This window comes from Mesotoga sp. H07pep.5.4, from assembly GCF_003664935.1.
GTDB lineage: Bacteria > Thermotogota > Thermotogae > Petrotogales > Kosmotogaceae > Mesotoga > Mesotoga prima.
In genome coordinates this window covers 1-57,671 of sequence record NZ_JFHM01000016.1, presented here as the reverse complement: position 1 = coordinate 57,671, position 57,671 = coordinate 1, and the positions used below count along the sequence as shown (strand labels likewise).

Sequence of the window (57,671 nt, the reverse complement as noted above, 5' to 3'; positions counted from 1 at the left end):
GCCTGATTCAATATTCTAAATTTTCACCTCACGAATCTAGACGCCCGGAGACCAAGGTCTCCGGGTTTTTTCAACTAAAAGCCTTACTAACTATCCAGAGTAATTAGAAAGGGAGTTTTTCTCCTCCCCATATCTCTTCTAAAAAATCGACTGCATAAACCTTCAGGCTCTTTGAGATGTCATAAGTACTAGACAAAAGAGGGGGCGATTTAATGAAGAGACTTGGAATGATTTTGCTTTTTGTTCTAGCAGTGACTTCAGCGTTTTCAAACGGTGTAGTAATCCCGCAGTTTCCTTTGGAACAGGATTCAGGGGGATTCGTGATGAATACCCACAACGTTCATATAACAGTCGAAGATGGAATTGCGACGGTAATAATTGAGGAGGAATTTGAGAACACATCAACCAGATTGCTGGAAGCTGTTTATCTGTTCCCAATTCCCTCTTCAGCTGTAATAAGTGATTTCACAATGAAGATCGGAGATCAGATTCTGAAGGGTGAAGTACTTCCAGCAGATGAAGCGAGGGAGATATACCAGGAGATAGTGGCGAAAATGAAGGACCCGGCATTGCTGGAGTACGTTGGGACTCAGCTTATCAGGATGAGTATCTATCCCTTTGAACCGGGCGAAAGAAGGCAATTCTTTATTGAATACAGCCAGCCACTGGAAATATCTTCTAATTCATACTCGATGATTTATCCTCTGAAGATCGACAGTTTTCTTTCGGCTCCCATAGGCTCAGTGAGTGTTAGAATTTCGGTTCCTCTTCAGATCGCCGAGGTTTATTCGCCGACCCATCCATTCGTGGAAACAACAGGAGTCAGCGGCAGGGAGTACGTCTTCATAGGAAATGATCTGATTCCCAATTCAGACGTCGCTCTGGTTCTCACTTCATCCGAAGATGAGATACCTTCCTCTCTGGCAACCCATTGGGATGAATCAACAAATGAAGGATATTTTCTCTTAACACTTATCCCTAGAATTAAGGAGGAAATCGTTATCCCCAAAGATGTCGTCTTCGTTCTCGATATTTCCGGTTCGATGTACGGAGAGAAGATTGAACAGGCTAAGCGCGCTTTAGAACAAGTACTTCAGATGCTAAGACCGGGGGACCGCTTTGCACTTGTTACCTTCGATGGAAGAGTGCACAACCTTACTGGAAGTCTTCTCGATGCTTCAGAAAAGGCTGAGTGGATAGAAAAGGTCAGAAGGATTCAGGCAGATGGAATGACAAATATCTACGACGCACTTCAAACAAGCATAGATATGTTCAGCAAATATGATACTGGTAGATTCAAGGCACTTCTGTTCCTGACTGACGGAGAGCCGACAGAAGGAATAACCGATATTGGAAGGATTATTAGCGATGCAACTCCCGAGGCAAGAGCCAGAAATGTTCATCTCTTCTCTTTTGGAGTAGGCACCGGGGTTGTTGCCGAACTGCTGGACCGACTTGTCCAGGAAAATGCCGGAAGAGTAAGTTATATTGTTGAAGGAGAAAGCATTGAAGCAAAAGTCACCGATCTTTACAGATCCATAGAGACACCTGCTCTGGAAAACGTGACTGTTTCCATAGAAAATCTCGATGTAAGGAAGACTCTTCCTGAAGGTCCATACTCTCTCTTTTCAGGGCAAGCTTTGAGGATATCGGGAATCTACTTTGATGAGGGAGATATGAGAGTGACAGTTGAAGGTACCAGAGGCGGTGAAAGGTACAGATATGAGTATCTCTTCAAAACTTCCAAGAGATCTGACAGCCCATTTATCGAGAGAATCTGGGCTCAGAAGAGAATTGCTCATCTTGCAAATCTTTACCGATATGATCCTTCCCTCACTGAAGCAGAGAAAGATGAGTTGAAGCTTGAAATTATCGCTCTCTCAAAAAAGTTCAACATCATAAACGAGTTTACTTCGTACCTGATCGCACCTGAAAGAGTTCAAACATACACGGCAGGAGACAGAGGAGGCCTGGGCGCTGCACCTCCTGCAGATTCGGTCATGGCAGCGAAATCCGTTGCGGAGATGGAGCAGGACCAGTTCGTTGAAGGTGGCTCTTCTGATTACACATTCGTTGATGGAATAGGCTTCACTCTTGAAGACGGGGTTTGGATCCAGGACGATGAAGAGGTAAACACTCTTGAATCGTTAAGTTTGGCTGCATACAGTGAAGCATACTTCGAGCTTGCCAACAGAAGCGAATGGGTGGCGAAAGTCTTTGCACTCGGTGATAGAATAAGGCTCATCTACGAAGGAGTTCTAATCCAAATCTCAGACGAGGGGATACAAACTCTGGATGAGTTGCTCGATGCTTTGGACAAGCAGTAATCTTCGCTGAGAAACCTCTTCGAGACACTTATTATTTGCAAAGGAAAAGGAACGCATGACAATCGCGTTCCTTTTCTTGCTCATCTCGCACTTATCGTGCGTTGAAGAATCATTAGCCAGAGAATCACGAACTTCTGTCAGAAACGGCTTATCAATCTCCAACTATCGGAGCAAACTCAAAATCGATCCAGTTGTCGCCGCCGGAAAGGGTCACTGTCTGGGCATCGTCAAGATCCGGCGTGCCTCCTGAATAGTTGAAATACCCAAGAAGATCTCCAGTGTCAATCGCTCCGTTTTCGTCCATATCCCTCCAAGCGAAGATCTTGACCTGAGAATTGCTTACGTCACTGAAATGGTAGGCACCTGAGTCAGATAGGCTGGTGCTGGCAATATTGGTTCCGGTTGACGGATTTCTCAAGAAGACTTTGAACTCTTGTGGCGAGGCAATCGAATCAAGCGCAGCTTCGGCATCTACGAGTCCCCACCCGTAATCGTCATCTCTCCCAGGAGATCCAAGATCTATGGCGGTGTTGTGCAGTACATTTCTAATGTCATCCGGATCAGTCAATCCGGCTCCCATTAGAAGAGCCACAAGGCCTGTGACATGTGGCGTAGCCATCGATGTTCCCTGCATGTACATGTAGGTGTTGCCCGAGGGAGTCCACCCGGTGCTGTATATTCCGTTTGGATCGGTGCCTGATCTCATATACCCTCCGGGTGCCACAACATCAAGCTCAGACCCATAACATGAGTAAGGAGATTTCTTGATTGTACCTTCGTCTTCCCATATCGCTCCAACGGCAATAGTCTCTGGATAGCGAGCAGGATAGAGGATATTACCGTCTCCATTGTTGCCGGATGCTGCGACCATAACGACTCCATTTCTCGCCGCGTATTTCACAGCATCGTGAACGTCAGGACTGTCTACAGCTCCTCCTAAACTCATGTTAATTATCTTTGCTCCATGATCAACAGCATAGATTAGGCTTTTCATAAGTGCGGCAGCGTCCTTTATTCCTCTTATGGGTATTAGTGTGATTCCCAGTCCTCCCCAGGTAACGCCGGAGACACCCAGTGCGTTATTCGTGAGCGCAGCGATCGTCCCAACAACGTGAGTTCCGTGGCTGTCCTCAGACGCGAGAGGTTCTGAGACATTTGTGTTGTTGTCTATGAAGTTATACCCAGATTCAAAGATTCCGGAGAGATCGGGATGGTTAGTGCTGAATCCCGAGTCAATTACCGCTACTACCACGCTCCTAGATCCAACCGTGTAATCCCAAGCTTGAGGTAAATTCATGACAGGGTAGTTCCATTGAACGGGGTATGAGGGATCGTTTGGCGTGGTACTAAGTGCGTAGAACAGGCTGTTCTTCGACACCCGAACAACTCCCGGGAGTCTTTTCAATTCCTCCTCGCTTGCTGTTGTTCTAACGTGCAGGTACTTTAGTTCACCATAATAGTCCTCTATTCTTTCTATTACATCGACCGACGCGATAGAGGCACTACTGAATGAGGATTCAGCTTCTTTGAATGATTCCACCTTTAGAAGATATTCGTTTTCTATGAATTCAGGTCTGTCATACGTGGTTCTTATCTCAGTATTGGAGAGTATCTCTATCTTATTTAGGTCCGCAGTCTTTATGTTCCCCGTGTACGGAGTAACGGTTCCAAAGATATTCTTTGTCGTGGTCTCAGCATTATAGTATGCAATCACGTTCTTGGGAGAGTTGACATTAACAACTACAGGGTTTGCTTCTCCCATGTTTGCTCCGTTAATAACCCAGTGTGAAAAGGAGTAACCGACTCTTACTGGAGCAGTGAAATTCTTTACGGTTCCAGCTACATACCAACCTGCGCCGTCAATTGTTCCGCCTGCAGGGTTTGTTCCCGTTGTCACCTTGTACTCTACCTTCATCTCTGCGGTATAGGTTATATTTGAGTTCAAGGTAATTGTTCTTGGATTGTTAGTATTGGTATCGCTCCAGCGTAAAAAGGTGAAACGCGTGTCTGTTCCCGTTACTTGACCAGATTTATCTTTCTCTTGAGGGGAAGTAACCGCGACGGATATTGAAGTGCCGCTATTGAGAATCACTGTCTTCGGCGAAGTGTAGTTAGTGCCACCTATGCTGATGTTCAATCCGGTTTCCGGAGATGTAGTTACCGTAAGAGTGTATTGTGTTTCTTGCTCGGCAAAGACTGCCGTGACATGATAGGGTTTATCGACAAACAACTCTAGAGGACGTGCACTTCCAACATCTTGGCCATTTACATACCAATGGCTGAAGTTGTAAGAGCCAGTATCACCGCTGAAGTCGAATAGCCAATCTGTGCCCCCTTCTGTCCAAAAATTCGCAACTCCAGAGACTTCTGATGGTGAGGAATCAACAGTGATGCGATACTCAGTATCCATGTTTGCGGTGTATGTTATATCTGAGTTCACCGTTATGTTTCTGGGGTTCGAGGTGTTTCCATCATTCCAGTCATCGAATACGTATCTCGAATCTATTCCCGAGAGCCATGGGGATATGTCTTTCTCCTGAGGAGTAATCGCGGCGATTTGCTTTGTTGTCCCACTGTTGACAATCATCCCTTTTGGAGAGGTGAATGACACACCGTCTATTTCAATGTCCAGCGACAGGTCTGGCGAAGTAGTGACCGTCAAATTGCAGGGAATCTGATCTGCTATGTAGACTGCAACGATATGCTTCGGAGCGTCAATAATTATGTTCAGAGGATTTGAAGAGCCAGAATTCACTCCATTTACCATCCAATGGCTAAAAGAGAAGCCAGCTCTAACCGGTGCAGTGAAGCTCTTGCTAGTAGTAGAAATACTCCAGCCTGTTCCAGGAACCATTCCCCCTGCTGGATCGGTTGAGGTAGTCACTTTGTATTCAACGAGCATTTCTCCCGTGTAAGTCATGTTTGAGCTGAGCGTTACAGTTCTTGGATTTACCGTACTTGAATCGTTCCACTGGATGAAAGTGAATCGAGTATCTGGTCCTATCACCTGACCAGATTTGTCTTCTTCCTGAGGGGAAGCGATTCCAATATTAGTGGAACTACCCCCAGCTAGAGTGACCGTTTTTGGAGATTCGTAGCTAATACCCCCTATAGTTATGTTCAACCCAGTTTCCGGAGACGTTGTTACTTTCAATGTGAATTTCGTTGGAGTCGGACATCCTGTAAGAATGATCAATACTATTGCCAGTATTGCTAATGAAAACAGCAGTTTGATTTTCATAAATACCTCCTCGTATTGAAGAAAAGAGATTCTTTGATCAAGGTAAATGAGGCTCCAAATAAAGAAGAGTCAGGCAATGTAATAGCTTTGATAAACAATCCTAGCATGAATAATTGAATTAATGTCCATTATTCGAAACAATAAGAAAGGGTGTTTCTCATGAGATGAAAATGTCTCGATGCGTCTTATTGTAACCTCAGCAAGTCGGAAAAGCAGTAATTTCAAATAATCAGGTAATAGTCACCCTCTTTGACTCTCTTGAGAGCTTCTCCTTGTTTTCATACATCTTTTCGTCGGCTACGATCAGCAATTCTCTAATCGTCTTCCCGTCATCAGGAAATACTGCTATACCGACACTGGCAGTCAGTTTCAAGCTTCTTCCCTTGACAGAAAAGGGGTCTTCAAAGGCTTGATGGATTCTCGTTTCCGCTTCTCTAGACCCTTTCTTTCCCGTTGAAGGTAGTACGTACACAAATTCGTCCCCGCCCATCCTTGCAATGAGATCACTTCTACGGCAGACGGTACTAAGGCGCTTGCCAACACTTTTTAAAAGCTCATCACCAACATCATGTCCAAGAGTATCGTTGACTCCTTTGAAATCATTTAGATCGAGATAAAGAAGAGCCATTGCCTCAGACTTTCGTTTCGAAAACTCAACCTGCCTTTCCGCGCAATCAAAGAAGGCTCTGCGATTCGGAAGACCGGTCAGGTGATCCTCCAAAGATAGCTTTTCCATCAGCTTTCTCTGTCTTCTCAGTTCATTTACTGTCTGAATTCTCCATAGAAGAACTGAAATCGCTTTTCCAAAACCAATTGCCGTGTTTACTACCTCTTTGTCATCGAAAGCAGTTGAAGAAGTGAAGCTGTCCAGATTGAAGTACATTCTGATGTCATCATCAATCTTTATTGGGATCGAAAGTGTGCTCTTTATTTCCTCAAGCCTTCCTCCCTTTATAATCTTCTCCAGTCGCTCACCATCCATTTGATAATCAACACTGTAATCCTTTATTATAACCACATCACCACTACCTTTTTGAATAAGTTCATCAGAAGAAAACGAGACCGTCTTCAGTTTCTCAAAGTCATAGTTGTGAGTGGCCACGAAATGATAACGATTATCCTCCTTTTTCAAAAGAAAAGCTGCTGCATCTGCTTTTGGGAAGACCTCAACACATCTCATCAAGAAGTACCTGTAGGTCTTTTCATCGAAATCGCTTTCCAATACTTCCGTGATTAATTCGTTGAGAAGTCTCTGGAACTTGTTCTGTTCAATGAGAGTCGACTCGATCTTTCGCAGGTGAGTGACATCTTTGAAGGTCATGAGAAAGGAATCGGGATCTTCTTTCGTATCCCTTCCAATCACTAGATTGACCTCAGCAACTAACTTGAATTGTCTCGCGGTAATGAGTTCCAGTTCAATCTGAAAGGCATTCTTTCCAGCAAAAAGGGAGGATTTCGCCTTCTCGAATTTCTTCTCGCTATCTTCGGAAAGCAAATCAGATACTTGCTTTTTCATGAGTTCATCGCTACTATATCCAAGCAAACTGCAAGCGGCCCTGTTCGGATGGAGTATTTCTCCTGACAGACCCAGAAGCAGAATGCCGTCCAGTGAATTGTTTACAACGGCCCTGAACTCTGAGATTCTCTTCTTTCGCTCCTTGATGTGATAGAAAGCACTTATCAGGAGCATGGGTAAACCAATAACCAGAAGCACTACCGAAACGAATTCATACACTCTCGTTTCGGTAAGCGCTTCAAGCAAATCGAAATACGTTGAAATCGATAGAAAGATAAGGCCCAGAGGGATCCCTTTGTGGAGCTCGCGATTTCCCAGTAGGTAAGCTGCGACTAGCGAAACACCAATAACAACCATTTCGCTAAGTATGGCGAAAAACTTAACTGGCTGAATGGAGTGCAGGGAAAAGACTACTGCTGAAACAACGACTATCAGAATCGATGTCAGGTATACCTGCAACTTGCTTCTGCTTCCTGGAATGCACAACAGTATTTCACCTCGGCAGAACTAAACGTCATTTAATGATGTCAGACCCTATTCAACGGAAATATTGTAAGCTTTATAATCAACCGCCGACTCTTTCCCTTCCCACGATCTGAAGTATCTGAAGATTATCGTCGAATACCCTTCGTCCACCGCTTGAAATGTCCAGGTAACCTTAGAAGGAGCTCCTACCTTGTCACTTTTATCGACTGAGATCTCTTTGCTTTTTTCAGTAATCCCATCTCCAAGAACTACATACTGCCATGTGTACCCAGTACTAGCATTCTCCTCAAGGGTGACCGTGAAGGTCGTACCAAGCGTCACTTCATTCATGAGAATCTTCAGATCCACCTGACCCTTCCCTTGGCCGGCAACATCCACCGTCAGTGCCCTGAAGTCCACAGAGTGTTTCTCTCCTTCCCACTGCCTGAATAGCTTCAAAGTGATCAAAGCCTTTCCTTCCTTTGCCGCTGTCATTATCCACCCTTTGACAGAAGGGGCGCCCGGCATCATACTGGGCGCATTGTGCTCTTCAAGGAAGTTTCTCAACACACCTGTCGGTTCCGCAAAAATATGCCAAAGATATCCCGTGGAAGGATTCTCTTGAATCTCAAGTATCGCAAGATCATTTACACTCATTGAGTTAGCCGACTCTTTCAATTCAATCGCAAGCCCTAATGTAATTATCAGTGCAATATAAAAGAACGCCGTTAGTGTTTTCTTCATGGTTAACACCTCCTATATTAGAAAAAGCTCTTTCTGCCTTCCATCTAGATAGTCTATCTCATTATCGGTGAAAGCAACCGTTTCTTCCAAGAAACCGTAGACATTCTGTTCGTCCCACAGTGACAGTCGCGTTCTGCAATTTAGCTCCATTGCAAAGCAGGTCATGTTTCTGATCTTAAGATCTCCGGCTCCGCTTATTCTGTCTTGGTTGTTCCATAATCCAATAACTGGCCCCGCACCGTGTCCATGATAACCAACTGGATGTGAGTAAATTGCTGCTTCCAGACCCTTTACCTTCGCGTCTTCAAGAGAAACTCGAAGCAATTCATTTCCAGTAATTCCCTCCCTGAAATTTCGTGCCAGAATATTCTGAACCTCGTTTGTTCTTCTGATGACTTCAGCGAGACCTAGCTTCAAATCGTCATACCCTTCCTTCTTCAGATAGAATACCTGCTGTGTATCAGTTGCGAGGCCGTTGTACATAAAGCCAAAATCGCAATGCAATAGGTCACCTTCCTCAATTAGACCCGTACACCTCGCATCCTCCACGCCCTTTCTCTGAAAATCTACATCTGGGCCAAACCATGTTTTCAGACCAATATCGTATGCCAGCTTTTTTAGCAGGAGCTCGATATCTCTGGTTTTCGTGACTCCCGGTGTAATGTTGTCTCTCGAAAAGGCATTTCTGATTATTACGTGAGCTATTCTGTCGAGATTCCTGTAAACCTCAATCTCCTTCTCACTTCTGGTCTGCAACCAGTTGACTGCAATGTTTTCGGCACTCACCAGAGTAACTTCATCAGAAAGCTTTCTCTTGAGAGACTGGAAAAGTGAAACCGTAATCCCATCGGCGAGTGCAAAGTTGTCCGAATAGTCTACTCCTAGTGTCCTTACTTTCAAATCACTTAACAGCTTTCCTATAGAATCGAAAATATCTCCGTCTTCAACTTTCCATGCGGATTCATAATAGCCGCTCAACTGACTACCATGTGGAGACAATACAAATCTGTTGTTCTTCGTGAACAAGAAGGCCGTTATTCTGCTCGCTCCGTAAAACGAACCGGGAAGCAACGTTCTGATAATAGGATCTTCGTTGTTCTCTCTTCCGATTACCATCCAGGCATCAAACTCCTCTTCCGCAAGAAGCCCCGGCATAATATTCTCAAGCCTGTCGAGAAGGAATTCGTTGTAGCAGGCAATTCTTTCGTCCTCGGAGGGCATTGTGGAAGCTATTTCTCTATACTGATCCGCAAATTCATTCATCTTGGCCCCCACTGTTTTTTCCAACTGGAATGGCAACTTCCGAATCGTTTAAGAGACTCTTCAAATAATCGCTGTTCTCTTTCAGAAAGCTCTCCTCTTCTAAAAGGTGAACACCGGTCTGGCCCTTGCTTCTTATCCTAAGTTTCTTGTGAGCACTCTTCTGTCGACTGATCAGTTTGTACGTAACCCCATCGATTTCAACATATCCTTTGATCTCCAATTTTCCACCTCCTGAGATAATCTAACATTTATAAATAGCAAAACAAAGAACTACACACGCTGCCTTGCTTTGCTTAGCAGAAACGGAGTAGAATTTACTGATCCCAGAAAGAAGGAGTTCAAGTTGCATCTCAGGAGCGAACTGGAGATGATTAGTAAGGATAAGACCTTAATAGAAACTCTTCCACAGAGCTTAACGGGTCTTTCAGTGATCGAAAGGAACACTAAAGGAATGATCTTTGTTGACAATCAAAGAAGTCCGAACCTCATGGTGGTTTGGAATTGTTGTGATACAGCTCTAGTGGGGAGTGAAAGTGGAAAGATTTCAGAAAACCAACTTAGTAGATTTCTTTTCGAGACTTTTCTCCCACTAGCAAAAGAAAGAGACATTCCTTTCATGAATTTCTGTTCTTCTCCCACTGTCTTGGATAAACTTCTAGCTATCCTCAAAACAATGAATCCAAGACTCGTGAAAAGACGCTTCTTTCAAGCAGACTCCATGTTAAGTAATACTGAAAGACACAACTCAATTGAATTTACCGCATTCAGAATTAATGAAGCGTTGCTGAATCGCCACCTGGATAACAGTAACGTTCTTAGAGGCTGGGTATGTTCCTTTTGGAAAGATCTGAATTCATTCGAGAAACTTGGTGGGGGTTACGCATTAATCAAGGGTAAGATAATAATTAGCTGATGCTTGGGTGTATACAGATATGGAGATAGAATCGAAGTGGGCCTAGAAACCATCAAGGAGTTTAGAAATCAAGGTATGGGTCTGGCTGTGTCGAAAATATGCGTCGATGAATTCCTTTCAAGCGGGTTGGTAGTTGACTGGCACTGTGATTCTGAGAATTTCCCTTCTTTGTCGATTGCCACCAACCTTGGATTGAAGGAAAAGATGGATTATGAAGTGTGTAAGATAAGCATTTAGAAGAGGATGAAGATGAGAGAAACGAAAATGATTTGCACCATGTGCGGCAAAGAATATTTAGGAGAACATTTCCGCTGTTCGTGTGGGGAACCACTTGAGTTAATCATGCAAAAGAAAAAGGCTGTAAACATCTCCTGGAAAAAATCAGGAATTCTCGAAAGCTTTTCGGATCTCTTACCTGAACTGAAGGATTTTAACTCTCTTTCATTGGGTGAGGGGCTGACCCCCCTGACGAAGATAGAACATGCTATGACAGACGGTTTAGAACTGTTCATAAAGAACGAGGCAATAAATCCGACATGGTCTTTCAAGGACCGCGGAAGTTATTTGGCCGTTCTCGACGCCATCAACAAGGGCTACAAGCATATCGGCACAGTCTCCACGGGTAACATGGCCGCCTCAGTTGCAGCCTACGGTATGAGGGCGGGACTGAAGACCACAATTCTAGTATCTGATTCAATCCCTGAGGAGAAAATCTCGCCAATCGCCATCTATGGTCCTAGAATACTGAAGGTCAAAGGAGATTATGACCGTCTTTATTTCAGATCACTGGAGCTAGGAAGAAAGAAGAACATCTACTTTGCAAATTCCGACATCCCAATGAGGGTAGAAGGATCGAAAACTATCGCATTCGAGATATTCCTTCAGCTGGAAGGTAGAGTTCCCGATTTTGTGATCGTTCCAACAAGTTCTGGTGGAAATATTAGAGGAATAGAAAAGGGATTTCGCGAACTCAAGGCATGTGGGCTCTCCAGGAGCATCCCCCGATTGATCGTGGCACAGGCTTTGGGATGCTGCCCTATACACCAAGCCTTTTCTTCAAACGACAATCAGATAGAAAAGTTTACCCACGCACACACAATTGCACACGCAATCGAAAATCCCTTCCCCCCAAGCGGAAATGCTGTTCTGAGAATGCTAAAAGAAAATCAGGGAATCACTGTTGCCGTTAATGAAGACGAGATCCTCACAGCTCAGAGACAACTAGCCAAGAGAGGTCTCTTTGGACAACCTGCCAGCGCGGTAGCATTTGCTTCGATTTCAAAGCTGAGAAAAGCGATTGATGTCAAGAGGGCTATTGTTGTTGCAGTTCTAACGGGCTCCGGCTTGAAATACCCTGCAGTTCTTAAAGAGCAACCTTCTGTTGCGGAAGTAACCGATATCGATTCTCTTCAGGACTTGCTTTAGAGTAACCGGTAATACTTCTATGCGGGTTTCCTTGAATGTCAGCTTCATTATTCTTGTCCAAATAAACTGATTTCATCCGATTTCTCGAACCCTTGCATGGGGTAATTCTAAAAGAACCTAATTCTTGTTATCAGTCTTACGATACGAACGCTATACAATAGTATTGCATTATTATTTAGTCTTTTATAGTGCTCATTCAATCAGTTTTATCAGAGATATACATTATGACATTTTGGTGTTGACAGCTTGATTTCTCTTGCCTATAATAGTGTTGTAGATGTTGAGTTTGCATGCAAGGAGGGAAATCAGATGGCAAATAAGGAATACACAGTAGGTATCGACCTTGGAACGACTAATTCCGTTATTTCATGGGTCAAACCAGACGGAAATGTCGAGGTAATTCCTAATGCAGAAGGAAATCGTACAACGCCTTCTATAGTATCGTTCAGCAAGACCGGTGAAATCATTGTGGGTGAGCCCGCTAAGAGACAGTCGATTCTGAATGCGGAGAGGACTGTAAGATCGATAAAGCGAAAGATGGGTTCCGATTTCAAAGTAAAGATAGATGACAAAGAGTACACTCCTCAAGAAATCAGCGCTTATATTTTGAAGAAGTTGAAGGCAGATGGAGAAGCTTACCTTGGTGGAAAAATTACTAAGGCAGTTATTACTTGTCCTGCATATTTCAATGATGCTCAGAGACAGGCCACTAAAGAAGCCGGAATAATTGCTGGTCTTGAGGTCCAGAGAATAATTAACGAGCCTACAGCGGCAGCCGTAGCATACGGAATCGACAAGAAAAAAGGTGACAAAAAAATTATCGTATATGATCTCGGAGGAGGAACTTTTGATGTTTCCGTCCTGGATATTGGTGATGGAGTAGTTGAAGTTCTTTCAACTTCAGGTAACAACCACCTCGGAGGAGATGATTTTGACCAGAGGCTAATAGACTACATAGCTGAGGACTTCAGGAAGAAGAACAACGTCGACCTCAGAAAAGACAAGCAAGCCTTTCAGAGATTGAAGGACGCTGCGGAAAGAGCCAAGATTGAACTTTCTTCAAAGTATGAAACTGAGATTTCCCTGCCTTTCATAACTGCAACGGCTGATGGCCCATTGCACCTCGAAATGAAGATAACAAGGTCCACATTGGAATCCCTAATAAAAGATCTTGTGGAAGGCACCAGGGAACAGATAGAAAGAGCACTGAACGATGCAAAGCTTTCGCCAAAAGAGGTTGATGAAGTGTTACTTGTCGGAGGTTCTACTAGAATTCCAATGGTTCAAAGCTTCATCAAGTCGATCTTCGGCAAAGATCCTAACAAGAACATCAACCCAGACGAAGCGGTAGCAATTGGTGCAGCGCTTCAGAGCGGTATTCTCTCTGGCAGCGTGGAAAGCGATCTGGTGCTCGTAGACGTAACACCTCTCACTTTAGGAGTCGAGGTCATGGGCGGTTTAATGGAGCCGATAATCGAAAGAAACTCCACGGTTCCCGTGAAAAAGTCTAAGGTTTTCACAACCGCGGCAGACGGTCAGACCGAAGTGGAAGTAGCAGTGTTCCAGGGAGAAAGGACCATGGCCAGAGACAACATGTCTCTTGGAAGCTTTAAGCTTACAGGAATTGCACCGGCACCTAGGGGAGTGCCTCAAATAGAAGTGACTTTCGACATCGATAGTGATGGAATTGTACATGTCTCCGCAAAAGATCTCGGAACGAACAGAGAGCAGTCGATGGTTGTTAGTGGAAGACAGAAAATGTCTGAAGAGGATATTAAGAGAATCGTAGAAGAGGCAAAGAAATACGAAGAGCAGGATAAGCAGAAGAAACAGGAAGTAGAGCTAAAGAACCAGGCCGATCAGTTGGCATACAGCATGGAGAAGCTTCTCAACGAAAGTGGAGATAAGATTTCGTCCGAAGACAGAGGCAAACTTGAAGGACTGGTGAAAGATCTGAGGGATGCTTTAAGCGAAGACAATATTCAGAGAATTAAGCTCCTGTTTGATCAGCTCCAGAAAGAGAGTATGAGAGTCGGACAAAGCGTTTATCAGAAGGCACAGGCACAGGCTCCAGCTGATGGTGGCCCACAGGAAGGTGAAAATCATGACAGTGACACTGGTACCGAATACATACCGCCGGAAGACAGCAAGTAACAGAATCTATAGAAACCCAGAAAATGGAGGTGTTAATATGTTGGCAATCAGAAGAGGAAGCGATCTTTTCAGACCCTTTGAAGAGATTCAGAGAGAAATGGACAGACTCTTTAACGACGCCTTCAAAGGGCTGAGCTACCAGTCAAGAGAAACAACCATGTTTAGCCCCGAAGTTGACATCTACGAGAAGGATAACTCTGTCTTCATTGAAATGGACATCCCGGGAATCAAGAAGGATGAACTGGAAATCAAGGTGGAGGATGATGTTCTCTCTATCAAAGGAGAGAAGAAACTTGAGAGAGAGCAGAAGGAAAGAGATTACCACCGCTATGAGAGATATAGCGGAGCATTCCAGAGGATCTTCAGACTTCCGGACTACGTAAAGAGTGATGAAGTCAAAGCCAAATACGAAGATGGTGTCCTTAAGCTCGAGCTCCCCAAGAAAGAAGAAGTCAAGAAGGAAGCAATTCAAGTCAAGATCGACTAAGAAAAGTTTAAACTGAGAGGGCGCTTACGGGCGCCCTTTTTTTGGAGGTGTAATGATGATTAACTACGAAGAATACACCGAGAAAGCTAAGAAGATCCTTATGGATGTACAGGATATTCTAATGCGGTACAAACAGAATCAACTCGCTTCAGAGCATATTCTCCTATCTATGCTGGAGGATGGCGACAATATTGCAATTGACATTTTGAATGAAAAGAGGGTAAGCATCGGTTCTCTCAAAAAGGATGTTGAAGAGGTAATCGGTCGTTATGGGAGCGGAAGTCAGATCGGTAACCAGATATACATCACTCCGGATGCAAGGCACATTCTGGAGAATGCCAGAAGCGAGGCTAGAAGAATGCACGATTCAAAGACAGGGACCGAGCATATTCTTCTTGCCATGGTACGGGAAACCTCTGCAGTGGCCAGCAGATTGCTCTCGAAGTACGGAGTCAATCTCGACAATATATACACTTTGATCCTTAAGGGTCGTACGAAAGGCGATGCAGAGGAAGACGAGAATCTCTCTTCTTTGAAGAAATTCACGATAGATCTCACTCAGCTCGCACGAGAAGGCAAGCTAATGCCCGTTATTGGAAGAGAAGACGAGGTAAGAAGAGTAATTCAGATTATTGGAAGAAAGACCAAGAATAACCCTGCCCTGGTGGGAGAACCAGGCGTTGGCAAAACCGCAATTGTAGAGGGTCTCGCGCAAAGAATTGTGAGCGGTGATGTGCCGGAATATTTGAATAACAAAAGCGTTCTGGCTCTTGACATGGGTAGACTTGTAGCTGGGACTAAGTTCCGAGGGGAATTTGAAGAGAGAATGAAAGGTATAATAGACTCTGTTAGAAAGCTCTCCGGCGAAGTAATTCTCTTCATAGATGAAATTCATAGTGTCGTTGGAGCGGGTTCGGCAGAAGGTTCCATGGACGCCGCTAATCTGCTGAAACCTGCCCTTGCAAGGGGAGAGTTGCAGTGTATTGGAGCTACAACTCTCGATGAATACAGAAAGTATATTGAAAAGGACAGGGCGCTAGAGAGACGGTTTCAACCCGTTATGGTAGAACAACCGACAGTTGAAGAGGCCTACAGAATCCTCGAAGGTCTTAAACCCACTTATGAGAAACACCATGATATAAAGATTGAAGACGATGCACTGAAGACGGCCGTTGATCTGAGTGTCAAATACATAACAGACCGCTATCTTCCTGACAAAGCGATCGATCTCGTTGACGAAGCTGCTTCATTTGTGAGACTGCGAACAGGCTATATGCCCGAAAAACTGAGATCGCTCGATCGCGAGCTCAAGGAGCTTGATGCCGAGATAAGTGCTCATGCAGAAAAAGGCGAGTATCGGACCGCTGCCGAGTTAAAGACCGTGGCAGAGAAAAAGAGAAGGGAATTCCTCCTTGAAAAAGAGAAATGGGAATCGGAAGAGTCTTTTGGAAAGACCGTAACATCAGCAGTTGTGGCCTCAATTGTTGAACAATGGACTGGAATTCCTGCCGGAAAAATGCTTCAGTCTGAACGTGAGAAGCTCCGTGATCTCGAGTCAATTATCCACGAAAAGTTTGTCGATCAGGAAGAGGCAGTCAAAATCGTTTCGCAGACGATCAGAAGAGCAAGAGCCGGTTTAAATGCAGCTCATAAACCCTGGGGCTCTTTTCTGTTCATGGGACCCACAGGGGTGGGTAAGACCGAACTTGCCAAGAGACTCGCATTCATCCTCTTTGGCAGTGAAGAGGCAATGGTAAGAATTGATATGTCTGAATATATGGAGAAGCACACCGTCTCCAGACTTATTGGAGCGCCTCCCGGATATGTGGGTTACGAAGAAGGCGGTCAGTTAACAGAAGCAGTCAGGAGAAGACCTTATTCAGTTGTTCTTCTTGATGAGATAGAGAAGGCTCACAGAGAGGTGCACAGTGTTTTGCTTCAGATCATGGATGACGGACGTCTTACTGATGGAAAAGGAAAGACAGTTTCTTTCTCAAACACAATAATTATAATGACCAGTAATATTGCATCTGAAGAGCTGGCGAGTACCTCGGAACTGAGCCGAGCAATGGATCTTGCTGAAGAAAGCCTGCGGAAAGCCTTCAGGCCAGAGTTCATTAACAGGCTTGATTCCATTGTACTTTTCAGACCTTTAGATAGCGAAGCAATGGAGGAAATTGTTAAGATGAGAATAGCGGAAATGGAAAAAAGACTATCTGATCAGCACATTTCCGTTGAGATCAGCCAGAAAGCGGTCGAGTATCTTGCTAAAGAGGGTTACGACAGAGAATATGGTGCTAGACCGGTTAGGAGATTAATTGAGAAGTTGGTGGAAGGGCCTATAGCAGATTTGATCATCGATGGAGCCCTGGGAGAAGGAATGAAAGTTATTATTGACTCAGACGCGTCCGGAATCTTGGTGAAGGCACAAGAGGGTTAGTAGAGTACCTTTTCTTGGCCTAATGGTACAGAAGTAATGATATCATTTTTCTAGGAGGTGCTTAATGGACAAGATCTTCTTCACTTATAAGATTCCCGACGAAGGTTTGCTTCTTCTTAAAGGATACGACATCATGATCAACACTGAGGATAGGTTCCTCTCAAAAGAAGAGATTATTCAGAAAGCCAAGGATGCGGTAGCACTGGTAACACTGTTATCGGATAAGATTGATGCAGAGCTTATCAAATCACTTCCGAAATTAAAGGTGATTGCAAATTACGCGGTCGGCTATAACAACATCGACGTTGAAGAAGCCAGAAAAAGAGGTGTAAGAGTTACCAATACTCCCGACGTTCTAACAGACGCCACGGCGGACTTAACGTTAGCTTTGATTCTCGCTACAAGCAGAAGAATCGTTGAGGGCGACAGATTAGTTAGAGAGCATAGGTTTGCCGGATGGAAGCCAGACCTGTTAACAGGTCCCTCTCTCAAAGAGAAGAATTTGGGCATTATCGGCCTTGGAAGAATAGGGAGGGCCGTTGCAAAAAGAGCTCAAGCGTTTGGGATGAAAGTAATTTATCACAACAGGAAACCTCTTCTAACTGAAGAAGAAGAGAAACTTGGCGTGAAGCACAGGAGCCTCGAGGAACTGCTTAAAGAATCTGATTTTGTGTCTATTCACGTCCCCCTTACAAGAGAGACACATCATTTGCTTAATGAGAAGCGACTTTCTATGATGAAACCCGGTGCGATTCTGGTGAACACTGCCAGGGGATCCATCGTCGATGAAGCAGCACTGATAAAGGCTCTTAAGAATGGTAGATTAGCTGCCGCCGGTCTTGATGTCTATGAAGAAGAACCAATTGTACCACAGTCTTTGATAGATATGGATAACGTGGTCCTTCTTCCACACGTAGGGTCTGCAACAAAAGAAGCAAGGACAGAAATGGCAATCATGGTGGGGCGCAACGTGGCCGCAGTTCTAGAAGGAAAGGAACCTCCCAATGCTGTGGTCTGATTATCTCGTTTCAAAATACCATATCGGTCCATAATATCTATTTCCATTTTTGTCAATGGCAACTATTTGCCAGTAATAAACAGTATCATTTGAAAGTCTATCGACGAAGTAACTATTCGATCCAGTAGATGCATAAAGCTTTGGCGTCGAAGATGTTCCCAGATAAAGATTGTAGCTGGCTATTTCGATGAGAGGGGAAGATTCTAGGCCGACCCTGGCTCCTGAATCTCTGTTTGAAACCCATATGTCCAAGTTGCTCAATATGATAGAGTTGTTTCTGACAACGACGTCCCAGCTAAGCATCACACTACCGCCATAAACAAGCGTCCCATCTTGAAGATGACTGGCGAAGATCACCTGTGGTTCCTGGTAAAGGGTACCTGCGGCGGCAACAATGAATATAGTGAAAAGAACGGCGAAAAAGACTCTTTCCATTGTCAGCACCTCCAATCCATTTGACTGTGGAAACAGTAACTAAGTTTACTATCAAAAAAAGGAGAGTGAGATCATGAAGGTAAAGAGCGTTGGAGAAGTCTACAGATGTGAGATATGTGGAAACATAGTTGAAGTGAAAGAAGTTGGTGGAGGAGAACTGGTCTGCTGTGGAGAGCCGATGAAGCTTGTGCAGAAATAAAAGAAGCCCCGATTTTGGGGCTTCTTTTTTAGAAATACATGTCGAAACCCAAAAGGACGGGAAGTGGCCAGAAAAAGAGAGAGAAGTTGAACCTGTCCGTCATTTTGGTTACATCTACGAAGCTGATCTCAGGAGAGAGTCTTGTTTTGAAATTATCGGTTGTTTCGAAGAAAGAGTACATAGCTTGTCCTCTCAGTCCGAGCGCAAACATGAATCTTCTTCCAAACAAGTTAAAAGAAAGATTCTCGATTCCCGTCAGCAATCGTGTATCAATCCCTGCTTCTAGTCCGGAAACCTCACCAAATGCACCCGAATATGAGACCGAAGGGCCAGTATAAAGCGTGGTAGGAGTGAAACTCAAACTACCGGTTTTGGAAGGCCAAAGACTTGAAAGCCCAGTCTGTAGTATCCATTCACCGAGAATATTCCAAGAAGAAAAGGGAAATAAACAACCGAACCGCCGATATTGTTCGCGTTGAAATAGCTTCCAAAAGACGCCGTAGAGATTAAGAGAAATGTTATAACATTACTAGTATCTTCCGCTTCATAAGTAACCTCCCGCTTTAGTTACGTAGCTCAATTATACATTTTCACTATAAAATAAAAAAAGACTTTTCGGTAGATTTAATCGCGATGAATCGGGGCATTTTGAATGATTGGTATCACCGGGAGTAAACTAGATCTCTCGAAAAAAATCACACTAGGCGATTCCGAGCGTCTTGATTTTGAATTCCTGTGTAGTTACGATCTGTTTTGAGGACATACCTTACACAAAAGGAATTTCTCCTTCAAGAAAAGGATACAGAAATAGTCGATCATTGTACCATATACCTTTTGGAGGTTAATCGATGGACGAAGTTGTTCTTTCCAGGCAAGAGATATTTTCTTCCTTTGAGGAAGCTGTAAGAAACAAGGGCTCCGTTCTGGGCAATGGCATTCTTCGAGTAGATTCCTTTCTTAACCATCAGATTGATCCACAACTAATGAAAAATGCTGGTGAACTAATCGCTGACTACTTCAGAACTTATGGAGTAACAAAAGTCTTGACTGCAGAGAGTTCTGGGATTGCTCCCGCATTGATGGCAGCTAGCAGCCTTGGTGCACAGCTCGTTTTTGCTCGTAAGAGTAGACCAATAACAATGCAAAGGTATCTGAGTGAATCCGCTCCTTCGCACACAAAAGGAGGGATAGTGGAACTCAACGTTTCCCTGGACTATATTGATGAGAAGGACAGAGTCATTATCGTGGATGACTTTCTGGCAAGCGGTAAGACCATAGAGGCCCTGGCCCGGCTTGTATTGAAAACGGGAGCATCGCTTCACGGCTTTGCGGCAATCATTGAAAAAACCTTCGAAGAAGGTCGAACTTTGCTGGCGAAGTTTGGCGTTCCTGTCCTGGGGATTGTAAGAATCTCTTCACTCGACCCGCTCTCATTTGTGAAAAATGGAGTCTAGAAAACTGCGCAGAACTGCACTCCCAGATTCACAAAAGACAGGAAGAAGCGATCGTTATCAAAGGAGTTCGTTACGGACCAATATCTTGTGCCCGCTCTAACATAGTAGAATGGCCCTTCAAAGTGAAGTCCAGCGAACATATCTATGAATCCGTTCCCTTTTCCCAGTCCAGTAGAGACATCTAATCCAATGAAGACCTTATCGTTCATCTGCAGCCTCAAATCTGCAGCAGGGCCAAAGGACAAATCAGAAACCTTGCGGTCAAATGTTTTCGAGCCAGTGAGCGTCAGTTGTTTGAACCACAACCTACCTTGAACACCCAGTTGAAGAGAGAAGCGATCAAGCTCAGGAAGTATATACATATAAGTGAGCAAAAGTACATCATGCTTAAACATTGATTCGTATGAAGCCAAAGGATCAGTGTCCGTCGCCTCGAATGTACTTTTAACGGTGAAGTGAAAAAAACTCAACTCTATCAGATGTTCACCGCTGATCTCATACCCCACAGTTGGTAAGAAATAAGCGCGGAAGTCGTTTTTCATCAGGAGCTGGGTTCTCTCAGAATCACTGACTTCAAGGAACCCACTCCACGGCATTGATACACCACTATCTACCTTCATCTCCAAATTTGCAAAACAGGACGCTGTTAAGATAAGAAAGATAATTAAACAAAATCCCCTGATGTTCATGATCTCAGCAAACCTTTCTCGATCATCCAGCCGGTAAGTACCCTAACCTTCCCGATCTCGACTCCGTAGTGAATACTTGCCAATAGTTCTACGGCTTCCCTACCTCCAACAACAGCCGCACCTCCCACCACGAAATCGGCGATACTTGCGAAATCAATTTCGAGCTCGTCTTTAAGTTCCTGAGGGAATGTCCTGATCCATTCCAGACCTAAAGAGCTATCGAAGGTTGGCTCCAGTGGGCTTAGTGAAGGAAGATTCCCAGAATTATTGAAAACCTTTCTGAGTACTTCTCCCTCGTAATTAGAAATCAGAAGATCGAAAACATCATCGCTTCCTTCTCTCCCTGAAATTCTGTTTAGTATACCGAATAGCTCTCCTATCATCTTGCTTCTGACACTTATGAGCAAGTCCTGATCGGGCTTGACTAGCTGATCCAAAGTATTGAGAGCCGACAGACCTACCCACTCCAGTTCTTTTTCATCCATCATCTGGGGTGTGTCTAAATCCGAGTGGTAGTATCTATCTGGAAGATGGCCCATGAACGGAGAGGGAATTCCAAGAGTTGTGAAGACACAGTGATCTGAACCGGCCATGAAGGGAATCTCTCCAAATCTCTTCAGAGGATAACCGGCATTTGAAGGCATAAGAGTCTTGATATAGAATTCCAGGATATTTCCCCACCTCTGTGGCAAATAAGGTGGGACCTTTGAAAGAATAAATGTAGAACCCGTTTTGTTCTGATCTGCACCAACCATATCAAGGTTTATAGTATATATCGGAAGGTTATTCTCGCTCTTGAGTTGGAGAGCATAAGGTACGCTTCCCAAATATTCGGGAACAAGTGCAATTTTCACGGAATATGGGAAGTTCTCATCATTCAACACCCTTGCTATCTCAACGGCGAGAGCGGCTCCACTCCCGTTATCATCGGCCCCAGGCGAAGGATGACACAAATGCGCAGTTATAAGAACCTGAGGGCCATCATTGAAACCAGTCGCGTCTATTTGCAGAACATCAAAACTACCTTTCGACATATTTGTTTCAGCCCTGAACCCAACGATCGCACTTCCTTTTTTCGAGTAACTGAAGAGAAGATCGTACTTCTCTTTTGTAACCGAAAAAGCAACAGCGTTTCTATCGGCCGAATCTCTGTCGTGGGGGATCGTCAAGAAGTTTGTCATTTGAGGTAAATCATTGAGACTGCGACCAATTTCCTCAAAGACCTTTCTCATATGGCACAGAATTAGACACCTCGCCCCGCCCTCAACTACCGCATGCTGAAAAACCTTGACAGGATCTTCACTAGCAAGAACTGCTTTTCCAGAGTAATCTCCTTTACCGTCATATACAACTAGAGGTAACGATTCCCAGCCTTTGCTGCTTCCACTACCGGAAACCAGGGAGACTTTTGTGACTTTTGTTGAAGTGACGAAAACCCTCTCTGGATTCTCAAGCCACAGCTCCCCATATACTGGTTCCCATGCAAGTGTAGAGACGATGTTTCCCGTCTTTGTGACCCCATCGGCTGGATACTTCAATACCCGGAATCTATTTTCCGGAAGACCGGAACGGATAAGATAGTCCGTTATCGAGTTCATAGATTCCTTATAGTCACGACTTCCCCGCATTCTGTGATATCCCGAAAGCATTTCTATAAGAGATTTAACCTTTTTTCCATCCAGCCTTTGACTCAACTCTGATCACTCCTTTTCTAGATAAATCATCTTGCGTGTCATTTCACCGTCAACAACTAGATTTGCACCTGTGATAAAAGAGGCTTCATCACCGCTAAGAAAAAAACAGGCATCTGCAACGTCTTCCGGTCTACCAACTCGCCCGGCCGGGTGTTGATTATGTGCAACATCGCTTCGTTCGGATGGCTTACTGGGCTGGCTTTCAGTTATGTCGATCTATTCCGAGCATATCGCATTGACTCTGACTTTTAGCCCAAGAATAATGGCAAGTAAATGTGTGTGAGCCAGCAGACCACCTTTCGAAGTAGAGCATGGTTCCGAACTGCTTACCGACATCAAAGCCCGAGTCGAAACTATGTTTATTATGCTTGAGCCTTTCGAAGTGGCTAAATAAGGAGAGCAGTATTTCGCCATCAAATAAGGGCCGGTGAGATTGACCTCGATTACTTTCCTCCAATCATCTGCTGACCTCTCTAGAAGTGTCCCGGTCCATCCTATCCCCGCATTGTTTATGAGAACGCCTATCGATCCAGATAGTCCCACCGTACCAGTAACAACTCTCATTACATCATCTTCAGAAGAAACATCTCCATAAATAAACGTCGCTCGGCCTTCGTCGGAAATCATCTGGCTTACCAAGCGATTCCCAGCTTCCACATCGATATCCATAATCGACACAAATGCACCACATCTCGCGAAACCAACGGATATTGTTTTCCCGATTCCTTTGGATTCACCAGTAACAAGCACGGTTTGTTCAAGAATCTCAAAGCACGCACCCCCAAAGGATCCCTAAAGAACCATCTCAACAAAGCTAAACTCCGGTCAATCTCTCTGCCTGAATCGTTGCGCACTTCTCAATCGCCGTAAGCTTTACTTCCTGCTCCTCAAAAGTCTCCGCAATCGCATGATAATGATCGTAAGTCCTTTTCCAACATATCGAAGCCTTAACTGGATCACTTTCATTACGCGCTATTTTCTCCAGGGTCATTCCTTTGACAAGCCACAGAGATATGTCATCAGCCTTCAATCTCAGCCCCTCTTCGAAGACTTCAAGTGCTTTGTAGGGTTCTTCAAGGCGATCCCGAAGCAAGGCTCCCAGCTTCCTAATGTATAACAGCTTCTCCTCAGGAGACTCAAGAATGTCAATAATTCTTTCGTAATCACAGGCGAGTTTTCTTAGAAGCTCCTCGCCCGAATCTCTTTTCCTCGCTTTAAACTCGTAGTTAGCAATGCTTTTCTTAAGAAATTCAAGGTAATCTGATTCACCAGAAAAATCGGAGTCGTATCTTTTATCCGATATCGACTGTCCCAATATTCGAAGCTTTTCTATCAAAGCTCTTTTGATTTCTTCTTCTTGTATCTTCGGAAGAATGAGATCTAGTTTGTCAAGAAGAGTCACTTCATTTCCCTTGAAATAAACTACAAAGCGGTCAAAACAATCCGATAATTTCTTTGCGATTCCATCTAAATCTTCACTGGAAAGCATAAGGTCAATATACTTCACCGCAAGGTTGGAAAGTAATTGTTCGTCTTGAATCAGCGATTTTGAAGACTCTAAGGCTCTCTCGAGAAGGCGAAGCTGATCGACTCTAGAGATCTCTCCGACTTCCGAAATTGTTGAAATGTACATCTCTCGTAGCCGCACAAGCCTACCGGGCTCTTCGTTATAAAAAGCTTTCTCAAGCCTCCCAAGAGCAATTTCGACAAATAATGCTTTCGAAGAGATCCTGTAACAGCTTAAGGCGAACTTAATGGCGGCCTCAGGTTGGTCCTCAAAGAAGACCGATATAAATTCTTCCCAGAGACCTCTATCAAATTCGCAGGCAAACTTCTCGATTTCTCGGGCAAAAGAGTTTTTCGAGGACCCATCAATCTTCTCAAAGGTTGAGATAAGGTCTTCAAATGACTCAGGATTATTGAGAAATGCAAGCCTTTCTAGTGCAGCCTTCATAGCGCCTTCATTATCTCCTTTTTCTCTCTTCAAATTCCAGAGTTCATACAGGAACCTACCTTTTTCCTCTTCTCGAGATTTCGGAATCCTTCTTTCTATCTTAGTAATCCTATTCTCTCTTCTTCTATCATTAATCTTCTTAAAGAACATCATATCCTCCAGCAACAAGGGAATGAATAGCTCCTATAAAAGGATACCAGAAAACCTCGTCAGGAGAACGTTGGCTTATCCTAAGGAGCGGTTACTCAAAAGCGAGTCGGCCTTCTGTGAAAGAACAAAAGATTACACCGAGACAGACGAGGAATCTACATCCAGAATCAAATCGATCAGGGATCTGCTCCATTCAATCTTGTAACCCCAAATTGTCTTCTGAAGGAAGTAAATCCGCGCTCCTCTGAACTCTCTGAAGGCACTCTCTTCGGAAACTTCAGGGACAAATATCAGGCAGTAACTTTCAGGATCACCCTTCAGTCCGTAGAGAGCGAGAAAAGTATCATACTCTGGATCGTCTTGAGTATATATCGATCCCGATAATCCTTCTGTGAACCAGACGCCTGAACTTTGGGCATACTGTAGATAATACTTCTCGATAATTGACCAATACTTATGGAAGTCAAATATCAGATTCCTCATGTCTCCTTCAAGCTCGACAATGGCTACCTTTCTCAGCGACACAATTTCATCTTCACTTAATCCGGCTTCAAGGCCGGAATCTTGCTGAAGACGAATTTGATTTGCATAGTCGATCATTGCCCTCTCATATTGCAGGAAGACTTGATATGGACTCCTGAAGAAGTTGAATCCCCAGATGTATGAGACCGCTAGAAATCCTGTAAGAACTATAAGAAAAGGCAGCCTGAGTCTCAAAGAAATTCACCACCCGGTTTCACCACATAATCAAAGATATCACATGTCATCGAACCATGAATGCATGAAGACCCCTTCCCACAAAAGAAACTGTTATGTTGTATTATTATCACTGACCGGCAGATTGGAAGGGAAATGTATGCTGATTACTCTGAGCAAAGTTGGACACGATTATGGTCAAGACTTCCTCTTTGACGAAGTCTCAACCTCGATAGATAGGAAAGATAAGACAATACTTCTTGGAAAAAACGGAAGCGGAAAATCAACCCTCATGAGAATAATTTCCGGTGATCTTTTGCCGTCTGAGGGAGAGGTTTTCCTCTCCACAAACGTGAGAATTGGTTATCAAATACAGAATAGAATACCCAACTCTGAGTTGACTCTTATGGAGTACTACATGCAGGACAAATCTAGTGTCCTTCCCGACACCGAAGAATACTATTCCTTCGACAGAAGAGTGAGGAGTATCCTCGTAGGGCTTGAATTCGGCGAGGAAGATTGGGAAAGACGTCTCGAAACCTTCAGTGGTGGCGAACTAACCAGGATCTCTCTTGGGAAGCTTTTCCTGGTTGATTACGATCTACTGCTCTTGGATGAACCTACAAATCATCTCGATCTCGAATCGACTGAATGGTTAGTAAGCTTCTTAAAGAATTACAAAGGAGCTCTACTTGTCGTTACTCACGACAGATACTTGATTAGAAACGTTGGTAATCGCTTCTGGGAGCTGAACGGCGGCTCGCTTTGGGATTTCTCCGGACCTTATGACAGATATCAGGCAGATAGAGAGATTATGTTAAAGAGCGGCCTGAGAACACGGGATAATCTTTCAAAAGAAATCGAAAGACTTGACTCTGTCGCAAAACGCTACAGATTGTGGGGGCAGGAAAAATTCATCAAGCAGGCGATCAACAAAGAAAAGCAAAGGGACAGACTAATCGAACAGCTCGAATCGATAGATCTCCCAGATGAAGAAATCAGAGGAACAAAATTCCGGCTACCACAACCAGATAGAACCGGTTACTCAGTTTTGAAGATCGAAAAATTGTCATTCGGCTTTGGCAGCAAGAATCTTTTCAGCAGCGCCACCACAGAAATACACAGGAGAGATAAGATCGGCCTTCTCGGCCCAAATGGCAGCGGGAAGACAACACTCTTGAAGATAATTACTGGGAATTTAAAGGGGTACTCGGGAGAAGTTACCTGGGGCCACAACATCCGTTGGGGCTATCTTTCTCAGCTGACCGAGGATCTAAATCCGTCAAACGATGTGCTCACGGAAATCTGGCAATTGATGAGGGGGCAACCAGATTACGAAGTTAGAAAGTACATGGGAAGGTTTGGATTTCCCGGCGACGATGTTTTTAAACCAGTACACACCTTGAGTGGTGGAGAAAAAACGAAACTTGCGCTTGCGAAACTGATATTATCGCGTCCAAACGTTTTGGTCATGGATGAACCGACGAACAATCTCGACATCTGGTCCATTGAAAGCCTTGAACAGGTGCTGAAAGAATACGAAGGCTGCATAATTCTTGTTTCTCACGACAGAGAATTCGTACAGAATATTTGTGATCGTTTCTTGATGATCGATAGGCATAAGTTGAAGAGTGTATCCACTGTTGAAGAGTATTTGAGTAGAAATCAAAGCTATACCGGTTCGGTGGGTAATGATGACGCGCGAGTCAGCTTTCAAGAAAGAAGGAGATTATCCAACAAGAAGAAGTCGATCATTGAAAAGTTGCAACAATTGGATGCTGAAGAAGAAGCTCTGTCCAATAGTCTGGAAGAGATTCATGCAAGAATGGGGCTTTACGCTAGTGATTACGAGAGGCTTCAAGAATTTCAGAACACTTTGAATCAGGCCGAAGAGAGGATTCTTGAGATTCTTGAAGAAAGAGAGATCCTGGAACACGACCTAGAGGAACTTTCTACAATGATGGGAGATCAATCATAACAGCATAAACGCAACTGAAAGCATTGAAAGAAAGATTGAAATATCTGCCATAACCAGATAAGCGTGGAAGCTTCTCTTATGGACCTCGACCATTGATCTTGGATCGCTTCCTCCTGATTTCATAAGCCTGTCCGCCATAAGCCAGAACAAGAAAGTGAGAAACCATGACAAAGAGAAAATTGAGCTCCAAAGTAAGGAAGCTGAAACGATTATTGCCATTGTAATTGCTGCTCCCAAAACAACGAAAGAAAGAGCCGCTGCCGGTATTCTTGTGGTTTGCCAGAAAGCGTGAAGGTAACCCTGAACCTGAGGTTCAGTTCTGGGATCCTTCATAGGTATCATCAAGAGCGAAACCGTGAGCCCCCCTCCAGCCCATAAAACGTAGGAGATCACAAATACTATCTTGCTAAACCCTTCGAAAAAACCCATAACATCACTCCAAAATAACTCTTCGTCACTGTCCTGCTAAGCGCCAGAAGAGCACTTACGTCTGGGCAAATCTCTCTTTCAACGATTCCTTCAGAATAAATTATATCAGATAATTGTCTTCGTACCCTTTGACCTCACTTCTGAAGAAAACTAGATAAACCGGAGAAATCGCCTGTATTTCTCGCAAAGTCACGCTTCTTGTCATTCGAAGATCTTGCATTTACGTAGTTCCTTGAGCAGTATCATTGTTCCACTACAGAAATAATCGCGAAGACCGTTGTTTCCACTCTAGGCGGGCAGTTTTCGGGGTGTATAAGATCTACACAAGCTATCGGCATCGTTGGAGTCAGCACTGCTGCATACACTGTGACTCTGGGAGTCAATGCTAAGTAGACGGTTTCGAAAATGTCTGTTACAGGTCAAATGCAGTAGACCTTCCGAAATTAGAGCTCAAGCGTAAAAGAGATAACCGCATAGAATCGACCGGATAAAAGAGCGATCCATGTACTCCGCCAAAAAGATGAAAATAGCGAAGAGACCTCTTTTGGTTAGTCGAGATCTCGCGTATGGAGTCCAGATAACCACAAAGGGCGACCTTCAATTAAAGACGCTGATATTCTTAATGTCTCGAAGCGTTGCTCGGTGGTGTTCACGATAACAACTTCAGACGATAAGTTGGCAAACAAACTCGAACCAGAAGTACCCTGGCATTCGAGAGGAATCGAAGCATTCAAGGCTTTATCTAGAGCAGGCATTGATGTCGAAATCGCGTTGATACCGATCCTGCCATTCACAGAAGATAGTACGGAAGACATCTTGCCAATACTTACCAGAGGAAAAGAAGCTGGAACCAAGTTTATCTATCCTTCAATGAGAATGACTTTGAGGGACAGGCAGAGAGAATATTACTATCTAAAACTAGACGAGTTCTTTCCGGGAATGAGTAATCAATACAAAAGAACCTACGGAAATTCGTACTTCTGTAGCTCTACAAACGACAATATATAACAAACCACATTTGTCATGAGTCAAAGCTGCTGAATCTGGATTTGCTTTTATTTGGAAGACCCTTCGGCGAGCCTAATCTTAATACTCAAATGATCTACTTCTAGCTTTCGAAACAATTGTTCGGCACTATTGATTCCAGTCTCTTGAATCAGGTTTCAATAGACTTTTCGTGCGTCATATGAATCGACTGTCTAACATTGTCTTGGACCATTTGAGAATTTCCATTGTGAGGTAGAACTTCTATTACCAACTCTAAGACCGGTTTACTATCCATAGCAGTGTTTTTTACGACCATGGTTTGATTTCTACACAGCTTTCTTCTTAATCAACTCCTCCTCGGAACCTAGACTTTCTGTATCACAGGTTGCTCCGAGAGAAAAACTCTTCGTCTGACCACCTCTGAGAGGTCCAAAGACAGCAGTGTTCAGCATGGACAGAAGCATCACAAAAAAAGGAATCGGATCGCGAATATCCCATGAATCATCCTTTAGATTCTTCCTGCTCTTGAAAAAGCCCTTCAGGTTCTTAAACTTACCTTTAAACAACGTACTGAAGAACCAACCGATCTCCATAGCCGTTGTAAAGGTACCATAACCGGTTTTCGGCGATCTAGCCACGCTGACTTCGCTTCCATTCGCTAATTCAAGATACGCCTTTACCATGTCAACACCAGAGTTATAAGCAATGAGCAGCCCGGGACTCATCCTGGGATTTACATCGACAAGATAGTATTCACCATTGATTCTGTCATGTAGGAAATCCATCGAAATGAATCCAGAGTAGTTGAGATCGCTGACGATTTTCTTAACTTCTCCAAGCGCTTTTTCGCAATCTATAGAAACTCTGCAGGTACCAATTCCTCCAGATTCAGGGTATTCTCTTATGTTGTGATAAATGACGTTTCCAATTAATCGACCATTATGAGCCAACCCTGTTGTACAAATTTGGTAAGGCTCTTTCCACTCTTGGACCAGATATTTGTCTTCTTCAAGATTCCTGCATCTTTTCTCGAACTCACTTTTGGAATTAACCTTGAAAATACCTTCAGCAGATCGCTGATTTCTGGGTTTAATTATTACCGGGAATTCACACCCTTCTAAGCTGAAATCCTTCAACAGTACCGTCTTTGGAACACTTATGCCAAGTGATCTTGCGTAAGTGGTCATTGAGTACTTGTCGTGAAGTAGAGTAATATGATCGTAAGAAGGGACCAGTACATTTACACGACCTTCCAACCTACCAATATATTTGCTGAACACAAAACCCTCTTCAAAGGTTGGACACAGAACATCGATCTTGAGTTCTTCTATCTTTTCAATGACGCTTTCGACAAATGCACTGCTATTCTCACCGACTGAAGGATAAATGAATTTCCCTTTGAGATATCTGGAGTAAAGACCCCCGCTAAGTCTACTGCTGTCCGCTGCGAAAACCTCATGGCCGCTTCTAGCCAAAAGCCTTATAGTATTAATTGCATACCACATTCTAGCGCCCGTAACCAATACCCTCAAACTCAAAACCTCCCGAAAGAGAATGAATAAAGAAGATTATCAAATAAAATCTTATACCATAGAAGTAACAAATTGATTGTTTACTACCGTTCTACGAGCCCGGTATTTTCCGGGCTTGTTTGTCAACTGCGCAATACCTTAAACTAAGGCTAACTGAGGCACCGACTGATGAACCACGCAAATGTCGTCTCCATTTACATAATAGAGACGATTTGATTTCTTTGAGAATAAATTGTATAATAAGTTTGAAAGGTTAACGGTTAACTTCGGTTACAGTGTATTCACAATGCACTCGTTTAAACGGTAAAGTTAGCCGCAATCCGGACAACTCCTCGTTTCGTAGCAATTCCCCCTTCGATTCCTGACGCCAGTCAGGAATCCTTTTTTATTGTAAACTAAGATTAAATAAACAAGTGAAAAGGCCGCCAAAGGCGGCCCTCATGATAAAACCAAAACTACTCTACCATTTTAATCAACGACGAAATCGATTCGACTGCCTCCTGGGGAAGTCTGTCGAAGCCACCTCTTTCAACTTCTCTAGAGCGAAGGAAGTTGTACCTGTCAACGAGTCTCTCCTTCAAAAGCTTCTTGTAGCTCTCATCAGAAAGATCAGGCAAAAAACCTTCAATAAACATTATCTCGAGTTCCTTGAATGGGTCCCACGGCAAGAACTCTGCTCGGTTCTCTACTATAGACTCGAGGATTTGAAGGGTGAGTTCCTTCGGAACCTTCTTCTCGCCAAAATGGCCGGTATTGAAAATAAAACATTTAATCCCTCTGTGAGTAAACAATTCAATAAAACGATTAAAATCGTCAGAAAGCGGATAGGTTCTGAATGGATTCGCGTAGGGCTCTATTACCAGCGCATTGGGATCAACTCCTGGTGCCAGACGTTCTGCAGAGGTCCTTTTTGTGGCAAGAGTCGCGCCCATAACAGATGCGAGAACGGGATCGTTGACTTTCACTACCGGAGGAATTGATGGGTCTTTCATCAACCAGATGATAGCGTCTACCGGTTCATCGAATTTGTCCACTCTATTTGGAGACCAGATTTTTGACTTGATTGCCCTTCCATTTCCATTTCTAATGTCTTCCGTCACAATAACGATTCGTCCTTCATCGTCTTGGGTCGCACCAACGTTCTGAACAGAAAGAAGAAACTTGTTGTCTTCACTACTTAGCGGATAGTCGGACGTCTTGTCGAAATACGAGGGTTCCAGTGCTACGGAAGAACCATCGGAAGATGAAATCACGAAGGCATCATCGTGCAACACTGTAACATCATACTTTCCGTCGTGCTTAGCATGAGTAAGCGTTGACTTTCCGGAACCGGACAATCCAAAGAAACCCACAACAAATTTTCTGTCCTGGAGATTGTACCTTTTCTGACCACCATGACAAGCAGCAAAACCATGCCTGTTGGCACATCCCCACGCAAGGGTAAGCGTTCCTTTTTTGAATTCACCGAAGTATCTCATTCCGAGAATTGCGGCGCAATTGTGTTCCGGATCGAAGAATGAAAGCCCCAATGGATGATCTGGATGATGCCATTCCGGGTCGGAAAACACAAAAATATCGCCCTCGTTTTCACACCTTTCTGAGGACTCATACATTTCGTTGTAGAATTCGTTTATCGGCTGGAAATTTAACAACCAATTATAAATCAGGTTCTCGTGGGTTTCAGGAACCAGAAGATGTGCCTTTACCATGAAATCTCTATCGAGCCCTATATATGCCTGGGCATGATACATCTTCCTATTTCTTGTGTTGTAGACTGCTTCTCGCAACTTCGCTCCGTATTCTTTTTCGTTTACTCCTGGCTCTCCCACTATTCGCCTCGCCGAGGCACATCTTCCGGTCACGGCACCGTCATTGAAGAGAAGAACTTTTGAATCTGACTCAAGACCGGCTTTTTCGGGTTTATAAACTGGAAGGTCAGTGACTATCGTACCTGCCGAGTTCTTCGCGAGCTTGTAGGCCTCACTCGGCGAAACAACCGGTACTACGTTGTTTCCGTAGAAAGCTGTTTCTATTGTTACACGGCTCATTGAAAAGAGAGGGTTATCTCTTCCAATTCTTTCTCTCACAAATCTGGAACTAGTAGACATCTTTCACCTCCAAGAGATCCCAAAAAATCTGTAGAGTCTTACTTACAAGACTCCTTGAGCTAAGAACCACGAATGTTCGCATAATCTACAAAGATCGTGCGAATCAAAGCAAATCTAACGTCTTTGAACATAAATCTCTATATTGGGGTGTGACTCTTACCGAAAAAAGCTGTAGAGTTATACTGGGTTAAGGTGATCGTTCTTTAACTTCAAATCTTCGTCTCCAGACTTTGAACTTCCATAAAAGAGTCCTAACTTTCAAAGGTCGCCTCCTCAGAGAACAACTCTACTATCTTCGTAATTACCTGAACCGACTTTTCCATAGATCTTATTGGTATGTACTCGAATCTTCCGTGAAAATTGTGTCCTCCTGTGAAGAGATTGGGTGTAGGAAGTCCCATAAAAGAAAGACGCGCACCATCAGTTCCCCCTCGCACAGGTTCTATTTTCGGTTCAATTGAAAGACTCTCCATTGCTCTTTTCGCGGTCTCAACAACAAAATACACTTCCTCTATCTTCTCTTTCATATTGTAATAAGAGTCTTCAGTGCAAAACGTGACCGTATCTTCTCCATATTTGAAGTTCAATAAAGCCGCTACTTCGGAAATCATCATCTTTTTTCTCGAAAACTTCTCCCTGGAATGATCTCTAATGATGTATTTTAGTATTGTTTCTTCTACAGAACCTTGAACACTGATTAAGTGGAAGAACCCCTCTCTCCCGCAAGTGGTGGCCGGTATTTCATTTGAGGGCAGCATTGCGTTGAATTCACATGCAATGAGCATTGAGTTTTTCATCCTATCTTTCGCGCTTCCAGGATGGATATTCAGTCCCTTAATCACAACCTCAGTGTTGGCAGCGTTGAAAGTCTCGTACTGCAGTTCTCCAATGCCTCCCCCATCTACTGTGTACGCGTAATCGGCTCCGAATTCTTCTATGCTGAAATGCTTAGTTCCTCTCCCGATCTCCTCGTCCGGTGTAAAGGCTACTCTTATTTTGCCGTGTTTAATCCGGGGATTCGAAATTATAAATTCCATCGCGGTTAAAATCTCTGCAATCCCTGCCTTATCATCCGCTCCAAGCAAAGTAGTTCCATCAGTAACAATCAGATCTTCTCCAACATATCTTTCAATTTCTGGATACAGTTGAGGATCGATATAGAGGTTATCTTTCTTGTTAAGGAGCAACTTCCCTCCCTGATATTTAACAATTGAAGGTCTTACATCTTTTCCGCTCATTTCCGGGCTCGTATCCATATGAGAGATAAATCCAATCACTGGTAGTTTCCTTTCGAGGTTTGAGGGCAGGGTCCCCATCACATAACCAAAATCGTCAATAGTAACTTCAGACAATCCCATAGATTCCATGTCCTCCTTGAGAGTTCTGGCAAGAACTAGCTGACCAGTTGTAGACGGGAAAGTCTTAGATTCAAAGCTTGAAGTGGTTTCAATCGATATATATCTCAGAAATCGCTCAATCAATTTCTCAATCACTATTATCACTCCTTCTTCTTTGATTTGTTCTTCTCTATCATCACTTCAATAAACTCTCTCGGCCTCGCTGCAAGTCGATTAGCTATGACAACTGCCGAATTGAAAACCATTCCAGGTACTGATACGACTTTCTTCGTCTTTACTCTCTTCAATAGCAGAAAAGAAACACCTCTCAAGACCAGAGTAACTAGGAACAAAATCTGAATGCCGAAAAACGTATGTCCACCGAGTGTCCAGGTAAACTTGTTAAGATAAGAAGCAAGAACCCCTCCAACTAGTGAACCAGCAAGAGCAAAAGCCCCATTCGAAAAAGAAAGCAACGCATAGTAAGTTTCCGCATCTACCCCATTTAGTAATTCGAGCATTGTAGTGAAAAGACAAAGATTTATTGCGCTCCACGAAGCGGTACCAATAAAAGTATCTATGTAAAGCAAATAGACCGTTCCCCGGTCCATGAACAACCAGAGAAATGTCTTTAAAAATGCACCGAAGATGCCGAATTCCAATACCGCCTGTCCTCCAATTCTATCAGCTATCCTCCCCCACAATAGATAAAACATCATCGTAAGAGTTGAGCTAAAGATGTTAAGTAAACTGAGAAACGAATAATCCAGTTCCATATTCACTAGCTCATGATAGGCAAAGAAGGGTGAAGCAATCGCAATTGAAAAGCTCCAGAAGGAATAGAAACGGAGATAGGTCATGAATTTCTTATCTCTTGTAACAGCCTTAAAAAGGCCACTCCCATAGCTTATCTCGTGTGGAGGATCGTTGTGAAGACCCAGTAGAACAAGGCTGACCAACGCACTGACTGCCCCCATAGTGGTTATTATCACAAAACCTGTTTTTCCAGATGAATGGTCAAGAATGAAAGAATAAAGAAGCGTTATCAACATATTTGTTATTGTGAATATAACGTTTCTCAGACTGAAGAACCTTGCCGATTTATCTGGCGGAACAACATCCCTGATAATCGATACCCAGAAATTCCCTGCCAAACTTGCTGCAAATGAAAAGAATGCAAGAATTATCAGTAGAAGTGACTGTCTGTTTATTCCTAATGCAAGTGTTACTGGAATAAACGCCGTCGATAGTCTCCCCGCAGACGCACATATCATCATTACTTTCTTTCTGTTTCCAACCAGTCTTAATATAAAAGGAGCAATGAGCTGAATTAATTGTGAAACTGAAGGGAGAACGCCAATCAAAGCAATAACTGGTTCGGACGCCCCAAATTCAAGAGCAAGCCCCGTCCCAAGGAATCCCTGAGTAATTAAGAAGAACCCATTGTAAATGGCACCCTCAAAAACCGATAGAATTCTAGTTTGACTGTTCCTGTCCAATAGATACATCTCCGGCTGAGTAGAGCACTAAATGTCTCTACCACCAATAATTGCAATCTTCAAGGAAAGCTAAGCAAAATATATAACTAAATCATCGGATCACAGTTCGTCCTACACAATATAGATTTTGACTTTACCGAATGTTTACAAAGAAAAACCGATAATTATTATCCAGTATATTGACAAACCCGATATTTTTGGGTAGAATTATAACAGATAGATAAGAAACCCTTGCACCCCAAAGCTCAATCGGTCATTAAAAAAGACAAAACACCTAAGCAACAATATGCTTGTTCACCATTACCCCCATGTTATGGATGACGGACAAGGCATGAGAAACCCCCTGGAATATCCCGATTTTTAAGCCGCCACTTCGGCGGCTTTTTTTTACTCCAAGATCGCAGCAACTCCGATCAGACCGGGACCTGTATGACAAATAAGAGATTGAGATATCTGGCCGGTTATTATATGGCTAAATCCAGCGGCTTTAATCTCTGAAACCGCCATCCTGAAAAACTCCATGGTTTTCTCACTCTTGTCAGAAGTATAAGCCGCAATGTTCAGCACCCTATTGCCGTCGATGAAATGAATCAGTTTCTCGACGGAGCTTTTCACAGCTCTCTTCATACCTCTTTCTTTAGAAACGCTGTGATAAACACCGTCTTCTCCGACAGTAATTACGGGCTTCAGATCAAGAATATCACCGATAGTGGCGGTAACCTTTCCTATTCGCCCTCCTGCTCTTAGATACTTCAGTACGGGTATGCAGAAGAAAACCTTCGCTTTCCTGACAGAACCCAGAATGTCTTTGACGACTCCTTCAAAAGACTCCCCACTTTTGATCAGCTCAATTGCTTTCATTGCCAGAAGACCAGACCCAATTGAAATATTCTTTGAATCCACTACTTCAATTTTCGAATCGCCATGTTTTTCTGAAAAATCGCGAACATAAGACTTAACCTGATCAAGTGTGCCACTCAGGCCACTTGAAATCCCTATGAAGAGGATCTCGTTGTATCCCTTTTCATAAAGGCTTTCGAAAGCTTACCCGATGTCAATCGGTCTTGGAAGTGATGTCTTCGGAAACTTGTTTTCCATGTACTCAAGAAGATCAGAAGTGGAAATATCAATATTGTCTCGATATTCCTTACCATCCAGGACTATCTTCAGTGGCACTTCTCTTACATTGTCATTTGCTTTAACCTCATCAGGAAGATCACATCCTGAATCCACGACAACTCCGATCATTTCAAAACCTCCTATCAAACAAACTCTTTCACAGCTCTTTATAAGACCTTTGGTATCTTTTCTCCGTTCAGCAGGGCTCACTATGAAAACCACAAATGGAACCCGGCAGTATTTTTCTTAGAAGAGAGCTTTCTCAATCCCGTTCGAGGAAGTCTCTGTAATAGTAATAGCTGCGCTTGGGGATACGTTTAAGACCTTTTTCGTAGTCAACATACACTAATCCGAACCTTTTCGAAAAGCCATAAGACCATTCGAAATTATCCAGCAGCGACCAGACATAAAAACCCCTCAGATCTACTCCTGCCTTCAAAGCACTGAGAGCGGAAGAGAAATGCCTCTTCATATAGTCAACCCTTTCAAAATCTTCAACAAAGCCATCAGTCAACTTGTCCTTGCACGCCATGCCATTCTCGGTAATGTATATTGGTTTTTTCCCGTATTCCTTGAATGTCTTGTAAAGAAAAGCTTCAAGCCCCTCGGGGTAGACTTCCCATCCCATTTCTGTCTTAGCAAGTTCACCTTGAATAACCTCACTACCTAGAATACTTGATTCTTTCTTTCTTACAACGTTTCTTGTGTAGTAGTTTACACCCCAAAAATCAAATGGCGTCGATATTAAATCCATGTCACCGTCTTCGATGAGCGGTTGTACTCCTGCATCGTTGAATCTCTTGAAGAGTTCAGAAGGATACTCACCTGTTATGGGTGTCTCAAAGAACCATCCGTTAATGAACTGATCTCGAATTCTTGCAGCCCATCTGTCTTCTTTGCTATCGGTGGCTGGTTCGACGAAAGTGGAGACATTAGCAAGACCAATAGTCCCATCTTTGACGACTTCCCTAAAACGTCTCACAGCCTCTCCATGAGAGAGTAACAGGTTGTGAGCCACGATAAGTGAAGTTTTCAGATCTCTCTTGCCCGGGGCATGTTCACCCCAGAGATAGCTTACATGAGAGGAACAATAAGGTTCGTTCAGCGTGATCCAGTGTTTTACCCTGTCCCCAAATTCGCTGAACACCAAGCTGGAGTAATCGCCGAAATAATGTCTCATATCTCGGCTCTCCCAGCCACCTATTTTCTTATGCAACTCAAGAGGAAGATCCCAGTGATACAGTGTGACCATGGGTTGTATCCCAACTTCCAGAAGTCTATCGATAAGTTTGTTGTAAAAATCCGAACCCTTACGGTTTATCTTTCCTCGACCTTCGGGGAGCACCCTCGACCAGGATATTGAGAATCGATATGAATTAATACCAAGTTGCTTCATTAGCTCAATATCTTCGGAGAACCGGTGATAATGATCGCAAGCAACGTCACCATTGTCTCCGGAATCTACTCTGCCAGGTCTGTGAGAGAAATCAGTCCAAATCGATGGCCCCTTTCCATCCTCGAAATCAGCTCCTTCAATTTGATAGGAAGCCGTTGCTACACCCCAGAGAAAACCCTCAGGAAATACTGCCCTCAAAGCGACCGCCTCCTTGAGATCAACCTCAACTGACAAATCCTACCACAACTCAAAGAATTGAGCAGTGGTTGTTTGCTTTTCAGAAAATTAGTAACAAAGACTTTTCGACCCGATCAAAAGCCTTCCGTATGTATTAATATTGTATTTGAAAAAGGGGCAATCCGCTTCCTTTCACACAAAAGTCGAATGTGAAACTTAGAAATACAATTCGGGAGGCATCACCAGTGAATCTACTATCGAACTTTTCTATTCCTGTAGGGAATCTAGTAATGTTTGCAATAGGAGCAATCCTGATCTACTTAGCAATAAAGAAGGAATATGAGCCAATGTTGCTTCTTCCTATCGGGTTTGGAGCTATTCTTACAAATATTCCTGGGTCATCGGCTATTGGAGAGCATGGTGTGCTCACTATTCTTTACGAGGCCGGGATTGCGAATGAACTTTTCCCAGCCCTAATATTCATCGGAATCGGAGCCATGATAGACTTTGGACCTCTATTACAGAAACCCGTCATGTTCTTTTACGGAGCGGCTGCTCAGCTTGGGATCTTCTTGACCATTATTGTGGCAGCGTTACTGGGATTTGACATAAGGGAAGCGATTTCTATAGGGATAATAGGTACAGCCGATGGTCCAACGTCTATTTATGTCGCAAGTAGACTGGCAATCCACATGTTGGGACCGATTTCAGTCGCCGCCTATTCATATATGGCTCTCGTTCCAGTTGTGCAACCACCAATAATAAAACTGCTGACCACTAAGGAAGAGAGAAGGATCCGAATGGACAACAGGACCGAGAAGGTTCCCAAATACGTGAGGATACTTTTCCCGATCCTAGTGACTCTGTTAGCGGGAATTATTGCACCTGTAAGTGTAGCGCTAATAGGGATGCTGATGTTTGGTAATCTTATAAGAGAGTCCGGCGTACTAAACAAGTTGAGTAATGCCGCTCAAAACGAACTGTCAAACATTATCACTCTCTTTCTTGGGATTGCCATTGGCTCAACTATGACTGCAGAAGCATTTCTTAATTCAAGAACCTTGTTGATTCTCTTGATGGGTCTTATCGCTTTTGTACTGGATACGATGGGTGGAATTGTTTTCGCCAAGATCTTGAACGTTTTCAGAAAGCAGAAGATAAACCCCATGATAGGTGCTGCAGGAATTTCTGCTTTCCCGATGTCTGCCAGAGTTGTTCACCGTATGGGACTGGAAGAAGATCCGAACAACTTTCTCATAATGTATGCAACCGGAGCAAACGTTGCAGGTCAGATAGGTTCTGTACTGGCCGGTAGCATTGTTCTGGCACTCTTTCTTGGATGAAAGGAGTTAAGTGATGAATGAAGCCGTTTCCAAAAGCATAATGATCTTTGTTGAGGGCTATCCGACAATGTTTCTTGCTACTGTCGCCTTCTTCATAATGATAAAACTGCTGATGAAGTCTGCATCAAGAAAAGATTCAGGCTAGTCTGTTTCTGACTACCGGTACTATGAAACTCGTTTCAGAGAGTTTTAAATGTTGCAAAAGGAGCAAGACACGATGATTGATGGAAAAAGTGGAAGTTATCCCGTGCTTTCCGAAATCCTAAGAGAATACAACTCTGCGCTCGACAGGGTTGAAAACTATGTTAATTCAAAGCAAGGTTTCTTCTTCATATTCAGTGCAAAGAGGATAGAGGGAAGCAGAGGCCCATACTATGACTGTCTCGTAGGGGATTCTAAGTGTAGAACTGAAGCAAAGGCATGGATCAGTGAACAGGGCTGTTTGGAACCGGTTGAGGGCTGGATAGGTCTTGCAGACTACCTTATAGATGACAGATTTGGATTGAGCATAAAAATCAGGAAGCTCTTCTCAATAAGTGAAATGGAAAGCTACAGCTCAGGCTCGATAACCCAGCTGCTTCCAATTGTTGAAGACTTAAAAAAGATAAAATCTGAAGTTCTGGAACTTGTAGAGTCGATCAAAGATAAATATCTGAACACTCTTGTAAAGCGGATGGTTTCTGATGATGGGGCTTGCCCTGACTTCTTTGAAGCGCCTGCAGCAAAAGTCTATCATCATGCCAGAATCGGTGGTTTGGCTGAACACAGTCTCTCTGTTGTTAGATATGCACTAGCTTTAAGAGAAGCGTCGAACTCCAGACCAAACATTAACAGAGATCTAATCATTGCAGGGGGTTTTCTGCACGACATTGGAAAGACAAGGACCTACATAACGGAATCTTTCAAGTTTGATTACTCCGATGATGGTTATCTAGAAGAACATAAGCTATTGGCGCCAGGTTGATCGAATTAGAAGTCTCCAAAATTAGCGGCTTTCCGGAGGAAACCAGAAGAAAGCTAATGCACATAGTGTTGAGCCATCACGGGGAACTGCAGTTCGGTTCACCGGTAACACCGAAAACCCGAGAAGCAATACTGATATGGCTTTGTGACAATATTGATTCAAGGCTTGACAATTTTGAAAGCCATGCTTTTTCTGCTTCAAAAGAAAGCAGATGGACAGACTTCTCAAAGATGCTTCAAAGCAGATTATACTTAGGTAAAATCGAAAACGAAGAAGAGATTGGAGACTGATATCCTATCCAGATAAAAAAAGCAAGATGTGTTGATTCTCTTGAGCTTTAGTGATCTTACATAAAAAAGCGTTGATTGTGAAAGGGTGATTTGATGAAAAGGTTTTTATTGGTGGCGCTTCTTCTTTTATCAACTGTCGCCTCAGTTGGCGGCAATCTCAACCTTTACTTCGGGAACCCCCACTCCCATACTTCTTACTCGGATGGCTCAGGTGTTCCGGAAGAGGCTTATTCCTACGCCAAGGAAGTCCCGGACCTCGACTTTCTAGCAATAACCGATCATGCCTATTATTTCGCTCAAGATCTTCCTGATGGCAGGAACAAACTAGCTGCAACAATAGAGGCGGCCATTGAAGCAACATCTGAAGACTTCCTAGCATTTGTGGGGTTCGAATGGACGGCAACAGGAACAGGACACATCAACGTTTACGGCACAAGTGATTGGACCGATAGAGTCAAATCCGATCTCTGGCAGCTCTATGACTGGATAATCGAGCATGATGCCGTCGGTCAATTCAATCATCCAGTGAGAGATTTCGGTGACAACTTCAAGGAATTTCAGTATTCCCCGGAAGCCGATCTCTATATGAATCTTATAGAAGTAGGCAATGGAAGCTGGTGGGAAAACGATACGATTGTCGAAGAGATGTTTAGTGCATATCGGGAAGCACTTCGTAAAGGATGGCATCTTGGTACGACCCTTGGTCAGGATAACCACAAACCTAATTGGGGAGGTGCAAATGACTCCAGAACAGCCGTCTTCGCAACCGATCTGAGCGAAAAATCGATACTGGAAGCATTTAAGAAGAGAAGAACATACGCGACGGAAGACAGGAACATTGAGATTCATTTTTCAACCGAGGAAGCATTCATGGGAGACATAGTACGTGATGCCGATAGAGTTGAACTTAGAATACTTATACGTGATACCGCGGATGATCCTTTGGAAATTGTCGAAATCTACTCAAATGACGGGGTCATTGCAAATTTTCTTGTAGACAGTCACGAGTTCTATATTGAGATGACAACAAATATTGAAGTTGGATTTCAGTACTTTTTCGTATACGCAAGAGGCCATGACGGCGAGGAAGCAGTTTCTTCTCCGATTTGGGTAGAAAGATCTTGCCCGATTCACCTCTATAATTCAGCCGCATTTCCGGAAAGTGTCAAGCCCGGAGAAAGAGTGACTCTTTCATTCCAGATCTCAAACCTTTCCTCTGAAGAAGCTTCTTCTTTGCTTCAGATAGAGAATCTGGGAGGGATTATCCACAAAGAGATTGTGACGCTGGAGGGATTCGAATCGAAGATAGTTCATCTCGAAAAAACCGCAGAAGAACATGATGCAAGGATACTTTTCCTTCTTGATTCAGTTCCGTATTCGAGCACCTGGTTAGAGATAAGAAGTTCTGCCTCTCTCAATGTTCTGGTGGATAGGAGTCACATCAATTACGCAAGTGACGAGCGAGAAAAACTGAAGATGCTACTCGAGGAAATGGGCAACAGGGTTTCCACCGCAGATAGGATCTTCAAAGTTGGTGAACTCGATACTATAGATGTCCTTCTACTTCCACTTCCTGGAGCAGGTGGGAGTTTTGATCGTCTGAAAATACTAATGCCTCAGCAATCGAATATCATAAAGGAATTTGTTATGAACGGTGGGAGACTGATTATAACAGGCACAGGAGATGAAATCAGCAATGAAATTATCTCTTCCTACAACAGGCTCTTGGAAGAGATGGGAATTTATGCAACCTATGAAAAAGCCATTACTAGTGATGCAGTTGAACTCGACGGAATCGTGTTCGATGGACTTTCCGTTCTTCGGGGAGAGTCAGGTAGGCATGTTTACGGCAAGGGCGAGATTCTTCTCTTTCCCGGTGATCCATTCACAGACGATGTGATCGAAAACAACAAAGAGCTTCTTGACCAGTCATTTAGATGATCGAGACCTTTTTGATTAGACCAGCCTGAACAGAATTGTCTATATAATCAATCGGACACGTTTGATAACTGCCTTGATCTTTGGATTACTTTAGACATAAATTCATCGACAAGAGAAGAATTATTTAGTCATCGTGTGAATAAGGTTATCAAATTTAAGAACCACTTTAGGAAATCTCAGAGTTTGATATTTGAATTTCTCCCCCATTATGCTATAATTCCTTAGCAACAGGTACATTTACTACGAAGGAGGCACAGTTTGATGACCATGAGAGCTTACGTTCCGGCAACCGTTTCCCTTAATCGGGTATCCGGCGATGCCGTACTGTGCCACCCCTTCTTCCGTCGTGTGAGGTATAAGATCGTATAACGACAATTGGATTATGAAGGACCGTGGCTTGCAACAGCCGCGGTCCTTTTTTTTGACACTAAGGAGGTGCAGAAATGTTTGAGAAAAGCCTTTTGAAGGAAACCGAGAAACGAAAGCAGATTAGCAGCAGAAACAGAAAGAACCAAAACGGAGAATCCGGCAAATATCGATAGTGTTCTTTGGATACTTAGACGGGCCATTCTCTCCGAATATCAAGGGGGTAAATATGTTCATCGTTATTGGATCGCCAAGAAAGAAGAGGGAAATCGAAGCGACGGCCCTCCCGCCTTTTATCGAAAAACCGAAAAGCTTAGTAACACTGGCCAAGACAAGGTAGAAAACAGGAGGAGATATCAATGAAAAATAAGATCAGAGGCTCAAAGAGTGTTTTTATAGATGGCTTGGTTGATAAGCAGAAGATAGAAATCGAGAGCAGGTTCAGCAGACCTCATTACCTTTAGGGAGGTGAGAACATGGCAGACGCTTTGCTTGCCAACAATATAGTGAAAGCATTTAAGAAGAGTAGAAAGGAAATCAAAGCACTAAAAGGGATAAGTTTGAGAATAAAGGAAGGAGAGATTTTCGGTCTTCTAGGTCCAAACGGTTCGGGAAAATCAACCTTTATCAGAATTGCCTCAACACTCTTGATTCCAGATAGAGGAAGCATATCCATTTTCGGGTACGATTCCGTTAGTAATTCTGCATCGGTTCAAAGAATGATAAACAGAGTTTCGGTCGAGGCGAGTTTCTTCAGGAAGCTTTCCGCAGTGGAGAATCTCTGTTTTTCAGCAGGACTATATGGAATTCCACGGCGAGAGGCTCTCAAAAAGATAAACGGTCTCGCCGAGAGATTCGGACTGGATCTCAAGAGATTGAAAGATCCGCTAGAAGACTTTTCCAGAGGTATGCAACAGAAGGTAGCCATTGTTAGGGCCTTTATGACTGAACCCAAAATGCTTCTTTTGGACGAGCCGACCACGGGACTTGATCCAAGGGCAAAGAGGGATGTTCAGAGTCTAATTAGCGATGTGAAGAACACCATGAATACAACCATGCTCTTGACAACTCATGACATGGATGAAGCGGAGAAACTCTGTGATTACGTTGCGATAATTCATTTAGGAAGAATCGTTGCTTCTGGACGACCCTCAGAACTGAAGAAGCAGTTGCTCGGTAAAGTTGACAATCCAAGCTTCGAAGATGTCTTTCTCGAGTTTACCGGAATGAGTATCGAAGAGGCCGAATATCAGGAGGTTGAGTCAGCATGAGTTCGCAGGCGTTAGCCCGGGAACTTCGAGCCTCCTGGGCCTTTATTGAACGGAATTTCAATTTCACGAAGAGATACTGGAAGTGGGAACTGGTCTTCTTTGTTTACACCTTGGCAAACTCTGTGACAATGGGTTTCATCGGAAAGGGAATTGAAGCCTTTTCAGGGACGAAGCTTGATACAAGCTACCTGATCCTTTACATGTTGCTTGGATCGATACTGTGGGGCTACCTTTCAATTCTCTTCGAGATAGTAGCCGAGACCGTTGCCTGGGAGAGATGGGAAGAGACTATCGAATACACCTTCATGGCACCTGTTAGAAGAGCTACTCATCTATTGAGTACGTGTGGATATGCCATTCTATATGGAATACTTAGAAGTGGTCTTATTCTAGTAGTCGTCTCGGTCTTCTTCGATCTAGATCTTGGAAGAGCCAATTTCCTGTCGGCGGCCGGAATACTGGCGGTTTCAAGTTTTTCATTCGTTGGACTGGGAATTGTAGCTGCGGTGTTGCCCCTGATCTCACCAGAAAAAGGCGTTCAGGTAGTTCATATCTTTCAGGCCCTGCTTCTGATGTTCTCAGGTGTGTACTACGAAATCGATGTGCTTCCGATGTGGATGCAACAAGTAGGCAAGCTATCTCCCGCTACTTATGCTTTAAGAGGTATGCGAGCATCTATACTTGAAGGCAGAACCATGCCGGAGATGTGGAATGATGTTTGGCCTCTGATTCTTCTTGGGGCACTCCTACTTCCATTCGGCCTCGTGTTTTTCAAGAGAATGGAGGTTTGGGCGAAAAAAAGAGGGGTGCTGAAAAGAAGTGGCTAGAGGATTTGGAAACAATTTTTTCGGAATCTTATGTTAGAGGGCATCCAGGAAACTAGGGATGCCCTTTTTTCACAGACATGTAAGAGATAAACTGCTAAAGAGGAACTGCAAGAATCCCCTTAGCAACAATATCCAGTCCTCTAATGATTGAACAGCACAGGTTCTCATTTACTTTTTTCCTTCAGCTTAAGCTCCCCAACAACTTCTAGGCCGGAATTTGTCCCGGTGCCTTCAAACAAGACCGCATCGTTTCGGAGGAGTCTCACCGTTATTTCAGACGTAAGCGATTCATCAATTTTCCCACTCATACTACCTTCTACAGGCGAGATTAAACGCGCTCCAGAAGTCTTTTTTGCACTGACATTCAAGGAAAACCCTGCCTGTCTGAGTTGGAGGAATACTTCGTTGTCCAAAACCTCTACTCTATCGATCTTTGCTCCCCTGTAGGTAGTGAATTTATAGAGCTTTTCTTTAAACAGAAATGCGCAGAGGCAACCGGTAAAACTCCTTCCCAACCATGGAATCGTTGCAATCGAAAGCATAAATGAGGTTCTCTCGAGATCAAAGCTGTTGCTCTGCATCCAGACCCACGCCTCTGGAAATGATCTTCCCCAATCCTTTTCTATATATCCTCTGCCTCCGGAAAGATCTATCAGTTCATCATCGATTCTTACTTCTCCCTCAAGTTTGTGGTCCATGCTGACGACCCCGTGGTAACATTCCATGAATGGTACAAAGGAAAAAGGCCCCATGATCCCAGGGGAATAGAACTTTCTAGGCCAAAGGTACGGCTCCAAGATCCTTATGTTCCCAGCAATTCTGTGATTCTCATTGCACATTTCCAGAATCACCGCTCCGGCCGAAAAATGATTTTTCGAGATCTCAACAGAGAAGTGTTTCTTATCAGAATGGAACTCTTTCAAGGGATAGTTGAAGTTGCCGGATTCATTCTTCCCACCCGAGAGGAATTGAACAAAAGCGTGAGCATCTTCTCTCGACGAATTCAAGGACACTCCCGGTATGACTGCAAATGACTTTTCCTTCTTCCTGTCAACAAACTTGAAGTACCAGCCTTCAAAAAAACCTTTTCTCGAAGAAGTTCCATGATAAAGAGATGAATTGAACAACGCGTATAGATTCACATCGCACCTCCTAATATATTCTACTTTTCACTCACGAGAGACTTCTAGGCAATCTCGTATTCTGGTTTTTCTTGACATTTGAATGTTAATATTGATTATTGATATGATCTAAACTGTGCAACCTGTAGTTGTCGCGAACCATGAGTTTCGTTCCTTTCTAGCAACGCTGCCCGTTTGATCTTCGTGACATCTAATTCTAATAACTCCTTTCCAATCAAAATGCAGAGGAGGCAAGAAATGGGAAGTACAGTACACGCAAAGGTAGATTTGAAAGATGGCTTCTCCGGTTCTGAAATTACCGATTCCGGTTACAAGGTAAGAATTGGAAAAGAAGAATCTGCTCCCTATGATCTACTTCTAATGAGTCTGGCATAATGCCTTTACGCCACATTTCTCGATATTCTGAAAAAGAAGAGAATTGAGATTGTCTCGACTGAAATCGAATTATCCGGAGAAAAGAGGGACGAGAATCCAGCTACTTTGAAGCTTTGTCAAATAAAGGTCAGAGTCTGTGAAGTGGATACATCTTACAGAAGTTCATTGGAGAAGTCTTTCGAACAAAAAATGAGTAATGTTCAGTATACAAAACAAAATCCCGCGTAGCTGACATTTTTTGGGAAATTGATTTCGCGTGACATGAAAGAATATCTTTTGAAAGGTGGGATCCTATGAAGAGGATTGGCGAAATACTCCTCTCCCAAGAAAGTGGTTCGGAGATTATGATGGGGAACTAGCTTCTTGTTGAACGGGCTGTCGAAGAAGAAGGCTTCAAGGTGATTATCGTGAAGCATTCGTGTATGCTGGAGTTCACTAGAGAACTGAAAAGGAGCCATAAACCATTGCCAAATCCTGTTAAAACTGGAATGATATGTAACAGAAAGTATGTATTGCTGACTTTGCCTGTCCGAGTTATCAAGCTGCCTAAGACGGTTCAATTTGGTTTCAACACGATCTCTGTATCGGAGATAGATCCTGAGTTCAAACCTGCCCCTCAGAGTCAAATGAATCCGATGATCAGTGAAGGGGTGAAAGCATGAGGAGGTTTGACGTTTGTATAATTAAAGTTGGTGGACAGTGCATAGGACTGCTCAACGAAATTCTTCTTGGGACCGTCGACCACTCCGGTCAGTGGGCTATCGGAACCGATACCCATGGACTGGCTCAGAGAGGGGGTACGGTTTTATCTCAGCTAAGAATTGGTAATAATGTTCATTCGGTATTGATCAAGAAGCACCCTGCTCAAATGGTGATAACCTTTGAGCGTCATGAAGCATTGAGAGGGATGGTGAACTAACTTAGAGACGGGGGAATACTGGTTATACTATGACACGGTTTGGCAACCATTGGATGTCCTTTTGAGAAGGACAAAAGAAGTAAATAAGGATGACATCGAACGGGAGGCAAGGAATCGAAATTCAAAGGTGATTTCAGTATTGAGAGAAGATTTGAGGATCCCCAGATGCAGAATGTAGTTCTTGTGGGAACTATTGCTCACAAAAATGTGATTCCAGGAATTTCGGTTGAGCATTACGAAAAGGCTCTCTCCGGTCTTCTGGGAGGAGAATTGCTCAAGGAGAAACTTGAGCTTTTCAGAAGCGTTGTTAAACAGGAGTGATTCTTTATGGGCTTCGAAGTAGCTGTAATTGGCGCCATCGGGATTGATACAAACGTCTATTTATCGGGCAGCGAGATAGACTTTTCGGTAGAGGCGACATTTACTGAAGTTGTGGATTGCATCGGCCAGGCAGGTGGATATGTCTGTCAGTCTCTGAAAAGGCTTGGCCACGAGGTCTGTTTTATCGGATACGTTGGATCGGACTATTTTGGAGACCACATCCGGGAAACTCTATCAGCACAGGGCATCGACATCGCTTTCCTTGGAGTCGATCCACTGGGAACTAAGAGAAGCGTAAACATTATGTACAAGAACGGTGAGCGAAAGAACTTCTATGACGGTAGAGGAGCAATGGCCTTGAAGCCGGATGCTGAAGCCATAAAGAAATACCTATTTGGAACCAAACTTGCCCACGTCAATATTGTGAACTGGTCCAGATTTCTTCTAAAACCTTTAAGAGAAGCAGGGCTTGTAATTTCTGTAGATATCCAGGATGTAACGGATCCCGATGACCTGTACAGAGAAGACTATGTTAGAGAGGCTGACGTTCTCTTCTTTTCATCAACAAACTTTCGAGATCCCACCCCCATAATATCAAAATACCTGAGGGTTCGAAACGATAGAATTGTGATCTGTGGAATGGGAAAGAGAGGATGTGCATTAGGCACGGAGCACGGAATCAACTTCTTCGGCCCGGTTGAGCTTGATGAACCTGTAGTCGACACAAACGGAGCAGGTGATAGTCTTGCTGCGGGGTTTCTTTCGAGTTACTTCCTTGAAGGATATACTTTAGAGGAATCAATACTGAGAGGCCAGATAGCTGCCAGGTACTGTTGTTCAAAGAAAGGGGTCTCTTCCGATCTAATAACCAAGGAACAGCTGGATAAAACTTTTGCAGGAAAGAAGTAGAACTCTAAGAGATCTCTATCAAAAATTCATCATTTACTCTGAACTACAAAAAAAGGAAGGCCGGCTAAGCCGGCCTTCGTTTCGTCATTCAGGTCTAACATCGGGGAAGATTATTATATCTTCACTGGGCAGACTCTCAAACAGCACCTCGTTTGTCGTGTAATCCATAACAATTACCCTGTGCATTCCCTGAACATCCTTCTCTGTGAAATAAACGAAATCTCCCTCTATCTTCACAGAAGGCACCGGCGCATCCATAAACATAGCGTTATAAGCTATCACGCTGTCATCCCCGGTGCTCAAGTCATATACATGAAGAGAATCGTAAGAGAAATCCGAATATTCGTCGGGGTATTCGAGATAGATTATCTTGTCATTATTGCCGTATGCAGCCCAGTAGACTGGAGCATCTGTATCGAGAACGGATTCCGTTGTAAGATTGACAATTTTCCCATCGTAGTCTACCGCGTAAGTTTCATCCAAAGACAAGAAGACCAGATCATAGAAACTCTCGATTGACTCGATGACTTGCCCCGATTCGACATCGATTACTGAGAAGTAGTCTCCGCCCGTTGACACAACAACTTTAGATCCATCTGGCGACCACGCGACAGGCGCCATGCTGTACTCTTCAGACAATGTCCATAGAATATCCATGCTGCTATCTACCATTGAGATTGACTCTCCCCAAGTATCCATGATCAATAATCGGTCTCTCTTGGGGGAAAGAGAATAAACATCATATCCGTCAAATCTGGCTTCTCTCTCTCCCTCAACTATTACTCCATCCATCTTTTCAGATATGTAGACATAAGTTCTCGCATCTAGAAACTGTCCGTAAATAGCACTTGAAACTGTTCCCAGAAGTGATGCGTAGGCATCGTAGAATCCAATGTTGATCTTCTCGAAATCGAAGTTCACCGTGTTGTACGATACGGCAGTCTCCTCATCTGAGAGAATCTCTGCCAGTTTCTTAGGTTCTGGAACTCTTGAAATCCATGAAAAGATCCAGGACAACTCCTCGTAGTTGAGAACATACTCCTGAATATTCGAAGTTAGCGATGCCTCGTCGTTGGCCAGGACAATCGCGGTGAACAAATCGGTTACATATTCAGGGATATATATATACTCGATCAAGGACAGCGCCTCGTAAATTTCAGTACCGTCGTCTCTCGACTTGCCCTGCAGGAACCATTCAACAGCTTCGTCATAGTAGCCTGTCTCCAGATCAAGAATTCCATTCAGATAGTAGTACATCGGTGAAGAGCTAAGAAATTCTGAATTCTCACTTAGCAGACTTCTAGCGGTTGAAAAGTCGTAATCGTCTATCAACCCCACTATATAAGGAATCAAATAGTCAGTCTCTCCAAAATCCTCTACAAGGATTCTCGATACAAGCAGATGAAGATCAACTGGATAAAGGTCAACAGACTCCTCATGGAGAAACTCGTAAATCTCGATCTGATCCTCGCTGAGTCTGTTTACAGACTGTCGAATAGCCTCCTCCGACATGGCCCAGCCGCTATTCAGGGACTTAAGATAGAGTAGCAGAGAGATCTTGTCTGGCCGAAGATCAAAAAGGATCTCGGATATTTCTTCGGCGTAATCTGAATAAGCATTTTCAAGCAACTTCTCAATTCCTTCTTCAATCAACGGATACATTGCTTCGGGAATCTCATCAACATTCATTATTACTTCTTTCAGTGTTGTTCCATAACTCTCAAGTTCGTAATTCTCATAGTAGATTTCCAGCAATGCTTTGAGACTTTCAACATCCAGAGGATTTTCGGCTATCTTGGCCTTGAGTTCTTCTACCTGACCCAGCAAAACGAACGGTATCATCAACAGAACTATAACAAAGACGATTTTTCTCATCCAAACACCTCCTCACCAATTCTAACTCTGTGAGCTTCGCCGAAGCTACCCTTGCGAACTGTCCCTTCTTTCAAAGAAGCACTCTCTTCAAAGCAAAGCTAGCTCGCTTTTAACAAATCGGACGAGTTCAAGCAGGTAATGCTCCGAAAAATCGAATTTTATACCTGCGCTTTCAAACAATTCGTCTAGCGGCCTGGAATAACCCATTGAAAGGAACTTCTTGTAATCCTCAATGGCCTTAGAGCCATTTTTCCTATAGTTTCTGTAAACAGCGAGAGCCCCAAGTTGAGCAATTCCGTATTCTATATAGTAGAAGGGATTCGTAAAAATATGTGGCTGAAGAAGCCAGCGAATCTTCTTCTCTTCTTCGAGTCCTGTCCAGTCGACTCCAGTGTTAAATCGATCGAAAACCAAAGAGAATTTCTCATCTCTTTCCGAGGAAGAATGATCGGGGTTTGTATAGATCCATTGCTGGAAAGAATCCACAATCATACACCATGGCAGAAAACTCAAAGTTCCGGTCAGTTCCTCTCTTCTTGCAATCCTTACCTCCTCTTCTGAGTAGTATTCATCCCAGTAATCCATCGTCAAAAGTTCCATAGACATGGAAGCCAGTTCGGCAGCTTCGTGGGTTGCGTGTCTATAAGCTATCAGTTTCTCATCTGTCGTTGCAAAAGAGTGCATCGCATGTCCTGATTCATGAAGTATGGTTTTGACATTTGCGGGAGTTCCCGTGGCGTTCATAAAGATGAAAGGAGCGCCGGTTTCATCTAAGGGGTAGTTGTAGCCACCTGGAGCCTTTCCCTTTCTGTTTTCGAGATCAAGCAGACCGTTTTTCTTCATCTTTAAGAGATTAGCGCCGAACTCCGGGTCAACCTTCTGAAGTACTCTGATAGCCTTCTGTATGAATTCCTCCATTGTTTCAAATGGCTTTAGAACTCTTCCCGAAGGCTCAACACTAATATCCCAGGGTCTTAGTCTATCCAACCCGAGTTCTTTCCGTCTCTTCTCATTAAGCTCCGAAACAAAAGGAACTACAACTTTTTCTACAGATTCATGAAATCTGTGTATATCCTCGACTGAATAGACAAATCTGTTCTTCTTCTGATGCATATAGTCTCTATAACTAGTGAATCCAGAATTTGCCGCCTGAGGAACCCTTACAGAAAGAAGTCTATCAAATAGGTTCTCAAGGCTTTCATGTACTTCATCAAGTTTGCTCATTGAAAGCCTCCAGGCTTCTTCGCGAGTTAAGCGGTCCGGTTCCAGCTGGAACCTCGATAGCTGCGAAAGAGTGTATTCTTTTCCTCGAAACTCTGCAGTTATTGAACCGATGGTCGCCGCATATTCAGACGCCATTTTCTTCTCCTGAACCTCCAGAGAGAGATTATCCTCATTGAAAAGCTCAACCGCGTTAGAAACTATCGCATCGAAGTTCTCATATCGGAAAGGATCTAACTCCCTTCTGTGAATGCTATCGTAGTATTTTTTCATAAGCCTTATTCTATAAGGCTCTGCCTTCGAATAAACATCTTCGAAGAATTTGGAATAATCAAGTCTCTTCTTCTCGTTATCAGCAAATCTTGTCATGTCGATGTACTTCCACGCAAGCTTCTCTTGAAGAATCATGAATAGCTCACTCCAGTGAAGCAGGAAGTTCTCTAGCGAATCTCTATCAACAATTTCGTATTCCTCAAGCCTCTTGAGCTCGCTTTCCAGATTCTCCCAGAGCGATAAATCAATATCACTTCCAACATATCTTCTTTGGAGCCTTTTTAAAGATATTTCCTCCATTTACTAAACCTCCTGTCTCAAATATGTGTAGCCATTGTTAACTTGATTATACACGCCTCCCACTTTGAGAATCTGGTTTCTGAAGAGCTATGTTTGAGCAGATCCCGGATCCGTGAACGGAAATAGACTCTTAAATGATAGACTAATAAGAGAAGGAGGCGTTGAATTGTCTCGAATTGCCGTCGTTGGTGAGCTCCTTATTGATCTGATATCTACCAATACTGTGAAAGATCTAGGCAAAGCGACTTCTTTTCGAAGGTTCTTTGCGGGTTCGCCGGGAAACCTTGCATCGAATCTTAACGACCTGGGTATCGAAAGTATTCTTCTATCAAGAGTTGGAAATGATCCTTTCGGAAGGGCTTACCTTGAGCATCTTCGTTTAAAAGGGATAGATACTTCCTTTGTCCAGCAAGACCAGGAAGCCCATACCTCTATGGTCTTCGTTTCGAAATCTCAGTCATCACCACAGTTCTCGGCCTTCAGAGGTGCAGATTGCTTACTTGAGGAACCGTATGATATTGATAGCTTCATGAAGGACACAGACTTTATTCACTTCACTGCATGGCCGCTATCGTGCGAGAGGTCTCGAGAGGTTTGCTGCAAACTTGTAGATTATGCACTTCGAACGGGAGTAAGGATCTCATTCGATCCCAACTACAGACAAATTCTGTGGACTCACAATCAGGATGGTTCGGAATTCATAAAAGGGTTCCTCGAGAATGTCTTTCTTGTCAAACCTTCTGAAGATGATGCTAACGAGATTTTCGGCCCTGGAAAACCTCTTGATTACATTCGCAAATTCCATGAATCTGGAGCGAAAAACGTCATTCTAACTCTGGGGCAAAAAGGATCAATGATATCCGACGGAAACAGGGTAGTGACCTTGCCATCTTGTGCGAGAAGAGTAGTAGATACAACAGGAGCTGGAGATGCATTTTGGTCAGGAGTTTTATTCGGATTGCTCGGTGGAAAAAACATATTTGAATCGGCGGTGTACGGTAACTACTGCGCGGGCTTCCGCATTGAACACGAAGGAAAGGAAGTGATCTTACCTTCTATAGATGCTCTGAAGGCGATTTTCGAGGCAGGTGATAATTTGTGAGAGTTGCGTTTATAAACCCGCAGGGAAACTTCGATAGAGAAGACAGTTACTGGACGACTCATCCGGATTTTGGGGGCCAGTTGGTCTATGTCAAAGAGGTCGCTTCGGCTATGTCGGAAATGGGAATCAGGTGTGACATAATCACCAGAAGAATAATCGATGAGAGATGGCCCGAATTCGCCGATGAATTCGACTACTATCCAGGAAAAGAGAATCTCAGAATCGTTCGGATTCCCTTCGGCCCCGACGAATTTCTAAGAAAAGAGGGCTTATGGCCCTACCTAGGTGAGTTCTCAAGAAGAATAATAGAGTTCTATCGAGCAGAGCGCACGATGCCGAATTTTCTTACAACACATTACGGAGATGGAGGTCTTACAGGCGCTATGTTATTCAAAGAAACGGGGATTCCTTACTCGTTCACCGCTCACTCCTTAGGCGCTCAGAAACTAGATAAGCTACTTCAGACGGGAGAAAACCGCATGAAAATCGAAGAGGAGTTCAACTTCTCCTATCGAATTGCGGCAGAGCGTATCTCCATGAAGTACTCTGCAGTGAATTTTGTTTCAACTTCGATCGAAAGATTTCAGCAGTATAGCCATCCCCTTTACCGTGAGTTTTCTGACGTCGGGAACGATTCAAAATACTCAATCGTACCTCCCGGTGTCAATACGGATATATTCACTGCAAATCCATCGGAATTGGACGAAGCAATAGAAGATAGATACAAAGAGGCTGTTGAAAGATTTTCAAATGCATCGAGGTTTCGACTCCCGATGATCGTTGTCTCAAGCAGATTCGAAGGAAAGAAGAACCACATTGGAATAGTCAGAGCCTTTGCAAATGATCGTGAACTCCATGAGTCAAGCAATCTTGTGATCGTCACGAGAGGGATTAAAAATCCATACGAAGAATTCGACTCCCTTGAGGAACCTGATCGTTCAGTTCTGAAGGAAATCATCGACCATATCCGCAGAAATGGAATTGAATACGGAGTGATTTTCCTTAACATTGAGAATCAGCACGAACTATCCGCCCTATATAGAATCTCTACGAAGAGGAAATCGATTTTCGCTTTGACATCTCTGTATGAACCGTTTGGCCTTGCACCGATTGAAGCTATGGCCTGCGGGCTGCCAGTAGTAGCAACCTCAAATGGTGGACCGGCAGAGAGTTTAAGAGAAGACAACATTGAATATGGAGTGCTAGTAGATCCTCTTGAAACAAATGATATTGTTCGCGGATTGAAAAAGGCTCTCTTCAGCAGTCCCTCTTTTTGGGAAGAATTAAGTTCAAGAGGAGTTGATCGGGTAACCGAAAAATATACATGGCGATCAAGTGCTGAAAACTATCTCAACGTGATCAAAGAGAAAATCAAGGGGGAATATCCCGAGCCGGAGATTCCAGAATGTCTTTACTCGGGTGATGGTCTTCCGTTTATTGAGTAGTCCAGAAATTCTTTCAGCTCAACCAATGATAATCTTGAATGTGAACATAGATGACATTTCTAAGAGATGGAGGAAAGCTGTGAAATACGACTTTGACAGAGTTATCGAGAGAAGAGGAACAAATTGCATTAAGTGGGATCACGCAGATCTCTTTTTTGGAAGGAATGATCTGCTTCCGATGTGGGTAGCCGATATGGATTTTGAGTCGCCCCCTGAAGTTGTCGAGGCAATAGTCTCAAGAGCAAAGCATGGAATCTACGGATATACCGCAAGATCAAAAGCTTACTACGAGTCTATCGTGAATTGGCTTTATAGAAGACATGGCTGGAAGATAAAGGAAGAGTGGATCGCACACGCTCCTGGAGTTGTCGCGGCAGTTCACATTGCCATTATGGCGCTTTCTCATCCTGGAGACAGGGTGGTTGTGCAGACACCGGTGTATTATCCTTTCTTCAAAGCAATCAATGAAACGGGTCGACAAATGATTCTGAACCCTTTGAAGGAATCAGACGGAAGGTACTCAATGGATTTCGAAGACCTTGAAAGAAAAGTTGATTCAAGAACGAAGATTATCATTCTCTGCAGTCCCCACAATCCAGTCGGAAGGGTTTGGAGAAGAGATGAGCTCTCAAGGCTGGGAGAGATCTGTTTGAACAGAAACATCAAGATAATCTCTGACGAGATCCATTCGGATCTGGTTTTTGGCAATAACAAGCATATACCTACAGCAATGATTTCTGACGAGGTTTCTTCCATAACACTGACATGCGTTGCGCCAAGTAAGACTTTCAATCTCGCGGGCCTCTCTTCAGCAGCGGTAATTTCGTCATCCAGTGAACTTCTAGGAGAATACTCGAGTATGATGAGCACAGTTGGAGCCGGTATGTCTAACGTTTTTGGCACAGTCGCTCTTGAAACGGCTTATAACAATGGGGAACGTTGGCTCGAACAACTACTCGAATACATTAATGGGAACTTCGTGTATATGAGAGATTTCTTGAAAACCAATTTCCCGGAGCTGAGAGTTGCTGATCTCGAGGGAACCTATCTTGCATGGATCGATTTTAGAAATACAGGTATGAGTGTTGAAGAGCTCAGGAGCTTTCTGTACGAAAAGGCAAAGGTTGGCTTTGAAGACGGCTCGATATTCGGTGAAGAAGGCGAAGGGTTCATGAGGGTGAATCTTGCCTGCCCAAGGGCCATAGTTGAAGAGGCAATGAAGAGATTAATTACAGCCAGGAAATCCGAGTGATTTTCAAGTTTGCTAAGAATGTTGTAACTTACTCTGATCGGAAGAAAAGAAGTACATATAGACTTAAACAATAGTCACGCTGGGTTAATTGACAATTCCACATTTTTGACTAAAATGAATTGAAGAATCAACTCCTTCTCGACTCGATCAAACAGAGACATGCTAGACCCCACCCCTGTTCGGAAATTCCCAAATAGAAAACAGGCTCTTCACGAGAGGGCCTGTTTTGTTTCTGACCATTTCTGACCATTAAGGTGTCTTTCTCACTTCTTTCTCAATTTGAAAGAAGTGTATCTCTTTCTATCAGTGAATAACAACTCAAGTCCGACAAGATCGGAAATTACTTGCATTGTTCTGACAGTATAAAAGGATATATGACTCATATCTCTCATGTAGTACCAGTCAAGAAACTGCTGATGATCTTGTGGATGAAAAAGAGTCATGACTGAAAGCAATCCATCATCCTCAAGATAGCCCGAAAGCATTCTAAAATACTTTACGGGTTCCGCAAGGTGTTCGAAAACCTCAGTTGAGGTGATTAGATTGTATTTTTTCCCCTTAAAGACCTCATTTGGCGAGAAGTAAAGATCATAGATGTCCATTTTGAAGCCGTAATCCCTTTCAAGTATAGTTGCAAGCACAGGCGATGGACCACTTCCAAAATCAAATCCTCTTCTTCCTTTTGAGAGGAAAGGCACAACTGCAGAATCGATGAAATCTTTGAAAAACGCAACGTATCGCGGGTCCTCGATGCTATTATTGTGCCTATTATAGATCTTCAGCTCTTCTTCTTCTGAAATCCAATCGGCCGGATCCTTCGAGATGAACTCACAGTTTCCGCAGTGGTGATATTTCACCTTTAATGTGCGATTATAGATCTCTCGCGTTTCAGAACCACAAATTATGCATTCATTTAGCACGTTTAACCATTCCGCAAGTGCCCCCTGTCTTTCCTTGATTATACATTTGATGTCCATGCTTTTGCAGACTCTACCTACTGCCCTTAATCAATCTCAGTTCTCCATGTTCCAATTAGAAATTATAAAGTCTGGATCATAACTATTCCAACAATCCTCGAATCTTTGGATTCTTAACCATCTAATCAGTTGACAAATCCCCATTCAAAATTCTACATGATCTATTACATTGAACTTTTTTCTTGTTCTGGAAGAAATACTTATTAGCTTTCCAATAATAATTATATTTATCTAAGATTGTTTTAGTTTCTCTCTTGACTTTTTATTATTTTATGTGATATATTATGAATGTCGAAGCAGAGATTAACAAAAAGGAGGTGTGAGAATGAGAAAAGTGAAAGATCCAGCGTCCATAGAAAGAGCAATCAGAAAGTTCAAAGAGAAACTCGCAGGAGAGTCCTTCCCACATTACCTATGAAGGAGGTGAGGAAGATGAGAGGAAGAGAAAGAAAGGTTCATTACAGAGAAAGGGAGACTTACTCAAACATCATTGAAGATTCAATCAGATCAAGAGTAATGAACATCAGATAAGAGAGGAGTGGTTTGAATGAGATTCAGGGAGAAGAAAGACTTCAAGGCGATAGACAGATTGATCGAGAGTGAAAGAGAGACTGTTTACAGTAACTTACTTATCAATCCGAGATTTTGATTGGAGAAGAGGAGGAAAGAAGATGAAGAAGAGAAACATGAAGGAAGTAGACAGGATAGTTTTACAGGTAAGAGAGAGTGCTT

47 protein-coding genes and 3 pseudogenes (1 of these 50 running past the window's edge) are annotated in these 57,671 nt (G+C 43.4%); 27 read left to right on the top strand and 23 right to left on the bottom strand.

What is annotated here, in order from left to right:
• Positions 1 to 19, top strand: partial view of an ABC transporter substrate-binding protein gene (locus Y696_RS09795; protein ID WP_014731498.1) — the final stretch only. 944 nt of this gene lie to the left of the window's left edge; only the last 19 of its 963 coding nucleotides appear in the window; the start codon falls outside the window, past its left edge; the stop codon is at positions 17 to 19.
• 193 nt (positions 20 to 212) lie between these two features.
• Positions 213 to 2,327: a VIT domain-containing protein gene (locus Y696_RS09790; RefSeq protein ID WP_121510378.1), complete on the top strand. Its 2,115-nt coding sequence runs from the start codon at positions 213 to 215 to the stop codon at positions 2,325 to 2,327.
• 151 nt (positions 2,328 to 2,478) lie between these two features.
• On the opposite strand, the gene Y696_RS09785 is transcribed toward Y696_RS09790, so the two are convergent.
• The 5 genes from Y696_RS09785 to Y696_RS09765 all read right to left on the bottom strand — a co-directional run bounded on the left by Y696_RS09785 (position 2,479) and on the right by Y696_RS09765 (position 9,776).
• Complete coding sequence (locus tag Y696_RS09785) at positions 2,479 to 5,568, bottom strand: S8 family peptidase (RefSeq protein ID WP_121510377.1); 3,090 nt, start codon at positions 5,566 to 5,568, stop codon at positions 2,479 to 2,481.
• Between the two features lie 229 nt (positions 5,569 to 5,797).
• Complete coding sequence (locus Y696_RS09780) at positions 5,798 to 7,570, bottom strand: diguanylate cyclase domain-containing protein (RefSeq protein WP_121510376.1); 1,773 nt, start codon at positions 7,568 to 7,570, stop codon at positions 5,798 to 5,800.
• Positions 7,571 to 7,618: 48 nt separating this feature from the next.
• Positions 7,619 to 8,293: a protease inhibitor I42 family protein gene (locus Y696_RS09775; RefSeq protein WP_006487912.1), complete on the bottom strand. Its 675-nt coding sequence runs from the start codon at positions 8,291 to 8,293 to the stop codon at positions 7,619 to 7,621.
• A gap of 12 nt (positions 8,294 to 8,305) precedes the next feature.
• Complete coding sequence (locus tag Y696_RS09770; protein ID WP_039882293.1) at positions 8,306 to 9,556, bottom strand: M24 family metallopeptidase; 1,251 nt, start codon at positions 9,554 to 9,556, stop codon at positions 8,306 to 8,308.
• Positions 9,549 to 9,776: a hypothetical protein gene (locus Y696_RS09765; RefSeq protein WP_006487914.1), complete on the bottom strand. Its 228-nt coding sequence runs from the start codon at positions 9,774 to 9,776 to the stop codon at positions 9,549 to 9,551. The genes Y696_RS09770 and Y696_RS09765 overlap by 8 nt, the downstream gene beginning before the upstream one ends.
• A gap of 147 nt (positions 9,777 to 9,923) precedes the next feature.
• Here Y696_RS09765 and Y696_RS09760 point away from each other — a divergent pair.
• The 6 genes and pseudogenes from Y696_RS09760 (at position 9,924) to Y696_RS09730 (ending at position 17,993) form a co-directional block, all read left to right on the top strand.
• Positions 9,924 to 10,706 (top strand): annotated as a pseudogene (locus tag Y696_RS09760) (GNAT family N-acetyltransferase).
• Between the two features lie 12 nt (positions 10,707 to 10,718).
• The gene (locus Y696_RS09750) at positions 10,719 to 11,894 is read left to right on the top strand and encodes a threonine synthase (protein ID WP_039882296.1); all 1,176 of its coding nucleotides are present in this window, start codon (positions 10,719 to 10,721) and stop codon (positions 11,892 to 11,894) included.
• Between the two features lie 309 nt (positions 11,895 to 12,203).
• The gene (dnaK, locus tag Y696_RS09745; RefSeq protein WP_121510418.1) at positions 12,204 to 14,048 is read left to right on the top strand and encodes a molecular chaperone DnaK; all 1,845 of its coding nucleotides are present in this window, start codon (positions 12,204 to 12,206) and stop codon (positions 14,046 to 14,048) included.
• A 37-nt stretch (positions 14,049 to 14,085) separates the two neighbouring features.
• Entirely contained in the window at positions 14,086 to 14,535 is a 450-nt protein-coding gene (locus Y696_RS09740) for an Hsp20/alpha crystallin family protein (protein ID WP_121510375.1), read from the top strand.
• A gap of 55 nt (positions 14,536 to 14,590) precedes the next feature.
• Positions 14,591 to 16,975, top strand: coding sequence for an ATP-dependent Clp protease ATP-binding subunit (locus Y696_RS09735; RefSeq protein WP_006487924.1), 2,385 nt, complete (start codon positions 14,591 to 14,593; stop codon positions 16,973 to 16,975).
• A 64-nt stretch (positions 16,976 to 17,039) separates the two neighbouring features.
• Positions 17,040 to 17,993, top strand: coding sequence for a D-glycerate dehydrogenase (locus Y696_RS09730; RefSeq protein ID WP_006487926.1), 954 nt, complete (start codon positions 17,040 to 17,042; stop codon positions 17,991 to 17,993).
• On the opposite strand, the gene Y696_RS09725 is transcribed toward Y696_RS09730, so the two are convergent.
• Positions 17,994 to 18,428, bottom strand: a complete 435-nt coding sequence (locus Y696_RS09725) for a hypothetical protein (RefSeq protein ID WP_014731480.1) — start codon at positions 18,426 to 18,428, stop codon at positions 17,994 to 17,996.
• Positions 18,429 to 18,501: 73 nt separating this feature from the next.
• Here Y696_RS09725 and Y696_RS09720 point away from each other — a divergent pair, with 73 nt between their 5' ends.
• On the top strand, positions 18,502 to 18,627 hold the full coding sequence (locus tag Y696_RS09720) for a desulfoferrodoxin FeS4 iron-binding domain-containing protein (protein WP_121510374.1): 126 nt from the start codon (positions 18,502 to 18,504) through the stop codon (positions 18,625 to 18,627).
• A 28-nt stretch (positions 18,628 to 18,655) separates the two neighbouring features.
• Here Y696_RS09720 and Y696_RS14075 read toward each other — a convergent pair whose 3' ends face one another.
• The gene (locus tag Y696_RS14075; RefSeq protein WP_183084208.1) at positions 18,656 to 18,808 is read right to left on the bottom strand and encodes a hypothetical protein; all 153 of its coding nucleotides are present in this window, start codon (positions 18,806 to 18,808) and stop codon (positions 18,656 to 18,658) included.
• A gap of 667 nt (positions 18,809 to 19,475) precedes the next feature.
• On the opposite strand from Y696_RS14075, the gene Y696_RS09710 reads away from it, so the two are divergent.
• The gene (locus Y696_RS09710) at positions 19,476 to 20,081 is read left to right on the top strand and encodes a xanthine phosphoribosyltransferase (RefSeq protein WP_006487935.1); all 606 of its coding nucleotides are present in this window, start codon (positions 19,476 to 19,478) and stop codon (positions 20,079 to 20,081) included.
• On the opposite strand, the gene Y696_RS09705 is transcribed toward Y696_RS09710, so the two are convergent.
• From Y696_RS09705 to Y696_RS09685, 5 genes and pseudogenes are all read right to left on the bottom strand, one after another.
• Complete coding sequence (locus Y696_RS09705) at positions 20,078 to 20,677, bottom strand: hypothetical protein (protein WP_259459914.1); 600 nt, start codon at positions 20,675 to 20,677, stop codon at positions 20,078 to 20,080. The two genes, Y696_RS09710 and Y696_RS09705, sit on opposite strands and share 4 nt — an antisense overlap.
• A gap of 89 nt (positions 20,678 to 20,766) precedes the next feature.
• Positions 20,767 to 22,464 (bottom strand): DUF4910 domain-containing protein, encoded by a 1,698-nt coding sequence (locus Y696_RS09700; protein ID WP_121510371.1) that lies wholly within the window; start codon positions 22,462 to 22,464, stop codon positions 20,767 to 20,769.
• Positions 22,465 to 22,470: 6 nt separating this feature from the next.
• Positions 22,471 to 23,214: pseudogene (locus Y696_RS14190) on the bottom strand (SDR family oxidoreductase).
• 64 nt (positions 23,215 to 23,278) lie between these two features.
• Positions 23,279 to 24,568 carry a hypothetical protein gene (locus tag Y696_RS09690; RefSeq protein ID WP_039882298.1) on the bottom strand — a complete coding sequence of 430 codons (1,290 nt, stop codon included), beginning with the start codon at positions 24,566 to 24,568 and terminating at the stop codon, positions 23,279 to 23,281.
• Positions 24,569 to 24,700: 132 nt separating this feature from the next.
• The gene (locus tag Y696_RS09685; protein ID WP_006487946.1) at positions 24,701 to 25,285 is read right to left on the bottom strand and encodes a hypothetical protein; all 585 of its coding nucleotides are present in this window, start codon (positions 25,283 to 25,285) and stop codon (positions 24,701 to 24,703) included.
• Positions 25,286 to 25,424: 139 nt separating this feature from the next.
• Here Y696_RS09685 and abc-f point away from each other — a divergent pair, with 139 nt between their 5' ends.
• Entirely contained in the window at positions 25,425 to 27,242 is a 1,818-nt protein-coding gene (abc-f, locus tag Y696_RS09680; RefSeq protein ID WP_006487947.1) for a ribosomal protection-like ABC-F family protein, read from the top strand.
• Here the strand turns inward: abc-f and Y696_RS09675 are convergent.
• On the bottom strand, positions 27,237 to 27,671 hold the full coding sequence (locus Y696_RS09675; protein ID WP_006487948.1) for a hypothetical protein: 435 nt from the start codon (positions 27,669 to 27,671) through the stop codon (positions 27,237 to 27,239). The genes abc-f and Y696_RS09675 overlap by 6 nt on opposite strands.
• Before the next feature lie 642 nt (positions 27,672 to 28,313).
• On the opposite strand from Y696_RS09675, the gene Y696_RS09670 reads away from it, so the two are divergent.
• The gene (locus Y696_RS09670) at positions 28,314 to 28,679 is read left to right on the top strand and encodes a hypothetical protein (protein WP_147431781.1); all 366 of its coding nucleotides are present in this window, start codon (positions 28,314 to 28,316) and stop codon (positions 28,677 to 28,679) included.
• A 305-nt stretch (positions 28,680 to 28,984) separates the two neighbouring features.
• Here Y696_RS09670 and Y696_RS09665 read toward each other — a convergent pair whose 3' ends face one another.
• The 6 genes and pseudogenes from Y696_RS09665 to Y696_RS09640 form a co-directional block, all read right to left on the bottom strand.
• Positions 28,985 to 30,190 carry an ATP-grasp domain-containing protein gene (locus tag Y696_RS09665; RefSeq protein WP_006487953.1) on the bottom strand — a complete coding sequence of 402 codons (1,206 nt, stop codon included), beginning with the start codon at positions 30,188 to 30,190 and terminating at the stop codon, positions 28,985 to 28,987.
• Positions 30,191 to 30,645: 455 nt separating this feature from the next.
• Complete coding sequence (locus Y696_RS09660; protein ID WP_006487954.1) at positions 30,646 to 32,298, bottom strand: phosphoenolpyruvate carboxykinase (ATP); 1,653 nt, start codon at positions 32,296 to 32,298, stop codon at positions 30,646 to 30,648.
• A 251-nt stretch (positions 32,299 to 32,549) separates the two neighbouring features.
• Positions 32,550 to 33,788, bottom strand: coding sequence for a peptidase T (pepT, locus tag Y696_RS09655; RefSeq protein ID WP_039882367.1), 1,239 nt, complete (start codon positions 33,786 to 33,788; stop codon positions 32,550 to 32,552).
• Positions 33,789 to 33,796: 8 nt separating this feature from the next.
• The gene (locus tag Y696_RS09650; RefSeq protein ID WP_121510369.1) at positions 33,797 to 35,143 is read right to left on the bottom strand and encodes an MFS transporter; all 1,347 of its coding nucleotides are present in this window, start codon (positions 35,141 to 35,143) and stop codon (positions 33,797 to 33,799) included.
• Positions 35,144 to 35,521: 378 nt separating this feature from the next.
• Positions 35,522 to 36,382: pseudogene (locus Y696_RS09645) on the bottom strand (DegV family protein).
• Positions 36,383 to 36,515: 133 nt separating this feature from the next.
• Positions 36,516 to 37,847, bottom strand: a complete 1,332-nt coding sequence (locus tag Y696_RS09640) for a GH1 family beta-glucosidase (protein WP_006487961.1) — start codon at positions 37,845 to 37,847, stop codon at positions 36,516 to 36,518.
• A 269-nt stretch (positions 37,848 to 38,116) separates the two neighbouring features.
• Here Y696_RS09640 and Y696_RS09635 point away from each other — a divergent pair, with 269 nt between their 5' ends.
• The 7 genes from Y696_RS09635 (at position 38,117) to Y696_RS09615 (ending at position 44,828) form a co-directional block, all read left to right on the top strand.
• Entirely contained in the window at positions 38,117 to 39,169 is a 1,053-nt protein-coding gene (locus Y696_RS09635; protein ID WP_183084210.1) for a sodium ion-translocating decarboxylase subunit beta, read from the top strand.
• Between the two features lie 13 nt (positions 39,170 to 39,182).
• Positions 39,183 to 39,314 carry a hypothetical protein gene (locus Y696_RS14325; RefSeq protein WP_259459913.1) on the top strand — a complete coding sequence of 44 codons (132 nt, stop codon included), beginning with the start codon at positions 39,183 to 39,185 and terminating at the stop codon, positions 39,312 to 39,314.
• A gap of 72 nt (positions 39,315 to 39,386) precedes the next feature.
• The gene (locus tag Y696_RS09630; RefSeq protein WP_259459912.1) at positions 39,387 to 40,133 is read left to right on the top strand and encodes an HD domain-containing protein; all 747 of its coding nucleotides are present in this window, start codon (positions 39,387 to 39,389) and stop codon (positions 40,131 to 40,133) included.
• 56 nt (positions 40,134 to 40,189) lie between these two features.
• A complete protein-coding gene (locus Y696_RS14320) occupies positions 40,190 to 40,423 on the top strand; it encodes a hypothetical protein (RefSeq protein ID WP_259459911.1) in 234 nt (77 codons plus the stop codon).
• Between the two features lie 93 nt (positions 40,424 to 40,516).
• Positions 40,517 to 42,364 carry a CehA/McbA family metallohydrolase gene (locus tag Y696_RS09625; RefSeq protein WP_121510368.1) on the top strand — a complete coding sequence of 616 codons (1,848 nt, stop codon included), beginning with the start codon at positions 40,517 to 40,519 and terminating at the stop codon, positions 42,362 to 42,364.
• 842 nt (positions 42,365 to 43,206) lie between these two features.
• Positions 43,207 to 44,001, top strand: coding sequence for an ABC transporter ATP-binding protein (locus Y696_RS09620; RefSeq protein ID WP_006487976.1), 795 nt, complete (start codon positions 43,207 to 43,209; stop codon positions 43,999 to 44,001).
• Positions 43,998 to 44,828, top strand: a complete 831-nt coding sequence (locus tag Y696_RS09615; protein ID WP_121510367.1) for an ABC transporter permease — start codon at positions 43,998 to 44,000, stop codon at positions 44,826 to 44,828. The genes Y696_RS09620 and Y696_RS09615 overlap by 4 nt, the downstream gene beginning before the upstream one ends.
• A 164-nt stretch (positions 44,829 to 44,992) precedes the next feature.
• Here Y696_RS09615 and Y696_RS09610 read toward each other — a convergent pair whose 3' ends face one another.
• Positions 44,993 to 45,970, bottom strand: a complete 978-nt coding sequence (locus tag Y696_RS09610) for a tocopherol cyclase family protein (RefSeq protein WP_121510366.1) — start codon at positions 45,968 to 45,970, stop codon at positions 44,993 to 44,995.
• A gap of 237 nt (positions 45,971 to 46,207) precedes the next feature.
• Between Y696_RS09610 and Y696_RS14070 the strand changes: the two genes are divergently transcribed.
• The 5 genes from Y696_RS14070 (at position 46,208) to Y696_RS09595 (ending at position 48,494) form a co-directional block, all read left to right on the top strand.
• Positions 46,208 to 46,345 carry a hypothetical protein gene (locus Y696_RS14070; RefSeq protein ID WP_006487980.1) on the top strand — a complete coding sequence of 46 codons (138 nt, stop codon included), beginning with the start codon at positions 46,208 to 46,210 and terminating at the stop codon, positions 46,343 to 46,345.
• A 398-nt stretch (positions 46,346 to 46,743) separates the two neighbouring features.
• On the top strand, positions 46,744 to 47,007 hold the full coding sequence (locus Y696_RS14185; RefSeq protein ID WP_014731459.1) for a hypothetical protein: 264 nt from the start codon (positions 46,744 to 46,746) through the stop codon (positions 47,005 to 47,007).
• Positions 47,004 to 47,264, top strand: coding sequence for a 2-oxoacid:acceptor oxidoreductase family protein (locus Y696_RS09600; RefSeq protein WP_049794060.1), 261 nt, complete (start codon positions 47,004 to 47,006; stop codon positions 47,262 to 47,264). Before Y696_RS14185 ends, Y696_RS09600 begins: the two co-directional genes overlap by 4 nt.
• Positions 47,265 to 47,429: 165 nt before the next feature.
• Complete coding sequence (locus tag Y696_RS14065) at positions 47,430 to 47,585, top strand: hypothetical protein (protein WP_158309310.1); 156 nt, start codon at positions 47,430 to 47,432, stop codon at positions 47,583 to 47,585.
• 6 nt (positions 47,586 to 47,591) lie between these two features.
• The gene (locus tag Y696_RS09595) at positions 47,592 to 48,494 is read left to right on the top strand and encodes a carbohydrate kinase family protein (RefSeq protein ID WP_121510365.1); all 903 of its coding nucleotides are present in this window, start codon (positions 47,592 to 47,594) and stop codon (positions 48,492 to 48,494) included.
• Positions 48,495 to 48,578: 84 nt separating this feature from the next.
• Here Y696_RS09595 and Y696_RS09590 read toward each other — a convergent pair whose 3' ends face one another.
• Positions 48,579 to 50,369 (bottom strand): hypothetical protein, encoded by a 1,791-nt coding sequence (locus Y696_RS09590; protein WP_006487992.1) that lies wholly within the window; start codon positions 50,367 to 50,369, stop codon positions 48,579 to 48,581.
• Between the two features lie 87 nt (positions 50,370 to 50,456).
• Positions 50,457 to 52,163, bottom strand: coding sequence for a M3 family oligoendopeptidase (locus Y696_RS09585; protein ID WP_006487994.1), 1,707 nt, complete (start codon positions 52,161 to 52,163; stop codon positions 50,457 to 50,459).
• Between the two features lie 166 nt (positions 52,164 to 52,329).
• Here Y696_RS09585 and Y696_RS09580 point away from each other — a divergent pair, with 166 nt between their 5' ends.
• The 3 genes from Y696_RS09580 (at position 52,330) to Y696_RS09570 (ending at position 55,962) form a co-directional block, all read left to right on the top strand.
• Positions 52,330 to 53,265, top strand: a complete 936-nt coding sequence (locus Y696_RS09580) for a carbohydrate kinase family protein (protein ID WP_121510364.1) — start codon at positions 52,330 to 52,332, stop codon at positions 53,263 to 53,265.
• A complete protein-coding gene (locus tag Y696_RS09575; protein WP_121510363.1) occupies positions 53,262 to 54,710 on the top strand; it encodes a glycosyltransferase in 1,449 nt (482 codons plus the stop codon). Before Y696_RS09580 ends, Y696_RS09575 begins: the two co-directional genes overlap by 4 nt.
• Positions 54,711 to 54,789: 79 nt before the next feature.
• Positions 54,790 to 55,962 (top strand): MalY/PatB family protein, encoded by a 1,173-nt coding sequence (locus tag Y696_RS09570; protein ID WP_014731453.1) that lies wholly within the window; start codon positions 54,790 to 54,792, stop codon positions 55,960 to 55,962.
• 263 nt (positions 55,963 to 56,225) lie between these two features.
• Here Y696_RS09570 and Y696_RS09565 read toward each other — a convergent pair whose 3' ends face one another.
• Complete coding sequence (locus Y696_RS09565; RefSeq protein ID WP_014731452.1) at positions 56,226 to 56,939, bottom strand: class I SAM-dependent methyltransferase; 714 nt, start codon at positions 56,937 to 56,939, stop codon at positions 56,226 to 56,228.
• Positions 56,940 to 57,671: the final 732 nt, after the last annotated feature.

Bases quoted from the DNA above. Each gene is read 5' to 3' on its own strand.
- Y696_RS09790 (WP_121510378.1), top strand. From the start codon at position 213: ATGAAGAGACTTGGAATGATTTTGCTTTTTGTTCTAGCAGTGACTTCA.
- Y696_RS09785 (WP_121510377.1), bottom strand. From the start codon at position 5,568: ATGAAAATCAAACTGCTGTTTTCATTAGCAATACTGGCAATAGTATTG.
- Y696_RS09775 (WP_006487912.1), bottom strand. From the start codon at position 8,293: ATGAAGAAAACACTAACGGCGTTCTTTTATATTGCACTGATAATTACA.
- Y696_RS09770 (WP_039882293.1), bottom strand. From the start codon at position 9,556: ATGAATGAATTTGCGGATCAGTATAGAGAAATAGCTTCCACAATGCCC.
- Y696_RS09750 (WP_039882296.1), top strand. From the start codon at position 10,719: ATGAGAGAAACGAAAATGATTTGCACCATGTGCGGCAAAGAATATTTA.
- dnaK (WP_121510418.1), top strand. From the start codon at position 12,204: ATGGCAAATAAGGAATACACAGTAGGTATCGACCTTGGAACGACTAAT.
- Y696_RS09740 (WP_121510375.1), top strand. From the start codon at position 14,086: ATGTTGGCAATCAGAAGAGGAAGCGATCTTTTCAGACCCTTTGAAGAG.
- Y696_RS09735 (WP_006487924.1), top strand. From the start codon at position 14,591: ATGATTAACTACGAAGAATACACCGAGAAAGCTAAGAAGATCCTTATG.
- Y696_RS09730 (WP_006487926.1), top strand. From the start codon at position 17,040: ATGGACAAGATCTTCTTCACTTATAAGATTCCCGACGAAGGTTTGCTT.
- Y696_RS09725 (WP_014731480.1), bottom strand. From the start codon at position 18,428: ATGGAAAGAGTCTTTTTCGCCGTTCTTTTCACTATATTCATTGTTGCC.
- Y696_RS09720 (WP_121510374.1), top strand. From the start codon at position 18,502: ATGAAGGTAAAGAGCGTTGGAGAAGTCTACAGATGTGAGATATGTGGA.
- Y696_RS14075 (WP_183084208.1), bottom strand. From the start codon at position 18,808: ATGTACTCTTTCTTCGAAACAACCGATAATTTCAAAACAAGACTCTCT.
- Y696_RS09710 (WP_006487935.1), top strand. From the start codon at position 19,476: ATGGACGAAGTTGTTCTTTCCAGGCAAGAGATATTTTCTTCCTTTGAG.
- Y696_RS09705 (WP_259459914.1), bottom strand. From the start codon at position 20,677: ATGCCGTGGAGTGGGTTCCTTGAAGTCAGTGATTCTGAGAGAACCCAG.
- Y696_RS09690 (WP_039882298.1), bottom strand. From the start codon at position 24,568: ATGTTCTTTAAGAAGATTAATGATAGAAGAAGAGAGAATAGGATTACT.
- abc-f (WP_006487947.1), top strand. From the start codon at position 25,425: ATGCTGATTACTCTGAGCAAAGTTGGACACGATTATGGTCAAGACTTC.
- Y696_RS09675 (WP_006487948.1), bottom strand. From the start codon at position 27,671: ATGGGTTTTTTCGAAGGGTTTAGCAAGATAGTATTTGTGATCTCCTAC.
- Y696_RS09660 (WP_006487954.1), bottom strand. From the start codon at position 32,298: ATGTCTACTAGTTCCAGATTTGTGAGAGAAAGAATTGGAAGAGATAAC.
- Y696_RS09650 (WP_121510369.1), bottom strand. From the start codon at position 35,143: ATGTATCTATTGGACAGGAACAGTCAAACTAGAATTCTATCGGTTTTT.
- Y696_RS09635 (WP_183084210.1), top strand. From the start codon at position 38,117: ATGTTTGCAATAGGAGCAATCCTGATCTACTTAGCAATAAAGAAGGAA.
- Y696_RS14325 (WP_259459913.1), top strand. From the start codon at position 39,183: ATGAATGAAGCCGTTTCCAAAAGCATAATGATCTTTGTTGAGGGCTAT.
- Y696_RS09630 (WP_259459912.1), top strand. From the start codon at position 39,387: ATGATTGATGGAAAAAGTGGAAGTTATCCCGTGCTTTCCGAAATCCTA.
- Y696_RS14320 (WP_259459911.1), top strand. From the start codon at position 40,190: ATGCACATAGTGTTGAGCCATCACGGGGAACTGCAGTTCGGTTCACCG.
- Y696_RS09625 (WP_121510368.1), top strand. From the start codon at position 40,517: ATGAAAAGGTTTTTATTGGTGGCGCTTCTTCTTTTATCAACTGTCGCC.
- Y696_RS09620 (WP_006487976.1), top strand. From the start codon at position 43,207: ATGGCAGACGCTTTGCTTGCCAACAATATAGTGAAAGCATTTAAGAAG.
- Y696_RS09615 (WP_121510367.1), top strand. From the start codon at position 43,998: ATGAGTTCGCAGGCGTTAGCCCGGGAACTTCGAGCCTCCTGGGCCTTT.
- Y696_RS14070 (WP_006487980.1), top strand. From the start codon at position 46,208: ATGGGAAGTACAGTACACGCAAAGGTAGATTTGAAAGATGGCTTCTCC.
- Y696_RS09600 (WP_049794060.1), top strand. From the start codon at position 47,004: ATGAGGAGGTTTGACGTTTGTATAATTAAAGTTGGTGGACAGTGCATA.
- Y696_RS14065 (WP_158309310.1), top strand. From the start codon at position 47,430: ATGCAGAATGTAGTTCTTGTGGGAACTATTGCTCACAAAAATGTGATT.
- Y696_RS09595 (WP_121510365.1), top strand. From the start codon at position 47,592: ATGGGCTTCGAAGTAGCTGTAATTGGCGCCATCGGGATTGATACAAAC.
- Y696_RS09590 (WP_006487992.1), bottom strand. From the start codon at position 50,369: ATGAGAAAAATCGTCTTTGTTATAGTTCTGTTGATGATACCGTTCGTT.
- Y696_RS09585 (WP_006487994.1), bottom strand. From the start codon at position 52,163: ATGGAGGAAATATCTTTAAAAAGGCTCCAAAGAAGATATGTTGGAAGT.
- Y696_RS09565 (WP_014731452.1), bottom strand. From the start codon at position 56,939: ATGGACATCAAATGTATAATCAAGGAAAGACAGGGGGCACTTGCGGAA.